The following is a 41099-nucleotide window of genomic DNA, read 5'->3' as shown; positions in this document are numbered from 1 at the left end:
GGGCCGGGTCAAGTTTGACGCAGACTGTGGATGGGGCCGCGCAGGAGCCGGGGCAGCAGATCGGCGAGGGCGGCGGGCGAGGCCACCGGGTCGAGGGACAGGGGCCGGGCGGCATTCCGGTCCGGATCCCCGTTCGGGTTAAAGGGGGCGCAGTGCCAGCCGTCTGCCATCCGCCAGAACACCACCAGCCCGTGCGTCCACGGACCTTCGTCCAGGCCGGGCGCGCCCACTGTCCAGTAGAGGGCGGTCCCGCGCGCCTCATCCCATCGTTCGTTCGGCGTGTATCCGGCGCCGTGGAGGGCGTCGAGGTCCAGTTCAGCGCCCTGCTGCCCGTCCTGGCCGAGTCCGACCCTGGTCATCCGTTGGGCTGTCACCGGAGACGGATACCGGATCGCGTCGTGTTCGAGCACGTCATCCAGGCACTGGTGCACGGTTCGGGATACGAGCGGGTCTCCTCGCCGAACTGCTCGGACCCCACGATCCGACGTCGTGTCAGATTCTGGGCGGGAATGGGTGTCGCGCAAGAGTTGCACCGGATCGCTTTGGAGGCGTACGACCGCATGATCGGCCTCGACCTCGGGGAGATCTCGGAATCGACATCGGCGGAACCAAGCTGCTCATGGTCGCTCAAAGCACTGGCGATGACGGACCTTTAACCCGCCGCCTTGCCACTGGGGGCGCCACAACCCCCGACGAGATCGAGGCTGCCATCCAGGGCTTCATCGCCGACCACCAGTTGACTCCTTCCTACATGGGCGTCGCGGTCCCCGGGCTCGTGGAGGACGGACGCGTAACCGTCTGCGATGTCCTGCCCAAGCTGAATGGATGGCAGGGCCCCGCCGCCAACGGCCTCCCCTACATCTTGGTCAACGACATCCGCAGTGCCCTGGCGGAGGAGGCGGCAGGGCTCGCGGAGTCTCCGACCGTCGCCGTTCTGCTCTGCGGAACCGCCGTGGGGTCGGCTTACCTGCACCAGGGACGAGTGGTGCGCGGTTGCCGCGGATGGGCCGGCGAAATCGGCTACATGCCTGTGCCGACACCTCAGGGTGTCCTCCGGCTCGACGAACTAGCCGGTGGCGCGGCCATCGTTCGCGCTACGGGCCTTAGCCCCGCCCAGGTCCATGCCGCGCTCGCCGCCGGCGACACCACCGTCCGCGAGATCGTGGACGCGGCCGGTGAGGCGCTCGGGCTGGCAATCGCCACGCTGGTGAACATCCTCAACCCGGACACCCTCCGGGCCGCAGGCGGCACCCTCGGCTACGCAGGCTATTGGGACGCCGCTCTGGCCACCGCCCGTACTCACTCGCTCCCCGAAGTATGGGACTCCTGCGCCGTCGACCGCATCAAGGACCCGGAACTGGTCGTCGCCCGCGGTGCCCTCCGGCTAGCCGCCGCGGCGGCAGACGGCGCGACATGGGTCAGACAGTACGTCTGACAGCACCGTGCGAAGGCGATCGAGCAACGATGGAACAGCAGGCGCGGGGCCCGAGTGATCACAGAACGTACAGAATCCACGATCACGCAGGTCCATGCCTGTCCTACGACCAGGCCGCCTCTTGGGAACACGGCTCCGTCAAATGCCGGTCGCTCTAAGGCTACCGCGCGCCGTGATCGCCGTCGGCCCCCGAGGAATCGCCCTCGGCCTGGTCAAGGCGTATGAGGGCGCCTCCGGGGCATGACGCGTACCTTTGCCGCTTCCGCGTCCCGGCCGGACAGGACGGCGTTCTCCAACGACAGCAGGTTGAGCGCGGTCGCGTAGATCTGGAGGCGCTCCTCCAGGGACCGGCAATGGGCCTGCAGGTCGGCGTGTTTCCTCCGGAGTTCCTCGACGGCATCGGCGGCGCGGGTGTGTGTAGCCCGCTTGGCCTCGTCCTTCGCCACGTGGTTCTGGAAGAGATCCTTGAGGTCGGCGTGCTGGTGGGTCAGGTGCCAGCGCTTAACGTTGGCTTCGACGGCGAGTTGGGAGACGTTGAGCCGGCCGTTGGAGCGCTGCGGGGTGCCGGTGAAGAGGCGGTTCATCGCGGCGATGATCGCTCGCCGGACCGGGTCGGTCTCGTTGTCGATCGGGAAGCGCGTCATGGGGCGGTGGGTCCTTGCCGGTGGGTGTCGATGATCCGCTCCAGCCGGGCGAGTTCGTGGCGCTCGCGGGCGTGGCGAAGGGGAGGGGCGAGGGGGTCGGCGACGATCTCTGCCAGTTCCTCGGCCCGTTGGCTGACGTGCTCGATGTCGCGGTCGGTACGGGCGAGGTTGGGGCACTTGGGGCGGCAGTCGTCCAGGTCCGGCGTGACCATCGGGTCGTCTGCGGACCCGCGGACCTGGCATGCGGCGGTGGCGGGGTTGAAAACACACGTCATGCCTTCGCCGTGGTGGATCTGTAGGAGTGGGTTACCGGCGAGGTCGCGGGCCTGGCGGTCGCTGGTGAGCACCCGTCCGGCGAACTCCCGGTTCGCGGCGGCCACTCGGTAGCGGTAGGCCTCGGCAGCGGGACCGCTGACGTTCTCGCCGGCGTTCAGAGCCTCCTCGTCCTCGGCCAACCCCTCCAGGCGGAAGAGCCAGTCCTCGAAGGCGTACTCGTCTGGGAAGCCGGATTCGTAGGCCCCGGCGTAGCCCTGAAGCATGCGTGTATGCGCGTGCCCGTACTGGATCGAGGCGGCGATGAGTCCTCGCGGTCTGCGGCGGATGAACCAGGCGAGGGTACGGCGGAAGCGGCTGGGGGCCAGCTTTCCGCGGCCGTCGTCGGGGATGGAGTCGGTGCGACCGACGTGAGCGCAGTGGGCGTTGACCCAATCGACGAACGCTGCCAGGTCGTTGGAGATCGTGTGATGGCTGCGGGCCGCTCCCTGGCGCTTCTGGTTCTCCCAGCGCTGCCGGTAGTGCGGCTCGATCGAACGGGGGAACAGCAGCGGATGCGGGTGGAGCCGCTCCAGCATGTCAACCGCGTGGGCGACGACCTCGATGACGACCCAGGGGTCAGGTCGTGGACGGCCTTCGGGGATCTTGTTGCCTTTGTCGTCCTCGGCGCCCTTGAAGTAGAGGCCGGACATCAGCCACAGGCCGGAGGCTTCGTCGTGCGTGATGCAACCGCGCCGCAGGTTGAGCACTTCGCCGACCCTCGCGCCGGAGAGGTAGGAGACGATGACGAAGCAGGCGGTGCTGAGGAGGCGGGCGAGCCTCGGAGCCTCCTCGTATCGGATGCGGTCGTGGCGCCAGGGCTGGGCGTCCAGGCCGCCCGTGATCGGGGAGCGGAGGTACGTGTGTTCACCGATCGGCAGCCCGGACTCGATCACCATGCGTCCGGTCGGCGATGTCCTGAGGGCTCCGGAACAGTCCAGGATGGCGGCCAGATGCCGCCATCTGATCTTCAGCTCGCCGTTCTCGTCACGTGCACCGGGGAGGGCCTCACCGTGTTCTCGCAGATCGTCAAGGTAGGCGGCGATCCTCTGCTTGAGTTCCCCTGGTCGGTGCCGGGGGTCATCGGGCACTGCCTGGGTGCCTGTTGCCCGGCGCTGCTCGGGCATCCTCGCGTGCAGCTCAAGCTGCTCATCGTGGGCGGTCAGGATGTCATCGGCGAAGTCCTCAACGAACCGGATGGCCCAGCGCAGCAGCATCTGCATGGTGGCCTCGCCGATGCGCCGGGTGCGGTTCTCGCGATCACCGCGTGTACGGCCGAGCAGGTCGTGGGTGTCCTCGCCCGCCCAGGGTGGGGCGCCTGGGAGTCTCATGCCGGCGGGCAGGGTGTTCCGGTACGCCCATAGCCTCCGCACCTCAGTGAGGCGCCGGTAGCAGCGGTCGAGGGGGACCGCGTCGTCGATGAGCGCGTCGAGATAGTTATCCAACAGCTCCTGCGTGACTTGGCTGAGAGCTGTGACTCCCTGCTCGGCGAACCACTGGAGCACGAAGCGCAGGTAGTTGACGAAGAGGTGCGAGACGGTGAGCACAGCGATCCGTGCGCCGCCCGCGCTTCGTACGGTCCGGGGCTCAGTATGGTTCAGCAGCTGCCATACGTAGTACTTCGCCGTTGTTCGCAGCCCGGCAGGGATCTGGACGAAGTTCAAGGTCACGGCCCTGGCATGGTCCTCGAAGACCGCCGGGGAGAGGTCCCACTGATCCTCGCGGAACCGGGAGAGCCGAGACGTGTCGGTGCCAGGGCGCAGATCTCGGTTGAGCAGCACCAGTGTGTCCGGATCGGGCCACTGGGTGCCGGCTGGGATCTCTCCCCAGTCAGGCCGTGGGGCGGGAACGGTCATCGGAGATCAAGCTCCCGTCGCAAGAATCGCTCTATCAGGGTGTGGTCGGCGGCGGTGGCAGCACGGCGGGCATCGTGTACGGCTGCCTCATCGTGCTGGTCGAGCAGATCGGCGAGCTGGGCGTGTGGGCCCGCGAACCGCTGAGCCCATGGCAAGGCGTCCATCTGGTCGCGCCGCTCAGCCAGCCGGTCATGGACCAGGACCTGAAGAGGCAGGTGCCGGGGCAGCGCCCTGGCGCACTCACAGTCGAGGCATTGCATGAACGAGGCCCGGCACGGTTCGCCGGGCGGTGCATGTGGGCCGCCCGTATGGTCACTGCAGGCCGCGAGTACGGTGTCCAGCTCCCCGGCGATCATCCGTTGCAGGGTCGCCGGCTCCACGCCTTGTTCCGCTGCGACCACGACAGGCTCGGTGCGGGCCCGCTCCACGTCCTGGGCGGACATCGTGGCCATTGCCCCACGGGCGCGGGCCTTGTTGACCTCCGAGGTCAGCGTGGACGCCACGACCTTCTGATATTCGGCGACGTTGCCCCGGTTGCGGGCCAGGTAGGTCGTCGCTGCGGTCTTCTCCGTGTGCGCGACCGGCTTCTGGTGCAGCTCGATGTACGTCAGTCGCAGCAGGTCGAGCCGCACATGGAGCGGCGCGAGCTCGCCGCGCTGGTCTGTTGTGTCCGCCGTCAGGCCCCACGACTGACCGAGCCGGGAGACAGGCAGGCCGTTGTCCGACAACGGCCGCAGCCCCCGGCCGATGCTGCCGCCGCCAGTTGCGGAGTAGCCGATCAGGAGCCGGTTGCCACCGATCATGGCCCGGGACCGTGCGGTCAGGTCATGCAGCAAGACGTAGAGGCCGAAGGGCGTGTGCAGCTCGTCCCGGGCTGCGACCTCGTCCGGCGTCTCTGGGACGCTGATCCAATCCGGGACCTCGGACAGCGCGAGGTCCATATGGGCACGTCGGCCTCGACGTGGCTTCTGCAAGGCGACGATCGCTGTACCGGCTGCTCCGGTGTAGCCGTCCGCACGGTGGTGGGCGGCAGGCACCTTGTAGATCACGTCCGGGTTCTCCCCGGTCATGACAGCGAGCAGCACCGCGCCGGCCGCCACCTCGGCGGTGGTCAGGTGAAGCCAGGAAACGATCTTCTGGGCGGTGCCGAACTTCTTCACCCAGCGCGGGGTCTCGACCATTCCCGCGGTCTTGCCACCCGTCCTGGTCATGCGGGGTACGTCAGCGAACCGATCCACCCAGTCCAGCAGCTCCAGCCGCTCTGCGAGCAGGCGGTCGTCGCCCGGGTCGAGCTCGCCCTCCCGGGACCGGCGAAGTAGCTCGCGGTTGTCGCGGATCCGCCGGGCCGCAGCTCGAAGGTCGGTACGCGCGGCATCCGCGATGCGCTTCAGTTCCGACCGGCTGTAGCTCTGCTTCGCCTCGCCCTGGGGGCGCCTGGGCAGTGGCCCGGCCAGTCGTCCGGCCAAAGCGTCGCTGATGCCCTCGACTCGCACCAGCGTGCATTTGAGCTCCGACAGCTCGGTGGACGCGGAGCCGATGTGGCTGCGGCTGTCGTAGAACCCTTCGAAGTGCTCGGGTGTCAGGTGTGATGCCTCCCGGGGCGGCCAGCTCAGCGAGGCCAGGTAGCGGTCGAACAGGACCAGGGCCCGGTGCGACTTCTCCATCGACCCCAGCGAGGTCAGCCCCGCCCCCGGCGCGGTCCGCTTCACGAACGCGGCGAGCAAGGCGTCCTTCAGACCCGGCGCCATGGACAGCGGCGAGAAATGGAAATCCCGGTGTTCCTCGCCGTCCTGGCTGTAGCACCGCACGAGCAGACGGCCGTCGTCGCTGTCCAACAGCCCGCGCTTCGTCTTCGGCCCGCCTTGAGGCATTGCTGCCCGCCGGCCTCGCCCGCTCACCGGCCGGCCGCGAGCGGATCGGTACGGACCCGGGGGTGCCCGGTGAAGACCTCCGCCATGAACGCCTCGACAGGGAACCCGTCCGCGTGCGCCAGCAGCATCTCGACATCCAGAGCCCGGAAGGGCTCCAGATAGACGTTCTTCGTCGTCTCCACGCTCCGATGTCCGAGCATCGTCTGCACCAGGTGCCAGGTGTCACCGAACTGCTCGCGGAAGTCCCGCCGCTCGTCCTCCGCGAGGTGTCCGAGCCGCGTGGCATACACCAGCTTGCCGATCGCGTACCACCTCAAAGCATGCGAATGACGGAGCATGTGCGCGGTGCAGGTGAAGTTCTCCAGGCCGAGCGCCGAGATCCGCTCGTTCGCGGTCTCGAAGGTGTGCTCCCAGCCCCGCCCGTCACGCGGCAGACCGTCCTCGTTCAGCCAGAGCGCCAGCGGCTCCAGCCCCAGTTCGGTGCGACGGAACAGCCGTAGCCGGGTGCGCGGACCGATGCCGTTCCAAGATCTCTTCTCGGTGCCGCCGTGGGGACCCTCCAGCGTCACCGACCCCGTGCCTTGCGTGGCCAGCAACACCCGTAGCCCGGCTATCCGCTCATACCGGCCGGTGGCCTGGGCCCGCCGCACCGCCGCCGCCCGGCCGCCCTCGACGTACGACAGCACGCTCTTCATCGCCGAGCGTGGTGCCCAGTACGGATGTCCGTACCCGCCCTTGGCGCAGGCGTCCGCGAGCTCACACGTGTAGTAGCCGCGGCGATGCGCGTACGGTGGCAGCTCGGGAAGCACCACGCTCGCCCACTCCGAGACGCGCAGACCGGTGCCGTAGAGGCCATCGCAGAACGCCACATCCCGCTGATCATTGCGCCCACGCCACCACTGGTCAGGCCTGCCGGACAGGCCCATCCCGCGGATACCCAGGTCACGCCAGCGTGCGTAGCCGCCGGGGTCGAGCCACTTGACGTCCTGGCGGCGGGCAGCCCGGGGAGCGTCGAAGCCGTCGAAGGGGTTCGCAACGCCGTAGCGGGTGCGCATCCACCGGTAGAACTTCTTCAGGGCGGCCAGGTCGCGGGAGAACGAGTTCGTCTGCACCCGGCCCGCGTTCTCAGGATCGGTGACGCGCCAGAACAGGAACTCCTCCGCGTCGTCCTCGCCGGCCTCCCACCAGTCGACATCGCGGGTGAGCAGGAAGTTCAGCCAGACCGTGAGTGAGTACGTGTAGTCCCGGCTCGACCGCTCCGCGAGGTTGCGCCACTTCGCCGAGCCGAGACACACGTTGATGCGGAGGTCCGGTCGGCCGTCTGGCCCCAGAAGGAAGCGTTGGCCTTCCCTGCCGCCCCGGGCCTTTGTCCACGCGGCCAGATCCGGGGCGAAGCCGGAAACGAACTCGGCGAGCTCGCCGACGGACCTGGCCAGGTCGTACCGGTGCACCTGCCACCGCAGGGCGTCACTCGTGGCGTTTGTCACATCAGGTTCAACGACCCCGAGCAACAACAGTCACTGGTTAAAGAACGTAATCGTTTCCGCAGACCTCACAACGTGCCATGCGCCACAGGGTGGGACCGGACGGCGGGCCGGGAAAGCGGGCGCCGGGCGAGTCGCCCGACGCTCACCCGTCTGCCGCAGCCACGTCCCGCAACAGGTGGGTGAAGGCCGCCTCGTCGACGACCGGCGTCCCGAACGACTTCGCCTTCACCGTCTTGGAGGTCGCCGAGTCGGGGTCGTTCGTCACCAGCAGGCTGGTGAGCCGCGACACACTCGTCGCGATGTGCAGGCCCGCCTCGACCGCGCGGTCCTCCAGCAGCTCCCGGTCCACGGAGGTGTCGCCGGAGAAGGCGATCCGCATGCCCTGCTTCAGCGGCTTGCCGTCCTCGAACCGCCCCGGATTCGGGTGCGGGCACGGTGGCCGCTTGCGCGAGGGCCGCCAGCTGCCGCCTTGGTACGAGGCCTGGTACCCGACGCGCGGGGTGACGGGGGAGTCCGACCACTCCGTCAGCGGGCGGCACTCCAGCAGGGGCAGCCGTACGCCGTCCCGCGCGGCCGCGTGCAGCGACGGACGGAAGGCCTCCGCCAGCACCCGGGCGTCGTCGAGCGCGTGGTGGGCGCGCTGCTGGACCACCCCGAAGTGCGCGGCGAGCGACTCCAGCTTGTGGTTGGGCAGCGGGAGGTTCAGTTCCTTCGACAGGGCGATGGTGCACAGCCGCTGACGGACCGGCGCGGTCACAGCGGCCCGCGCGTACTCCCGGGCGATCATCTGCCAGTCGAAGATGGCGTTGTGCGCGACCAGCACCCGGTCCGCGAGCCGTCCGGCGAACTCCTCGGCGATGTCCGCGAAGAGCGGCGCGTCCTGGAGCATGTCGCTGGTCAGCCCGTGGATCCACACCGGGCCCGGGTCCCGCTGCGGGTTGACCAGGCTGTACCAGTGGTCCTCCACATTGCCCCGCGCGTCGAGCCGGTAGACGGCCGCGGAGATTATCCGGTCGTCGCGAGCGAGCCCGGTGGTCTCCACGTCGACGACCGCGTACCCCTGTGGGTACGCGGTCGGCCAGATCGTCTCTGCGGTCGTACGGTCGTCGAGCATGGTCACAGAGGATATCGGCCCTGACTGACAGCCGTCGCCCGGACGCCTCCTCGGCCCGGACGCCTTCTCGTACCGGCGCCTCCTTGTACCGGACGCCTCCCCGGTCCGGCTCCGCCACCAGCTCCCCGGCAAGGCACTCATCCGTCCGCCGCCAACAGCGCCCGCACCAGGGCCCGTACGGACAGCAGGAACAGCCGTTCCGGATCGGCCGGCCGGGCCAGGGCGCGGGAGAGCGCCGGATCGTCGGGGGCGGCGGCCGGGTCCCAGAGTTCGCCCTCGGCGGGGGACTGGGCGGGGGAGCGCTCGCGATTGCGCTCGACGAGCAGGAAGCCGACGATCTGGAACTGGATCGCCCGCACCGCGTCGGCGGCCCGCGCCCCGCGCAGCCCGGCCGCGTGCACCTCGTGGACCAGGGCCTGCTGGGCGGGCAGGAACATCCGCTCGGTGAGCCCGCGCTCGTGGACCATCGCGATCAGGTGCGGGCGCTCGCGCAGTTCGCGGCGCAGGATCCGGGCCACGGAGAGGATCCGCTCGGCCGGGGTCCGGCCGGCCGGCCGGATCGCGCCCATGTCCTGCACGGTTTGCTCCACGAGCGCGTCGAGCAGCGATTCCCGGTTGCCGACGTGCCAGTAGATGGAGGTGACGGCCGTGCCCAGCTCGGCGGCGAGCTTGCGCATGGTGAGAGCCGCCGGACCGTGCTGCTTGACCAGGGAAGCGGCCGCCCCCAGCACCTCCTCGCGGGTCAGCGCACTTCTGGTCATCCCGTCCACCCATCATCTGTCGGTTCGTCAGTTCTCGTGCGTGCAGGGGTCTTTACCCTTCATCGGTGGCGGTGTAACTGTGTTACAGAGCCCCCGGGACGACCCCAACGAAGGGTGGTACACCCATGGCACGCGTACGGTACGGAGCGCGCACCGAGGCGGAGATCGCGGCGTCGCGCGAGAAGAGTTCCAAACTCCCCGACATCTGGTCCACCGGTGTGGTCGCGGTCTGGGAGAGCGACCCGGACGTGGTCGCGGCGGTCCTGCCGCCACCGCTCAAGCCGGCCGAGCGGCCCCTGGTGAGGGCCAACATCAGCAAGGTCGACCTGCCCGGGTACCCGCTCGGCGCCGGCTCGGTGGCCGTCGCCGCCCAGCACGGCGGGGTCGAGGGCTGGTACCCGCTCGTCATGCCGATGACCCACGAGCGCGCCCTGGTCGGCGGCCGCGAGGTCTTCGGCGAACCGAAGAAACTGGGCGAGGTCACCGTGGAGCGCGACGGGCTCGTCGTACGGGCCGCCCTCGCCCGGCACGGGATCGCCTTCGTGGAGGTGCGCGGGGCGGTGGACCGCGCGCTGCAGCTGCCCGAGCCCACCCAGAAGACCGATTTCTACTTCAAGTTCCTTCCCGCGGTGGACGGTTCGGGCTTCGACGCCGACCCGGTGCTCGTGCACTGCACGCGCAACGAGAAGGTCCGCAAGCTGGAGCACATCACGGGCGACGTGGTGCTCCGCGAGTCGATGTTCGATCCGGTCGCCGACCTGCCCGTACGCCGGATCGTGGAGATCACCATCGGCGAGAAGACCACCGACCAGAGGGGCAAGGTCGTCGAGCGGGTCAGCGCCCAGGCCCTGCTCCCGTACATCCACCAGCGCTACGACGACCCGATGCAGATCCTGGACGGCCCGCCGGAAGGGAGCGTGTGACATGCGGCTCGAACCGGGACAGGTGGCCGTCGTCACCGGCGCCGCCAGTGGCATCGGCCTCGCGATGGCCCGCCGCTTCGCCGCCGAGGGACTGAAGGTCGTCCTCGCCGACGTGGAGGAGGGCGCCCTGCGCAAGGCCGCCGACGAACTCGCCGCGGACGGCGCGCGGGTGCTCGCGAGGACCGTGGACGTCAGCGACCGCGACTCCGTGATCTCCCTCGCGGACGCCGCGTACGAGACCTTCGGCGCCGTGCACGTGCTCTGCAACAACGCGGGCGTCGGCTCCGGCGCCGAGGGCCGGATGTGGGAGCACGAGCCCAACGACTGGAAATGGGCCTTCTCCGTCAACGTCTGGGGCGTCTTCCACGGCATCCAGGCCTTCGTCCCCCGCATGATCGAGGGCGGCGGCCCCGGCCACGTCGTCAACACCTCCTCCGGTGACGGCGGCATCGCCCCACTGCCCACCGCCTCCGTATACGCCGTCACCAAGGCGGCCGTGGTCACCATGACGGAGTCGCTGTACGCCCACCTCAAAGCGGAGGGCGCGGCCGTCGGCGCCTCCGTCCTCTTCCCCGGACCGCACATGCTGCGCACCGGGCTGTGGGAGTCGCACCGCAACCGGCCCGAGCGCTACGCGAAGGAACGGCCGCGCAAGACCCCCTACCGCAGCCTCGACCAGTACGAGGCAGCCATGCGCAAGGCCGGCCACGAGGTGGAGTTCACCCCGGTCGAGGAAGTCGCCGGGCACGTCGTCGACGGCATCCGCGCCGACCGCTTCTGGATGCTCCCGGCCAGCGAGCACAGCGACCGGCAGATCCGCGCCCGGTCGCAGTCGATGCTCGACCGCGCCAACCCCGCCTACCTGGAAAGCTTCATCCTCGACTGAGGGGACCGGCATGAGTAGTGCTGAGAGTGCGTACGAAGACCCGTACCTGATCATCTCCTCCGACTGCCACGCGGGCCTGCCGACCGAGCGGTACCGCCCGTACCTGGATTCCCGGTTCCACCCCCAGTTCGACGAGTTCCTGGGCCAGCGCGACGCCCGCCGCGAGGAGGCGACCCGGCTCGGCGTCCGCAACGAGGCCTTCGCCGAGAAGTGGTTCCACGACCACGAGGAAGGCCTCAAGGGCGGCTGGGACACCACCCAGCGCCTGAAGGAACTCGACGGCGACGGTGTGGCCGCCGAAGTCGTCTTCCCGGACGCGGACGCCGTCGACAGCCAGACCGCGGCCCCCTTCGGGGTGGGCCTCGGGCTCTCCGGCGACCAGGACCCCGAGCTCGGCATGGCGGGCGCGCAGGCGCACAACCGCTGGCTCGCGGAGTTCGTGTCGCAGAATCCGGAACGCCACTGCGGGGTCGCGCTGCTGCCCATCACGGGCGAGCCGAGAGAGGTCGTCGCGGAGATCCACCGGGCCAAGGAGTCCGGGCTGGGCGCCCTGATGATCCCCTCGATGTGGGTGGACAAGGCGCCCTACCACGACCGCCGCTACGACCCGGTCTGGGCGGCGGCGGCCGAGACGGCCATGCCGATCGTCACCCACTCGGGTGCGGCCCCGCGCCACGAGTACGGCGACCACCTCGGCATCTACGTCTCCGAGGTCACCTGGTGGCCGTCGCGCCCGCTGTGGTTCCTGCTCTGGTCCGGGGTGTTCGAGCGGCACCCGGGCCTGAAGTTCGGCGTCGCCGAGTCGGGATGCTGGTGGCTGCCGAACCAGCTGTGGTTCATGGACCGGCTCTACCTCGGCGCGCACGGCGGCAAGAAGCTCTCGCCGTTCGCGGAGCTGAAGCGCCCGCCGAGCGAGTACCTGGACCGCCAGGTGTTCATCTGCGCGACCAACACCAAGCGGCGCGAACTGGCCCAGCGCTACGAGATCGGCGTGGACAACATCCTGTGGGGCTCGGACTTCCCGCATCCCGAGGGGACCTGGCCCCACACCCGGAACTGGCTGAAGAACACCTTCCACGACATCCCGGTGGGGGAGACCCGCCGGATGCTGGGCCTGGCCGCGGCGGAGGTCTTCGGCTTCGACACCGCGAAGCTGGCGCCGGTCGCCGCCCGGATCGGCCCCACCCCGGCGGAGCTGGGCCAGAGCCCCGACCAGGCGGCGGTGGAGGCCTCCTGGGCCCGCTCCCGTGAGGTGGGCCGCCACTGGCTGACGGACAATGACTTCCCGGTCCTGGGGGTCTCGTCATGACGGAGGAGCGCTACACGGTCATCTCGGCGGACTGCCACGCGGGCGCCGACCTGCTGGACTACAAGCCGTACCTGGAGAAGCGGTACCACGACGACTTCGACGCCTGGGCCGCAACCTACGTGAACCCGTACGAGGACCTGCTCGCGGACACGGCGGACCGCAACTGGAATTCGGCGCGCCGGCTGGCGGAACTGGAAGCGGACGGCATCGTCGCCGAAGTCGTCTTCCCCAACACCATCCCGCCGTTCTTCCCCAAGGCCTCCCTGATGGCCCAGCCCCCGACGGCCGCGGAATACGCGATGCGCTGGGCCGGGCTCCAGGCCCACAACCGCTGGCTGGCGGACTTCTGCGCGGACGCGCCGGGCCGCCGGGCGGGCGTGGTCCAGATCCTGCTGAACGACGTGGACGCGGCGGTGAAGGAGATCCGCCGCACGAAGGAGGCGGGCCTCACGGGCGGCATCCTGCTGCCCGGCGTCCCGCCCGGCTCCACGGTCCCGGAGCTCTACTCGGCCGCGTACGACCCGATCTGGGCGGTGTGCGACGAGCTGGAGGTGACGGTCAACCACCACGGCGGCTCGGCGTCCCCGCCCCTCGGCGACGAACCGGCCGCCCGGGCGGTCTTCATGGTGGAGACGACCTGGTTCTCGCACCGCGCCCTGTGGCACCTCATCTTCGGCGGGGCCTTCCGCCGGCACCCCGGCCTCAAGCTGGTCCTGACCGAACAGGGCTCCGGCTGGATCCCGGGGGTCGTGGAGATGCTGGACTACTACCACGGCCGCCTGGTCGCGGCCTCGGCGACCGCCGAGGCCAAATTCGGGGCGGGCCTGGCGGAGTCCATGGGCAAGGGCCCGAGCGAGGTCTGGCGGGACAACTGCTTCGTGGGCGCGAGCTTCATGCGCCCCCACGAGGTCCCGCTGCGGGAGCGCATCGGCCTCGACAAGATCATGTGGGGCAGCGACTACCCCCACGACGAGGGCACGACCCCCTTCTCCCGCGAAGGCCTCCGCATCGCCTACGCGGGCCTCCCGCGCGAGGAGGTCGCGGCCATGGCCGGCGGCAACGCGGCCCGCGTGTACGGCTTCGACCTCGCCCTCCTGGACGCGGTTGCCGCCAAGCACGGCCCCCTGGTCTCGGAGATCGCCGAGCCCCTGACACGGATCCCGCCGGAGGCCACCAGCCCGGCCTTCGCCCCCGGCGGCTCGGTCCGCGTCTGGTGACACGGGCCCACCGGAGCGGGCCGCGTACCGCGCGTTGCGCGGGCCGCCCCGGGGCCGCTGCGCCGGGCTTCGGCGAACCGCCGGTAACCCTGATGGGTACCGATCGGTAACAACCCCTAGCGGCACCCCGGAAACCGCCTCTATGGTGCGGGCATGCCGAACCTGCCCGATGTCGTGCTGTGGTCCATACCCGCCTTCGTACTGCTCACCGTCGTGGAGCTGGTGAGCTACCGGATCCATCCCGACGAGGACGCCGCCGGGTACGAGACCAAGGACGCCGTCACCAGCGTCGGCATGGGACTCGGCAGCCTCGTCTTCGACCTGCTCTGGAAGATCCCGGTCGTCGCGATCTACACCGCCGTCTACGAGCTCACCCCGCTGCGCGTGCCCGTCCTGTGGTGGACCCTCCTGCTCATGCTGCTCGCGCAGGACTTCCTCTACTACTGGCAGCACCGTGGACACCACGTCATACGGATCCTCTGGGCCTGCCACGTGGTGCACCACAGCAGCCGCAAGTTCAACCTCACCACCGCCCTGCGCCAGCCGTGGACCAGCGCCACCTCCTGGCCGTTCTACCTGCCGATGATCGCCCTCGGCGTGCACCCCGCCGCCGTCGCCTTCTGCTACTCGGTCAACCTCGTCTACCAGTTCTGGATCCACACCGAGCGGATCGGCAAGCTGCCGCGGCCCGTCGAGTACGTCTTCAACACCCCCTCCCACCACCGCGTGCACCACGCCTCCCAAGGCGGCTACCTGGACCGCAACTTCGCCGGGATCCTGATCATCTGGGACCGGATGTTCGGGTCCTGGGTGGGGGAGACCGACAAGCCCGTCTTCGGCCTGACCAAGAACATCAACACCTACAACCCGCTGCGCGTCGCCACCCACGAGTACGCCGCCATCGCCCGCGACGTACGGGCCGCCACGAGCTGGCGCGAGCGCGCCGGACGCGTCTTCGGCGGCCCCGGCTGGCAGCCCGCCCCGGCCCCGGCCCAGGCGGCTCAGCCCGCCGCCGCCGCGGAACACGCCGCGTGAGCGCCACCGAGCCCCGTACGCCGTCCTCGGCGGCCCGCACCGCGCCCTCCGGCGGCGGCCTCGCGAGCCGCGTGCTGCTCGGCGCCTTCGCCGCGGCCACCGCCGTCGACCTCGGCTCGCTGCTCGCCGGCTGGCACCTCGGCCACGTCCTCGCCAAGCCGCTGCTGATGCCGCTGCTGGTGGCGTACGTGATCACCCGCGGCGCTCCCCGCCTGCTGATCGCCGCCCTGCTGTTCGGCTGGGGCGGCGACCTGGCCCTGCTCTTCGACGCCGATCCCGCCTTCCTCGTGGGCATGGGCTCCTTCGCGGCCGGGCACGTCTGCTACCTCGTACTCTTCGGCCGGCGCGGGACCAGCCTGCTGCTCGGGGGCGCGTACGCCGTCGCGCTCATCGGGACCGTCTCGCTCCTCTGGGGGGACCTCCCGGCAGACCTGCGCATCCCCGTCGCCGGCTACAGCCTGCTGCTCACCGCCATGGCCTTCCGCTCCAGCGCCCTCGGGTGGCGGGCCGGCCTCGGCGGGGCGCTGTTCCTGCTCTCCGACACGCTCATCGCCACCGGCGTCGCCCACTGGCCGCAGCTGCCCTGCCCGGATTTCTGGATCATGGCCACCTATCTGGCCGCCCAGTACCTCCTGGCCACCGGGGCCCTGGCCGCGTTGGCACCCCTCCGGGGAAGCAGGCGTACCGTAGGGGCGGTCATACAAGACTGAACCATCCCCGAGCCGGAGGACTGCACCACCATGCGCGCCACCGTCATCCACGCCCCGCACGACATCCGCGTGGAGGAGGTGCCCGACGCTGCGATCCAGCGCCCCGAGGACGCCGTCGTCCGCGTCCTGCGTGCCTGTATCTGCGGCAGCGACCTGTGGGCCTACCGCGGCGAGGCCGCGCGCCAGCCCGGCCAGCGCATCGGCCACGAGTTCCTCGGCGTCGTCGAGGAGACCGGCTCCGCGGTGTCCGGCCTGCGCGCCGGGGACCTGGTCGTCGCCCCCTTCATGTGGTCCGACGGCACCTGCGACTACTGCTCCGAGGGCCTGTACACCTCCTGCGTGCACGGCGGCTTCTGGGGCTCGGTCGGGCACGACGGCGGCCAGGGCGAGGCCGTCCGCGTCCCGCACGCCGACGGCACCCTGGTGAAGCTGCCCGCCGAGGCCGTTTCCGACGAGCACCTGCTGACCGGTCTGCTCGCGCTGTCCGACGTGATGGGCACCGGCCACCACGCGGCCCTGGGCGCCGGGGTCCGCAAGGGCTCCACGGTCGCCGTGGTCGGTGACGGCGCGGTGGGCCTGTGCGGCGTCCTCGCGGCCAAGCGCCTCGGCGCCGAGCGGATCATCGCACTCGGCCGCCACGCCGTCCGTACGGACATCGCCAAGCTCTTCGGGGCCACCGACGTCGTCGCCGAGCGCGGCGAGGCGGCCGAGGCCGCCGTCCGCGAGCTCACCGGCGGCCAGGGCGCCCACGCCGTCATCGAGGCGGTCGGAACCGAGCAGTCCATGCGCACCGCCGTGAACATCACCCGCGACGGCGGGGCCATCGGCTACGTCGGCGTGCCGCACGGCAGCGGCACCGGCCTCGACCTGGGCGTCATGTTCGACCGCAACATCAGCCTGCGGGGCGGCGTGGCCCCCGTGCGCGCGTACATCCCGGAGCTGCTGGAGGACGTGCTGAGCGGCGCGATCGACCCGGCGCCGGTGTTCGACCGGGCCGTGTCCCTGGGCGAGGTCCCGGACGGCTACCGCGCGATGGACGACCGCAGCGCGCTCAAGGTGCTCATCAAGCTCTGACAGGTCGCGCGACGGCGACCGGAACGACCAGCACGACGAGAACAGCCAGAACAGCCAGAACAGCCAGAACGGCCAGAACGGCCGGAGGGGCCGGCCGGGGGATGATCCCCCGGCCGGCCCCTCCGCGCGTACGCGTGAATGATCGTTACTTCACGGCCTTCAGCGCGTCCACCACGCCGTAGCCGTAGTAGCCGGTCTGGCCCCACTTGCTCTCGCAGGTGGTGGCGTCGATCAGCGTGCCCGTGCTGTCGTAGACCTGCGTCGGGCAGGCCGTCTTCGTGGCCTGGCCCTTCAGCATCGCCTGGAGCTGCGACGGCGTGGCCGTCGGGTGCGCGCTCTTGAGCAGGGCCGCGACGCCGGCGACGTGCGGGCCGGCCATCGAGGTGCCCTGCTTGTAGCCGTAGCCGCCGCCCGGCAGGGTGGACAGCACGCGGCCGTTGGCGTCCGGGGTGGCCGGGACCTGCCACTTGTCGCCGCCGGGGGCGGCGACGTCGACGACGCCCAGGCCGTAGCTGGAGTAGTAGGACTTGAAGCCCTTGTCACCCGTGGCGGAGACCGAGACCACGCCCGGCAGCTGCGTGGGCAGGTCCAGGCAGACGTGCGGGTCGATGGTGCGCGGGACCGGGGTCGCGTCGTCCGGGCTCGTGTCGTCGACGATCGAGTTCGAGGACAGGTCCCAGTTCTCGTTGCCGGCGGACGCCACGTTGAGCACGCCCTTGCGCTCGGCGTACTTGCTCGCCCGGCCGAGGGCCTCCACCAGCGCCTTCTGGTCGTCGTCCGTCTTGCAGTTGAAGTACCAGGGGTCGACGTAGTAGCTGTTGTTGGTCACCTCGATCCCCTTCTCGGCGGCGAACATGAAGCCGCAGACGACCGCCTCGGTGTAGAAGAGGCTGGTCCCGGGCTCGCTCACCTTGATCGCGGCGACCTTGGCGCCCGGCGCGACACCGCTGATGCCGATGCCGTTGCGGGCCGCGGCGATGGTGCCGGCCACGTGGGTGCCGTGGTCGCTGCCGTCGGCGTACGGGCGCCACGCGCCCTCGGTGGTGTCCGCGACGCCGCCGACACAGTTGGCCGACTGCTCCTTGGAGAAGTTCGGGGCGAGATCCGGGTGGGTGTCGTCAACACCCGTGTCGATGACACCCACGGTGACGTCCGGGCTGCCATCGTTGATCTTGTGCGCCTCGTCGGCCTTGATCGCCCGCAGGTCCCACTGGTTGGGCTCCAGCGGCTCCTGTCCCGCGTCCGCCGTCGCCGCGGACTTGGCGGCGTCCGCCGCGCTCATCCGCTGCGTGCTGCCCTCCTCGGTGGTCTGCACCGACTGCAGGGGGGCCGTCCGGGTGGCGCCGACCGACACGAACAGGCCGCGCTGGGCGCGCAGCTGCTTGGCGAAGTCGGGGTTCTGGGAGTGGGCGACGACGACCCCGATCTGCTCGTAGGACGTCACCACCGTTCCGCCGGCCCGCTCGATGGCCTTCTTCGCCGCCGTGACCGTGGCGTACGTGCTCAGGTTCGCCACGTACGACAGCTTGGGGCCGGACGTGTCGGGCTTCGCCGCGGCTGCCGCGTCCGCCGTGTTGCCCAGCGGAGCGGCGGAGGCCGCGACCGAGGGCAGGAAGGCGAGCGAGGCGGTGAGCGCCAGGCCGACCGGTACGGCGAGAGCGCGCCGGCGGCCGGATCCCAGATGAGCCATGGGTTCTCCACATCATCCGTCGTGAAAAAAGCCGCCCGGACGCGTTTTTCGCGTCGGACGGGTTCATGACACGTGAACCTAGTGCCGACGTTCGGCTTTGCGCCATCAGTTCGAGGAATCAGTTTCCAAAGAAACGTCGGGCGTTGAACCATCCCGACACGCCGGCCGTGCCGTTGACAGGGGGGATCGGCACCACCATCCCCCCGCACGGAGGTTGTTATGTCCGTCGTCCCCACCGCACCCGCGTCACAAGGAGAGCCCCCCGTGACCACCGAAGAAGCAGCGCCGCCCGGCAGCGCGGGAACGCCACCGGCGAGCCCGACGGCCGAAGAGTTCGGACGCGTCCAGCAGAGTGACGAGTTCGCCGAACTGCGCCGCTCCCACCGCTCCTTCGCCTTTCCGCTCACCGTGGCCTTCATCGCCTGGTACCTGCTCTACGTCCTGCTGTCCAACTACGCGGGCGGCTTCATGGGGACCAAGCTCTTCGGCAACATCAACGTCGCCCTCGTCCTCGGCCTCGCCCAGTTCGGGACGACCTTCCTGATCGCCTGGCTGTACTCGCGACACGCCGCCGCCGAGCTCGACCCCAAGGCGACGGCGATCAAGCAGCGGATGGAGGCCGGAGCGTGAGCGGCCCGCTGCACCTGACCGTCGCGGCCGGCGCCACCGAGCACCGGCCGCTGATCATGACCCTCTTCGGCCTCTTCGTCGTGGCGACCCTCATCATCACGATCTGGGCCGGCCGCCAGACCAAGGACGCCGCCGACTTCTACGCGGGCGGCCGCCAGTTCACCGGCTTCCAGAACGGCCTCGCCATCTCCGGCGACTACATGTCCGCCGCGTCCTTCCTCGGCATCGCCGGAGCCATCGCCCTCTTCGGCTACGACGGCTTCCTCTACTCCATCGGCTTCCTCGTGGCCTGGCTGGTCGCCCTGCTGCTCGTCGCCGAGCCGCTGCGCAACTCCGGCCGCTACACCATGGGCGACGTGCTCGCGTACCGCATGCGCCAGCGCCCCGTCCGGACCGCGGCGGGCACCTCCACCATCGTGGTGTCGATCTTCTACCTGCTCGCCCAGATGGCCGGCGCCGGCGTGCTCGTCTCGCTGCTCCTGGGCATCACCAGTGACGGCGGCAAGGTGGCCATCGTCGCGCTGGTCGGCGTACTGATGATCGTCTACGTGACCATCGGCGGTATGAAGGGCACCACCTGGGTCCAGATGGTCAAGGCCGTCCTGCTCATCGCGGGCGCCCTGCTGATCACCTTCCTGGTGCTGCTGAAGTTCAACTTCAACATCTCCGACCTGCTGGGCAAGGCCGCCGAAAACAGCGGCCAGGGCGCCAAGTTCCTGGAGCCCGGTATGAAGTACGGCAAGGACGCGACCACGAAGCTGGACTTCATCTCGCTCGGCCTCGCCCTGGTCCTCGGCACCGCCGGCCTGCCGCACATCCTGATCCGCTTCTACACGGTGCCCACCGCGAAGGCCGCCCGTAAGTCCGTGAACTGGGCCATCGGCATCATCGGCGGCTTCTACCTGATGACGATCGCCCTCGGCTTCGGCGCCGCGGCCCTGCTGAAGCGGGCCGACATCATCGCCTCCAACAAGGCGGGCAACACCGCCGCCCCGCTGCTCGCCCAGGAGATCGGCGGCGGCGCCGGCTCCACCGGCGGCGCGATGCTGCTCGCGGTGATCTCCGCGGTGGCCTTCGCGACCATCCTCGCGGTCGTCGCGGGCCTCACCCTCGCCTCCTCCTCGTCCTTCGCGCACGACATCTACGTGAACGTGATCCGCAAGGGCAACGCCACGGAGAAGGAGGAGGTCCGGGCCGCCCGCTGGTCCACCGTGGTCATCGGCGCCGTCGCCATCGGCCTCGGCGCCCTCGCACGCGACCTCAACGTCGCCGGCCTGGTCGCCCTCGCCTTCGCGGTCGCCGCCTCCGCCAACCTGCCGACGATCCTCTACAGCCTCTTCTGGAAGCGCTTCACCACCCAGGGCGCGCTGTGGTCCATCTACGGCGGCCTGGTCTCCTCGGTGGTCCTGGTGCTGTTCTCCCCGGTCGTGTCCGGGAAGCCCACCTCGATGTTCAAGGACGCCGACTTCTACTGGTTCCCGCTGGAGAACCCCGGCATCATCTCCATCCCGCTCGGCTTCCTCCTCGGCTGGCTGGGAACCCTGCTGTCCAAGGAGAAGGCCGACCCGCAGAAGTTCGCCGAGCTCGAAGTCCGCTCGCTCACCGGAACCGGCGCCCACTGACACCTGCGCCTGACCGGCATCCTCCGAACACCCAGCGTGGCCGCGTCGTACTTCTCTACGACGCGGCCACGTCCCGTCTCGTTCATTCGGGCACGCCTACGCGTCACAGCCGTCGCGTAGGCTCGCATACAGCGCACGCACTCTCATCCACCGCGGCGCGAACCTCTACGAACCGGACAGGGGAGGAGGCCCACAGTGCTTCTCGACACCTACGGCCGCGTGGCCACTGACCTGCGTGTCTCACTCACCGACCGGTGCAATCTGCGCTGTACGTACTGCATGCCCGAAGAGGGACTGCAGTGGCTCGGCAAGTCGGACCTGCTGAGCGACGAGGAGATCGTCCGCCTGATCCGCATCGCGGTCACCCGGCTCGGCATCACCGACGTCCGCTTCACCGGCGGCGAGCCGCTGCTCCGCCCCGGCCTGGTCGGGATCGTCGAGCAGTGCGCGGCCCTGGAGCCCCGCCCCAAGATGTCGCTGACCACCAACGGCATAGGTCTCAAGCGCACCGCGCAGGCCCTCAAGGCCGCCGGCCTGGACCGTGTGAACGTTTCCCTGGACACCCTGCGGCCCGAGGTCTTCAAGACCCTCACCCGCCGCGACCGGCACAAGGACGTCATCGACGGCATGGCCGCCGCCCGCGAGGCCGGCCTGACCCCGGTCAAGGTCAACGCCGTCCTGATGCCCGGGCTCAATGACGACGAGGCCCCCGAGCTGCTCGCCTGGGCCGTGGAGAACGAGTACGAGCTCCGGTTCATCGAGCAGATGCCGCTCGACGCCCAGCACGGCTGGAAGCGCGACGGCATGATCACCGCCGGTGACATCCTGGAGTCCCTGCGCACCCGCTTCACGCTCACCGAGGAGGGCGCCGTCGAGCGCGGCTCCGCCCCGGCCGAGCGCTGGGTCGTCGACGGCGGCCCGGCCACCGTCGGGGTCATCGCCTCGGTCACCCGCCCGTTCTGCAGCGCCTGCGACCGTACGAGGCTCACGGCCGACGGCCAGGTCCGTACGTGCCTGTTCGCCACCGAGGAGTCGGACCTGCGCGGCGCCCTGCGCTCGGGCGCCCCGGACGAGGAGATCGCCCGCCTGTGGAAGGTGGCGATGTGGGGCAAGAAGGCCGGCTCCGGCCTCGACGACCCCTCGTCCTTCCACCAGCCCGACCGCCCGATGTCGGCGATCGGCGGCTGACAGCCGGGGCTCTGCCGGGCCTCAGCCGGGGCTCAAGGCCGTTCCGAGCCCTCCGGCTGCACCCACTCGTCGATCTTCACGACGTCCTTGAGGAAACCGCGGACCCCCAGGAACTGGGAGAGGTGTTCGCGGTGCTCCTCGCATGCCAGCCAGGTCTTGCGCCGCTCCGGCGTGTGCAGCTTCGGGTTGTTCCACGCCAGAACCCAGGCCGCCGCGTCACGGCAGCCCTTGGCGGAGCAGGTGGGCGCGCTGTCGCCGGTGTTCGTATCCGTCTCAGGGGAGTTCACAGCCTCAACCCTACAAACGGAAGGGCGACGCCGAGCAGCCACGGGGGGAGCTGCCCGGCGTCGGTCCGTCGCTCCGACGGGGGATGCGGAGCGCGTAGGCAGTATGTCACGCAGGACCCGGTGCGGTGCACCGGAACTTCATGATTGATCTGAGGTTTTCTTGAGGTTTCCCGATCCCAGTGCCGGGCGCACAGGGGCGGGGATGAAGTGCGAGGGCAGTGAGGGGGTCGACTCGCGCCCCGCGTTGGCGATGACCACGGCCACGTAGGGCAGCAGCGCGCCCGCGACCAGCGTCACGATCGCCACGTGGCGTTCCACGTTCCACAGGACCACGGTCGCGATGACCGACAGGGTTCTGACGGCCATGGAAATCACGTACCGGCGCTGGCGGCCCCGCACGTCCTCCGCGAGGCCCATCCGGGCCCCGGTGATCCGGAAGACCTCGGCCCCGTTCCGTTTCGTCCGCTGCACGCTCCACCACCCGATCCGCCTCGCCGGACACTCCCGGCCCGGACGCTTCCACCGTACGCCGCCCGCCCGGTGGCGAGGAGTAGGGGGTGCCCTCCTGGCCGGGCCCGAATGGTGCTGTCCGAAATGCGCGGTAGGCCGGACGGTTTGAGACTGGGCCCACATGCGCACAACGCGCCAGGAGGAGGCTCGTCATGCAGTGGTTGTGGGCGATCATCGTCGGTTTCGTGCTCGGCCTGATAGCCCGGGCCATCCTGCCGGGCAGGCAGCACCAGCCGCTGTGGCTGACCACCGTCTTCGGCATCGTCGGCGCGATCCTCGGCAACGCCGTCTCGCGGTGGATCGGCGTGGAGGACACCAGGGGCATCGACTGGATCCGGCACTTGCTCCAGCTGGCCGGGGCCGTCGCGATCGTGGGGCTGGGCGACATGATCTACATGGCGGTCCGAGGCAACAGGCGGCGGATGGCCTGACGTGAGGCCATGCCGGCGGCGCGCCCGCCGGGCATGACGAAGGGGCCGGCCGGACAGTGTCCGTACCGGCCCCTCCGCCGTGCGTCCTACGCCGTGCTGTCTTACGCTGTGCATCCTGACCTGGCGTCAGCCGGTGACCTCGACCGCGGCGAGGTTCTTCTTGCCGCGGCGCAGCACCAGCCAGCGCCCGTGCAGCAGGTCCTCCTTGGCGGGGACCGCGTCCTCGGCGGTGATCTTCACGTTGTTCACGTAGGCACCGCCCTCCTTCACGGTCCGGCGTCCGGCCGACTTGCTGGCGACCAGGCCCGTCTCCGCGAGCAGGTCCACGACCTGGCCCAGCTCCGCGACCTGGGCGTGCGGCAGCTCGGACAGGGCCGCGGCCAGCGTGGCCTCGTCCAGCTCCGCCAGGTCGCCCTGGCCGAACAGCGCCTTCGACGCGGCGATCACGGCGGCGCACTGGCCGGCGCCGTGCACGAGCGTGGTCAGCTCCTCCGCCAGCGCGCGCTGGGCGGCACGCGCCTGCGGCCGCTCGGCGGTCTGCGCCTCCAGCGCCTCCAGCTCCTCACGGCTCTGGAAGGACAGGATCCGCATGTAGGTGGAGATATCGCGGTCGTCCACGTTCAGCCAGAACTGGTAGAACGCGTACGGCGTGGTCATCTCCGGGTCGAGCCAGACGGCCCCGCTCTCGGACTTGCCGAACTTGGTGCCGTCCGCCTTGACCATCAGCGGGGTCGCCATGGCGTGCACGTTCGCGTGCGGCTCCAGGCGGTGGATCAGGTCGAGGCCGGCCGTCAGGTTGCCCCACTGGTCGGACCCGCCCTGCTGGAGGGTGCAGCCGTAGCGCCGGTACAGCTCCAGGAAGTCCATGCCCTGGAGCAGCTGGTAGCTGAACTCCGTGTAGCTGATGCCCTGGTCGGACTCCAGCCGGCGGGCGACCGAATCCTTCGTCAGCATCTTGTTGACGCGGAAGTGCTTGCCGATGTCCCTCAGGAACTCGATGGCGGACAGACCCGCCGTCCAGTCCAGGTTGTTCACCATGACCGCCGCGTTCTCGCCCTCGAAGGACAGGTACGGCTCGATCTGCGCCCGCAGCCGGTTCACCCAGTTCGCGACCGTCTCCGGGTCGTTCAGGGTGCGCTCGGCGGTGGGCCGCGGGTCACCGATCTGACCCGTGGCCCCGCCTACGAGGGCCAGCGGCCGGTGCCCGGCCTGCTGGAGCCGGCGCACGGTGAGCACCTGAACCAGGTGCCCCACGTGCAGGGAGGCGGCGGTCGGGTCGAAGCCGCAATAGAACGTGACAGGACCGTCCGCGAACGCCTTGCGCAGCGAGTCTTCGTCGGTGGACAGGGCGAAGAGCCCGCGCCACTTCAGTTCGTCGACGATGTCCGTCACGGTTCTGGGTCTCCTTGAGCGAGATGAAACAGAAAGCTGAGGTTTCCCCGCCAGTCTAGGCGGGGAAGGCAGGCACCTCAGACCCCTTGACTGACCGAGCTCATGTTGAAGTCCGGGATCCGCATCGCGGGCATCGCGGCCCGGGTGAACCAGTCGCTCCACTCGCGCGGCAGGGTCTTCTCCGTTCGGCCCGCCTCTGTGGCCCGCGACAGCAGGTCCACCGGGGACTCGTTGAACCGGAAGTTGTTGACCTCGCCGACGACCTGCCCGTTCTCCACCAGGTAGACCCCGTCCCGGGTCAGCCCCGTGAGCAGCAGCATCGTCGGGTCGACCTCGCGGATGTACCAGAGGCAGGTCAGCAGCAGACCCCTCTCGGTGCCCGCCACCATCTCCTCCAGCGACTTCTCGCCGCCCGCCTCCAGGAGCAGGTTCCCGAAGCCGGGGCTGACCGGCAGCCCGGTCAGGCCCGCGCTGTGCCGGGTCGTGGTCAGCCGGCTCAGCTCACCGTCCCGGATCCACTCGGTCGCCGGGACCGGCAGGCCGTTGTCGAACACCGAGGCGTCGTCGCCCGAGCTGTGGGCGATCACGAACGGCGAGGACTCCAGGCCCGGCGCGTTCGGGTCGCTGCGCAGGGTCAGCGGCAGCTCGGACAGCTTCTCGCCGAGGCGGGTGCCGCCGCCGGGCTTGGAGAAGACCGTCCGGCCCTCCACCGCGTCCCGGGCCGCCGCCGACCACATCTGGTAGATCATGAGGTCGGCCACCGCCGTCGGCGGCAGCAGGGTCTCGTACCGCCCGGCGGGCAGTTCGATCTTCCGCTCCGCCCAGCCGAGGCGTACGGCGAGCTCCGCGTCCAGCACGGTCGGGTCCACGTCCTTGAAGTCCCGGGTCGAGCGGCCGGCCCAGGCCGAACGCAACCGGCCATCGGCAGCAGCAGGGGACTTCGCGTTGAGCTCCAGCGTGCCGTTGGGCTGGTCGTGGCGCAGCCGCAGCCCCGTCGAGGTGCCCACGTACGTGGAGACCAGCTCATGGTTGGCGAAACCGTACAGCTCCCGGCCGCCGGCCCGGGCCCGGGCGAAGGCCTCGCCGAGGGCCGGGGCGAAGTCCGCGAAGACCGCCGAGGAGGTCTCGGCCGGGGCGTCGAGGAAGTCCGGCGAGGCCGGGGTCCCGGTGACCAGCGGCTGGGCGTCCTCCGCCGGGCCGGCTCCCCGGGCGGCCGCCTCGGCGGCCTGTACCAGCGGCTCCAGGTCCGCGGCGGTCACGGCTGAGCGCGAGACGACCCCCGAGGCCGTCCCCTCCTTGCCGTCGACCGTGGCGATGACTGTCAGGTGCCGCCCCCGGGTGACGCCGTTCGTCGTCAGGGCATTGCCGGCCCAGCGCAGGTTGGCGGTGGACTGCTCGTCCGCGATGACGACACACCCGTCGGCGGTGGACAGCTCCAGGGCCCGCTCGACGATCTCGTGGGGCTTCGTGCGAATCGTCATCAGCGTCCGGCCTCCTGCGTGGTGTTCAGAATGGTCACGTCGCGGAACAGCGCGGACGGGCAGCCGTGCGAGACGGCCGCCACCTGCCCGGGCTGGGCCTTGCCGCAATTGAAGGCGCCGCCCAGGACGTAGGTCTGCGGGCCGCCGACCTTCTCCATCGAGCCCCAGAACTCGGTGGTCGTCGCCTGGTACGCCACATCGCGCAACTGCCCGGCCAGCCGGCCGTTCTCGATCCGGAAGAACCGCTGCCCGGTGAACTGGAAGTTGTATCGCTGCATGTCGATCGACCAGGAGCGGTCGCCGACCACGTAGATCCCGCGCTCCACTCCGCCGATCAGGTCCTCCGTGGACAGCCCGCCCGGATCCGGCCGGAGCGAGACGTTCGCCATCCGCTGCACCGGGACGTGCCCGGGGGAGTCGGCGTAGGCACAGCCGTTGGAGCGCCCGAGGCCGGTCAGCTTCGCGATCCGCCGGTCGAGCTGGTAGCCGGTCAGGGTGCCGTCCTTGACCAGGTCCCAGCTCTGCGCCTCGACGCCCTCGTCGTCGTACCCGACGGTGGCCAGCCCGTGCTCGGCGGTGCGGTCACCGGTCACGTTCATGATCGGGGAGCCGTACTTGAGCTTGCCGAGCTGGTCGAATGTGGCGAAGGAGGTCCCCGCGTACGCGGCCTCGTAGCCCAGCGCCCGGTCGAGCTCGGTGGCGTGGCCGATGGACTCGTGGATGGTGAGCCACAGGTTGGACGGGTCCACGACCAGGTCGTACCGCCCGGCCTCGACGCTCGGCGCCCGCATCTTCTCGGCGAGCAGGACCGGGATCTGCTCCAGTTCGGCGTTCCAGTCCCAGCCGGTCCCCGTCATGTACTCCCAGCCGCGCCCGGTCGGCGGGGCGATGGTGCGCATCGAGTCGAACTCGCCGGTGGTGGCGTTCACGGCGATCGCTGTGAGCTGGGGGTGGATCCGGACCCGCTGCTGCGTGGTGACGGTGCCCGCCGTATCGGCGTAGAACTTGTTCTCGTGGACGGCGAGCAGCGAGGCGTCCACATGGGCCACCCCGTCGGCCGCCAGCAGCCTGGAGCTCCAGTCGGCGAGCAGCGCCGCCTTCTCCGCGTCGGGAACCTCGAAGGGGTTCACGTCGTAGGCGGAGATCCATGTCTTCTCGGCGTGCACCGGCTCCTCGGCGAGCTCCACGCGCTCGTCCGAACCGGCCGCCTTGATCACCTGGGCCGACAGCTTGGCCATGGCCACCGCCTGCGAGGCCACCTTCGCGGCGCCGTCCATGGTGAGGTCGACACCGGAGGCGAACCCCCAGCTGCCCCCGTGCACCACCCGGACCGCGTAGCCGAGGTCGGTGGTGTCGGACCCGCCTGAGGGCTTGGCGTCCCGCAGCCGCCAGGAGGCGCTGCGGATCCGCTCCAGCCGGAAGTCGGCATGCTCGGCGCCCAGCGCGCGTGCCCGGGCGAGCGCCGCGTCGGCGAGCGCCCGCAAGGGCAGCGCGGTGAAGGCCGCGTCGATGGTATGGGGCACGGAAGTCCTCCCGTGGTCGGGGCCGGTCGCCTTGATGATGTCGCGCTTGATGCTCTTGTGCCCACATCTTTCTGTAGGGACTCGACAGAGCCCGTCGCAAGGCCCTGTCGGAGCTCGATTCTTTGTATGGCGGATGCGGCCTATAGGTTTTTGGTACTCATACCGCCAAGCGAAAGGGTGATCCGTTGAGCCGCTCGGTTCTCGTCACCGGAGGAAACCGGGGCATCGGCCTCGCCATCGCCCGAGCCTTCGCGGAGGCTGGAGACAAGGTCGCGATCACGTACCGGTCGGGCGAGCCGCCGGAGGCGCTCACCTCGCTCGGGGTCCTGGCGGTCCGGTGCGACATCACCGACTCCGAGCAGGTGGAGCAGGCCTACAAGGAGATCGAGGACAAGCACGGCGCGGTCGAGGTGCTGGTGGCCAACGCCGGCATCACCAAGGACACGCTGCTGATGCGCATGTCCGAGGATGACTTCGCGTCGGTCGTCGACACCAACCTCACGGGCACCTTCCGGGTGGTCAAGCGCGCGAACCGCGGCATGCTCCGTGCCAAGAAGGGCCGCGTCGTCCTGATCTCCTCGGTCGTGGGCCTGCTGGGCTCGGCGGGACAGGCCAACTACGCCGCCTCCAAGGCCGCGCTGGTCGGCTTCGCCCGCTCGCTCGCCCGTGAGCTGGGCTCCCGCAACATCACCTTCAACGTGGTCGCCCCCGGCTTCGTGGACACCGACATGACGAAGGTGCTCACCGACGAGCAGCGCGCGGGCATCGTGGCTCAGGTGCCGCTCGCCCGCTACGCGCAGCCCGAGGAGATCGCGGCAGCCGTGAGCTTCCTGGCGTCCGACGACGCCGCGTACATCACAGGAGCCGTCATTCCCGTTGACGGCGGATTGGGCATGGGTCACTGATCACCATGAGCGGAATTCTCGAGGGCAAGCGCGTCCTCATCACGGGTGTGCTGATGGAGTCGTCCATCGCCTTCCACACCGCCAAGCTGGCCCAGGAGCAGGGCGCCGAGGTCATCCTCACCGCGTTCCCGCGCCCGACGCTGACCGAGCGCATCGCCAAGAAGCTGCCCAAGCCGGTCAAGGTGATCGAGCTCGACGTCACCAACGACGAGCACCTGGCCCGCCTGGAGCAGATCGTCCGCGACGAGCTCGGCGGCCTCGACGGGGTCGTGCACTCCATCGGCTTCGCGCCGCAGGACGCCCTCGGCGGCAACTTCCTCAACACCCCGTTCGAGTCGGTGGCCACGGCCATGCACGTCTCGGCGTTCTCCCTGAAGTCGCTGGCCATGGCCTGCAAGCCGCTGTTCCCGGCGGAGGGCGCGGCCATCGTCGGCCTCACCTTCGACGCGCAGTTCGCCTGGCCGCAGTACGACTGGATGGGCCCGGCCAAGGCCGCGCTGGAGGCCACCAGCCGCTACCTCGCCCGCGACCTGGGCAAGGAGAACATCCGCTGCAACCTGGTCTCGGCCGGCCCGATCGGCTCGATGGCCGCGAAGTCCATCCCGGGCTTCTCCGAGCTGGCGGACGTCTGGAACTCCCGCTCCATGCTGGAGTGGGACATGAGCGACCCGGAGCCGGCCGGCAAGGGCGTCGTCGCCCTGCTGTCGGACTGGTTCCCGAAGACCACCGGCGAGATCGTCCACGTGGACGGCGGCCTGCACGCGATGGGTGCCTGATCCTCGACCGATCCGGCCCACCACGTCCGTACGGCGGCGGCCGCGCTTTCCCCCGGGGAGGCGCGGCCGCCGCTGTTTTCGTGCGGGCCGGGTGGGAGCGGGGTGCTCTCTCGATCGAATGTTCGCTGTCCGACGGGATCTTCCCGAGTCGAAAACGGCGACATTTCCCTGCAAACTGACCTCGTCGGGATCTTCCCGGCTCCTGCGGGGAGGAGGTACGGGAGTGCGCGCGAGGCGGAGCCGAGCGGTATCGCTGCTGGTCACCTCGGTGGTCCTGACCGGACTTCTGATCCCGGGAGCCATCGCGCAATCCCCCGACGCAGAGCCGGCCGCCGGCCCCGCGATGGCGGCCCCGGCCTTCGTGGACCTCGCCGAAATCCCGGTCGAGCCACCCGTACAGCCTGCCCCGCCCGCCGCGCGGGAGTTGTTCGGGGCCGACTGCGACACCGAGATCGAGGGGTCGCGGGTGACGGCGTACTGCCACAACGGCTATCCCGAGACCGACCTGATCCGGCTGCACGTGGAGTGCGACCGCTGGTGGGACGTGGACGGGGACGGCGCTGCCGTTGCCGTGGGGCCGGCCGGGCGGGTGGAGCTGACGAGCCGGTGCTGGAAGGAAGTCCGGTCGGCCTGGGTGAGTCACGAGCGGCCCTGACGGGGTTGGCCCGGGCCCGGCCCTGGCGCCCTGGTGCCGGCCCGAGGTTCTGGCTTCGGCCGCTAGCCCCTAGCCCCGGCCCTGGCTCTTGCCGAGGCAGACGAACGGGTAGCCCGCCGCCTCCGACGTCGCAGCGTCGCCGTCCCCGCGCCGGATCGTCTCGATCAAGCGGGTGTGGTCCAGATGGGACGCGGGATCCAGCTCCGTTCCGACATCCGTCCGCAGCCAGTCCGCCACCAGATCCCCGAGGTCCGCGTACAGCTCGATGAGCACCTCGTTGTGCGAGGCGGTCACCACCGCCATGTGCAGGGCCACGTCCGCCGCAACGAACAGTTCCGCGTCCCCGCTCTCCCACGCCTCCTCGCGCCGGGTCAGCAGCGCGTCCAGCTGTACGAGGTCCCGGTCGGTCCGCCGCTCCGCCGCCAGCCGGGCCGCCGAGGACTCCAGGGTCGAGCGCAGCTCCGCGATGTGCCGCGGGTCGGCTCCGGCGAAGCGCCGGTGCATCACCCCGGCCAGTTCACTGGTGGCGATGACGTAGGTGCCCGAACCCTGCCGGATGTCGAGCAGGCCGTTGTGCGCGAGGGCCCGGACGGCCTCCCGCACCGTGTTGCGGGCGACGCCCAGCAGCTCCACGAGCTCCGGCTCGGTCGGGATGCGGGCACCCACCGGCCACTCGCCGGACGTGATCTGGTTCCTGAGCTGGGCGATCACCTGGTCGACGAGCGCGGATCGCCGGGGCGAGGTCAGCGGCATGCGGGCGGGGTCCTCTCCGAGGGTGGACAACCAATCATCCCATGATTCTATGATGGTTCAATGTCCGACGAAGAAATCAAGACCCTGAACCGGCCCCAGGCCGCGCGCACGGCACCCCTGGGGTCCCCCGGCACGCCCGCCACCACCCAGCCGGCCTGGCTCGGCCCTGTGCTCATCGTCGGCATCGTCCTGGCCGCCCTCAACCTGCGGCCCGCCATCACCAGCCTCGGCGCCCTCTTCGAGGAGACCCGCGAGGGCCTCGGCATGAGCGGCACCGTCGCCGGACTGATCACCTCCGTCCCCGCCCTCTGCTTCGCCGTCTTCGGCGTCACCGCGCCCCGGCTCTCCCGCCGCTTCGGCCCCGCCGCCGTCGTCTGCGCCGGCATGGCCGCCGTCGCCGCGGGCCTGCTGATCCGTCCCTTTGCCACCAACGCCGCCGGGTTCCTCGCCGCCAGCGCCCTGTCCCTGGCGGGCATAGCCCTCACCAACGTGCTGCTCCCGGTGATCGTCAAGCGCTGGTTCCCGGACAGGGTCGGCACTATGACCGGTCTCTACTCCATGGCCCTGGCCGCGGGCACCTCGCTCGCCGCCGCGGCGACCGTCCCGCTGACCTCCGCCCTCGGCGGCAGCTGGCGTACCGGCCTGCTCATCTGGGCCGTGCTCGCGGTGGCCGCCGTACTGCCCTGGCTGCCCATCGCCGCCGCGGGCCGCCGGGAGAAGGCCGCCGCGCCCTCGGGCGTGCGTCCCGACGCGGGCCCGCGGATCGTCCGCAGCCGCACCGCCTGGGCCCTGGCCTGCTACTTCGGCCTCCAGGCCACCGGCGCGTACGTCACCATGGGCTGGCTCCCGCAGATCTTCCGCGATGCCGGGGTCTCCGCCTCGACCGCCGGCGTCCTGCTCGCCGTCACCATGGTCATGGGCGTCCCGCTCGCCTTCGTCATCCCCGGCCTCGCCGGGCGGATGAGGAACCAGGGCGCCATCGCCGCCACCCTCGGCCTCTTCGGCTTCCTGGGATACGCCGGCCTCTACTTCGCCCCCGCCGCCGGCGCCTGGGCCTGGGCGCTCCTGCTCGGCGTCTCCAACTGCGCCTTCCCGCTCGTCATCACCCTCATCGGGCTGCGCGCGAAGTCCCCGGCCGGTGTCGTCAAGCTGTCCGCCTTCGCCCAGAGCGTCGGCTACCTCATCTCCATCCCCGGACCGCTGGTCATCGGCACCCTCTACCAGCACACCGGCGGCTGGGACCTGCCGCTGGCGCTGATGGCCGGACTGCTGATCCCGCAGATCGCACTGGGCGTCCTGGCCGGCCGGGACCGCACGATCGAGGACGAATGCGGCATGCGAGACTGATGGGCATGTCGCCCGTACTCGAACCGAACCCCCAGGACGGCCACAAGAAGCTCGGCATCGTGCTCGGTGCGATGCTCCTCGTGACCGTCGTCATCGCCGTCATCGCGACGCTCGCCTCCCCGTGACACGACGCTGGTGAGCGGGCTCGCGCGCCGCCTTGGTAGGGCTACCCCCACCAACCCCTAGGGGGCCAGGCTCAGGGTGAACTGGGGTGCGCCCCGGATGGGAGCCGCTCCTCCGGATCCATAGATTCGAAGCCAGCGAGCCAGTCCCACCCGCACACCCACGGAGGCGGCCATGTCGGCCCCCACGCACACCACCCCGTACCTCCGCCCCACGGCCCCCTCCCGCCGCCGGGGCGCCGCCGGTGCGAACGCCCGGCTGCACTGGTGGACGCTGGCCCTGCCCGCGCTCGCCTTCGGGCTCCTGCTGCTGCTCCTCGCCGGATCGGGCGAGGCCCACGCGGCGTCCGGCGAGGTCTCCGGGCTGGTCCGGCTCACCGAGCAGCTGCTGCGCGTCGTCGGCTGACCGGCGCGCTCCACCCCCCCCGGGTGACCGGCGCTCCACCCTCGGGTGACCGGCGCTCCACCCTCGGGTGACCGGCGTTCCACCCTCGGGTACGAGACCCTCAACACCCAGCGCCCGATGGCTCATTTCATGCGAAGCTGGGAGCCATGAGCGCCGACACACCCCGCAGGATCGTCATCCTCCGGCACGCCAAGGCCGACTGGCCCGAGGTGTCCGACCACGACCGCCCGCTGGCGGAGCGAGGCCGCAAGGACGCACCGGCCGTCGGTCTGAAGCTGGCCGAGACCGGCATCACCTTCGACCTGGCCCTCTGCTCCACCGCCGCCCGCACCCGCGAGACCTGGAAGCTCGCCGTCCAGGAACTGCCGCACCGGCCGAAGACCGTGTACGAGGACCGGCTGTACGACGCCTCGCTGGGCGAGCTCATCGCCCTGCTGAACGAGACCCCCGATGATGTCGCCGACCTCCTCGTGATCGGCCACAACCCCGGCATGCACGCCCTCGCCGACGCCCTCTCCGGGCGCGCGGAGGGCGACACCGCGGTGCGGATGACCCGCTCGGGGTTCCCGACGGCGGCGCTCGCGGTCATCTCCTTCACCGGCTCGTGGAAGTCGCTGGAGCACGGGGTGGGCACGCTGCTGGACTACTGGACGCCCAAGGACCACTGACCCGCTGAGGCGGACGGGGACGGGCCCCGGCGATCGATGCGCCGGGGCCCGTCCCTCCGTAGAGGTGTGCGGATCGGGTCGGGTCAGGTCAGGCCGGCCGCCTCGACCTCTTCCCGGGTGATCCCCAGCAGGTACAGCACCGCGTCCAGGAACGGCACGTTCACCGCGGTGTGCGCGGCCTCGCGGACCACCGGCTTGGCGTTGAAGGCCACACCCAGCCCGGCCGCGTTCAGCATGTCCAGGTCGTTGGCGCCGTCGCCGATCGCCACCGTCTGGTCCAGCGGTACGCCGGCCTCCGCGGCGAAGCGGCGCAGCAGCCGGGCCTTGCCCGCCCGGTCCACGATCTCGCCCGTGACCCGGCCGGTGAGCTTGCCGTCCACGATCTCCAGCGTGTTGGCCGAGGCGAAGTCGAGCCCCAGCCGCTCCTGGAGATCGTCCGTCACCTGGGTGAACCCGCCGGAGACCACGCCGACCTGGTAGCCGAGCCGCTTGAGGGTACGGATCAGGGTCCGGGCGCCGGGGGTGAGGCGGACCTCGGAGCGGACCTTGTCCACCACGGAGGCGTCGAGCCCGGCCAGCAGTGCCACGCGGGCGTGCAGCGACTGCTCGAAGTCCAGCTCGCCGCGCATGGCCCGCTCGGTCACTTCGGCGACCTCGGCCTCGCAGCCGGCGTGCGCCGCGAAGAGCTCGATGACCTCGTCCTGGATCAGGGTCGAGTCCACGTCCATGACGACCAGGCGCTGGGCCCGGCGGTGCAGCCCGGCCGAGACCACGGCCACGTCGACGCCGATGTGCGCGGCGGCCAGGGCCAGGGCGGTGCGCAGCGGCTCGGTCTCGGTGCCGGAGACGGCGAACTCCACCGCCGTCACCGGGTACTTCGCGAGGCGGAAGATACGGTCGATGTTGCCGCCGGTGGAGGTGATCCGGGCCGCTATGGCCGCCGTGGACTCGGCCGTCAGCGGGTGGCCGAGCACGGTGACATGTGAGCGTCCACTGCCGCGCGGCCGGTTGTCACCGGTACCGGAGAGGATCTCGGCCTGCAGCTTGAGCGACTCGGCCCAGCTGTGGACGGTGGCCCGCAGCTCGCCCTCGGCGGCGCCGGCGGGCTGGGTGACGAGGGCGCACAGCACGATGCGGCCACGGGTGACGACCTGCTCGATGTCGACGACGTCGACGGAGTAGGCGGCGAGGGTGTCGAACAGCCCGGCGGTGATCCCGGGACGGTCCTTGCCGAAGATCTTGACGAGGAGGGTGGGGACGTCGGAGGTCTGCGAAGCGCTCATGGTGCCCTCACCGTATCTTCCCCATCCCCACAGGTGGACCCCCGTCCCACCCTGCGGGCGGGATCCTTCCACCGCACCCCGGGTCGGCCAGGTCAGCCTGGGGGTTTTGGCGGGGGCGGCGGTGGAGGGGGCGGTGTGAAAGGCGGGCGCTGGGCCGGCCGCCGCGGCTTGGGCGGCGGGCCGGTGATCGTCACGTCCCAGGAGACGTCGGGGTCGATGGACGGGTCGGTGTGCGGGTCGTTGCGCCGGTGGGTCCACCCGGGCGGCGGCCGGCGCCGCGGGGCCGGACCGTACGAGGCGGTAGGCGCGCCGGGGCCTTGTCCTGCCTGGGCCGGACCTGCCTTGCCTTGTCCTGCCTGGGCCGGTCCTGCCTTGCCTTGTCCTGCCTGGGCCGGTCCTGCCTTGCCTTGTCCTGCCTGGGCCGGACCTGCCTGGCCCGGTCCCGCCCGGCCGGGACCTGCCCGACCCCGTTCCGCCTGGCCGGGGCCCGCCTGGCCCGCCCGACCCGGGCCCACCCCGCCCGGCCCCGCCTGATCCGCACCCCACTGCGGCAGCGGGGCCGGGCGGTGGTGGCGGGCGAGGGCCGCGCCCGCTGCGCCGGCCGCCGCGCCCCACGCCGCGCCGATCAGCAGGGCCGGCACGGGAGCGGCCCGGAGGTCCACACCGGCGTCGACCGCGTCCACCCCCAGCACCGCGAGCGACGCGTCCGCCGACACCCCCGTCAGCCACACCAGCGCCGCCAGCGTCACCCCGGTCACGGCCGACAGCCGCACCGCGCACCCCGCGATCCCGCGCCCTGGAGTCCGTACGGCCGCCAGCACACCCGCGTACAACAGCAGCAGGCCCGCCCCCGCGACGAGCAGCCAGGCGCGCCCGTCGTACTCCGCGAGCCGGGCCACCGTCACCGGCTCCCGCTCCGACACCCCCAGCAGCTCGTCCAGCGGAGCGGGCAGCAGCCGCCCGGGCTCACCCCAGGCCCGGCCGCGCAGCGGCACGAACAGCCCCAGCAGCACCCCCACCCAGCTCCCGTTCGGCGCCCCCAGCAGCGCGGCCCCCAGCACCCGCCGTGGATGGTCGTCCCGCACCGCCGCCCACACCGCCGAGGCCAGCCCGGCCGCCACCGCCACCAGCAGCACCGCCACCACCGCCGACACCGCCGGCCGCAGCCGCGCGCACGCCGTCGGCCCGCGCCGAGAGGCCAGCAGCGTCAGCCCCAGCACCGCCAGGACCCACACCCCCGCGCCCACCAGCGTCGGCCCGAGGTCCACCGAGAACCCCACCCGGGTCCGTGTCTCGATCAGGTCCCCGATGCGGTCCGGGAGCAGCCCCCCGATGTCCCCGATCCCGGGGATCTCAACCTTCGCGGGCATCCTGGGCAACCGCGCCCCGTCGAGGGTGACCACATCGTGCCCGGCCCACGCCAGCCCGCCCGCCGTGGCGACGAACAAGGCCGCCACCACGCCCGCCCGGGCGGCGAGTTCCCCGGCGGCCGCCCCGGTCCGGAGCGAGCGCAGGAACACGTGCGCCAGGACCAGCGCCCCGGCCAGCCCGACCCCCAAGGGCGTGACGTCCAGGGAGGTTTCGGCGCCGGCCCCGGCCACCCCGAAGGCCGACACGTCACCCGACGGCGTCACCGTCCCGCCCACCGCCAGCACCACAACGGCCGCCGTCATCGCCCCCAGCGAGCCGCCCGCCGCGTCGGCGCCCAGCAGGCGCAGCCCCAACGCGGCCGTCCCGGCCATCACGATGAGGGACCAGCCCACGGCGGCGACGCCGGACAAGACCACATCTCCCCAACGAATGCGGCGCATGCGTGCCCCCCGGTATGTGGGTGGGACGGTCGGCGAGAAGTCCCGTATCTCACTCTCCGGGTGACTTTCGACCCCGTCAACGGGCAGGCGTAGACACCTCTGACAGGCCCCGATTCCACATGTGGCCGCAGGCCTGAAATAGTTCCCCCGGATGTTCGCCATCCCTAGACTCCCTGACTGCAGGGGGATTCTCGGGGGACTTAAGTGGGGCTGGAGTGCCGGAACTCGTACTGGAATTGAATGGAAGGACCTGGACGCTCGATCCGTCCAGGTCGTACTCCCTGGGGCGTGATCCCCAGGGAGACATCGCGATCGATGATGCCCGGGTGTCGTGGCGACACGCCACCATCAGCTGGAACGGCCGGGGTTGGGGCATCGAGGACCACGGGAGCACCAACGGCACTTATGTGCACGGCGCGCGGGTCCAGCAGACCGAGCTCGTGCCCGGTACGCCGGTGCACCTCGGCAACGCCACCGACGGCCCGCGGCTGAATGTGAGCGCTGCCGCGCAGCAGCCCGTGGCCCACCAGGCCCCCGCGTACCAGGCCCCGGCCCAGGCGCAGGCGCCGGTCTACGATGCCCCGCAGCAGCAGGCCCAGCCGCAGCAGCAGGTATGGCAGCAGCAACCGCAGCAGCCGGTCGCCGCCCAGCAGCTGCACGCGCAGCAGCAGCCGCACGCCCAGCAGCCGCACGTCCCGCACCAGCAGGGCGGCGGCCCCGCCGCATCCCGCCCCGTGCAGGGTGCGGGTCCCGGCTACAGCGACCGCAGCCCGACGACGTTCCACCAGCTCTCGCTGGGCCACGTCATGCGGATCGGCCGTGCGCTGGAGAACGAGCTGGTGGTCTCCGACCTCCAGGTCTCCCGCCACCACGCCGAGTTCCGCTCGATGCCCGGCGGCCGCTTCGAGATCCGCGACCTCGGCAGCCACAACGGCACCTACGTCAACGGCCAGCCGGTGCCCAAGTCCGGCACCGCACTGCTCGGCCCGAACGACATCGTCGGCGTCGGCCACTCGACGTTCCGGATCGTCGGCGACCGCCTCGAGGAGTTCGTCGACACCGGCGAGGTTTCCTTCTCGGCCCGCCACCTCACGGTCACCGTCGACGGCGGCAAGCAGATCCTCAAGGACGTTACCTTCGGCGTCCCGGAGAAGTCGCTGATCGGTGTCATCGGCCCCTCCGGATCCGGAAAGTCGACCCTGCTCAAGGCGCTGACCGGCTACCGGCCCGCCAACGAGGGTGACGTCCTCTACGACAACCGCAACCTGTACAAGCAGTTCGCGGAGCTCCGCCAGCGCATCGGCCTGGTCCCGCAGGACGACATCCTGCACAAGGAGCTGAAGGTCAGCACCGCCCTCAAGTACGCGGCCAAGCTCCGCTTCCCGGGCGACACCGCCGAGTCCGAGCGCGCCGCCCGCATCGACGAGGTGCTGCGCGAGCTCAAGCTCGACATCCACAAGGACAAGAAGATCACCTCGCTCTCCGGTGGTCAGCGCAAGCGCGTGTCCGTGGCCCTGGAGCTGCTCACCAAGCCGTCGCTGATCTTCCTGGACGAGCCGACCTCCGGCCTCGACCCGGGCATGGACCGCGATGTCATGCAGCTGCTGCGCGGGCTCGCCGACGACGGCCGCACGGTCCTCGTCGTCACCCACTCGGTCGCCGAGCTGGCCATCTGCGACAAGCTGCTGGTCATGGCCCCGGGCGGTTCGGTCGCCTACTTCGGCCCGCCGGACGAGGCGCTGAACTTCTTCGGCTACACCACCTGGGCCGACGTGTTCTCCTCCTTCGAGAACTACCGCGACTACGACTGGGCCGGCCGCTGGAAGGGCTCGCAGCACTACCAGCTGTACGCCGCCGACCTCGACGCCGTGGCCCCGCAGTCGGTCTCGATGCCGCCCGCTCAGCAGATGCGCACGCCCAAGGCGCAGGGCTGGGGCTCGCAGCTCTGGACGCTGATCCGCCGCTACCTCTCGGTGATCGCCTCCGACAAGGGCTTCATCGGCCTGATGCTGATCCTGCCCGCGGTCCTGGGTGTGGTCTCCACGGTCATCCCCGCGAAGTTCGGCCTGGCGCCGCCCGTGGCGCCGTCCCGCTTCAACGGCGACGCCGGCACGATCATGCTGATCCTCGCGGTCGGCATGTGCTTCTCGGGCGCCGCGAACTCGGTCCGTGAGCTGATCAAGGAACGCGTCATCTACGAGCGTGAGCGCGCGACCGGCCTGTCCCGGTCGGCGTACCTCATGTCCAAGGTGATCGTCCTCGGCATCATCACGGCCATCCAGGGCGTGATCATCTGTGGGATCGGCTTCTACCCGCGCGACCTGCCCACCGAGGGCCTGATCATGCCGCCGGCCCTCGAGATCTGCCTGTCGGTCATCGCGCTCGGCTTCACCTCGATGATGTTCGGCCTGGTGATCTCCTCGCTGGTGAAGACCGCCGAGAAGACCATGCCGCTGCTCGTGATGTTCGCGATCGTCCAGGTCGTCTTCACCGGCATCCTCTTCCAGGTGTACGACTCCCCGGGCCTGGAGCAGTTCGCCTGGCTGATGCCGTCCCGCTGGGCCATCGCCGCGGCCGGCACCACGCTGAACCTCGGCAAGCTCATGCCGCCGTGGGACGCCGACAACCCGACCAACACGGACCCGCTGTGGGAGTCCACGGTCGGCCAGTGGAGCCTGAACATCACCATCCTGCTGATGCTCGGCATCGCCTGCGGCTTCCTGGTGCAGCGCCTGCTGCGCCGCCACGAGCCCGAGGTCATGCGCGCGGGCAAGTAGCACCGGTCAGGCGGCCGGCACACGCGGGCCGCACGCACCAACGCCGCAGGGCGGCACCCGGACTCCGGGTGCCGCCCTGCGGCGCATGGGGGTTCAGTACACGGCTCAGTACGCGCTGTTCACGTTGTCCATGGACCCGTACCGGTCGGCCGCGTAGTTGCAGGCGGCGACGATGTTGGCGACCGGGTCGTACAGGTCGAACTTGGTGCCCTTGACGTGGTACGCGGCGAAGGTCGGCTGGATGACCTGGAGCAGGCCCTTCGACGGGATGCCGTTCTGGGCGTTGATGTCCCAGTTGTTGATCGCGCGGGGGTTGCCGCTCGACTCACGCATGATGTTGCGGTGGATACCGGCGTAGGTGCCGGGAATGCCCTCGCGCTTCATGATGGAGAGGGCTTCCTTGATCCAGCCGTCCAGGTTGTTCGCGAAGACGGGGGTGCGGGCCGCGGACCGGCTGGCGGCCTCCTTGGCCTCGCGGGCCTTCTTCGCGGCGGCCTCGGCCTTGGCCTTGGCAGCCGCGGCCTTGGCCTTGGCGGCCGCGGCGGCGGCCTTGGCGGCGGCGTCCTTCGCGTTCTTGTCGGCGATGGCGTGCTGCGTGCCGAGGTGCGCCAGGACGTTCGTCTGGGCACCGTCCACAACCTGCGTCCAGGCCACGGGGGCGACGGCGACGGCCGTCCCCGTCTGCTCGCCGGCGTTGGCCGGGACGAGAGAGAAGGCGAGTGCGGCGGCGCCAAGGGTGGCGATACCGGCGAAGGACAGCTTGTTCGCCTTGGTCAGGCGACGATTGTGGCCGGGGGTGCTGGTCTCGGACATGCGTGAGCAACCTCTTCGAATAGCGGGGGCCGCAGGAAAGCGCCGCGCTGATCCGGGATCTGCGGCGCTGTGCGACGTCGGCCATTCTTAGCGGTGGCAAAAACGCATGGCAAAGGTGTGACGTACGAAGCTGCTTAGTGGATCAGGAGCCGCTGTCGAGCCCGGAATTCCGGGCTCGACTCTAGGCAGAGCAGCGCTGACGGTGTCTTTACATGTCCACTAAGGACCTTCGTAAGTGATGTGCGTCCTATGCGCGGGCTCACATCGAACACGTAACAGCCTCACCCTGGGTTGCGGCAGCAATTCAATCAGTGAGGCCCCTCATCCTTGAGTAGCAGATGCACGTCCCCGAACTCATGCCAGAGGCAGAGCCGGGCCATCGCCTCCGCATACCCACGCTGTACGGCGGTACGCCCCGCGACCGCCTCCAGCATCTGCAGATGCGAGGCCCGGGGCTCGTGGAACCCGGTCAGCAGGCCGTCCACCACCCGCACCCCGCGGTCCGGCGTGACCACCAGGTCCGTCCAGCCCCCGGCCTCCCGGACCACCCCGCTGCCGTCCGCCGCCGACTCCAGGGCCCGCACCGCCGTCGTTCCCACCGCGATCACTCGCCCGCCCGTCGCCCTGGCCGCGTTCACCAGCCGCGCCGTCGTCGCGGGCACCGCGTACCGCTCCGGGTACGGCGGCTCGTGCGCCTCCTGCGAGGCCACCCCCGTGTGCAGGGTCAGCGGCGCGAACTGCACCCCCCGGCTCACCAGCCGCGCCACCAGCCCCGCCGTGAAGGGCCGGGCCGCGCTCGGCATCTCCGCCGATCCCGCCCCGTCGGCGGCCGGCACCGCGAAGACCGTCTGGTAGGCCGACAGCGGCTGGTCCCGCTCGGTGTACGCGTACCGGATCGGCCGCCCGTACGCGTGCAGCAGCCCCGGTACGTCGTCCACGGCCACCCGCGCCCACCACAGCCGGTCCGCTCCCGGGGCGAGCGGCTCCTCCAGTACGAGGGCGTGCCCGCCCGGCAGCTCTACGACCACCCCCGCGGGCCCCCCGGTGCGGGGCCGGGTCGTCCCCCGCGCGGCCCGGTCCCGCAGCTCCACCGCCCAGCGGCGGTCCTCACCCCGCGTCGAGAAGTGCACCACCACGTCCTCGCCGCCCAGCCGGGCATCCACCGCCGCCGGCAGCGTGGCCGAGGTGTTCACCACCAGCACGTCCCCGGCGCGCAACAGCCCTGGCAGCTCCCGGAAGGCGTGCAGTGACACGTCCGTCCCCCGCGAGACCAGCAGGCGCACCGCGTCCCGCCCCCGCCCCGGACCCCGCTGCTCGGCCGGCACCCGCGCCAGCAGCCCCGGCTGAATGTCCGGTATATACAGTCCCTCCCCTTGTACCGCCCGCCCCCCACTC

The 41099-nt window shown here is 70.7% G+C and carries 38 protein-coding genes and 1 pseudogene; 21 read left to right on the top strand and 18 right to left on the bottom strand.

Annotated features, from left to right (window positions below):
- Positions 1-8 precede the first annotated feature (8 nt).
- Entirely contained in the window at positions 9-359 is a 351-nt protein-coding gene (locus J7I97_RS33680; protein ID WP_214942973.1) for a hypothetical protein, read from the bottom strand.
- Between J7I97_RS33680 and J7I97_RS33675 the strand changes: the two are divergent.
- Positions 294-590 (top strand): annotated as a pseudogene (locus tag J7I97_RS33675) (IS5/IS1182 family transposase); the annotation flags it as partial. The gene J7I97_RS33680 and the pseudogene J7I97_RS33675 overlap by 66 nt on opposite strands.
- Positions 591-619: 29 nt before the next feature.
- Positions 620-1435, top strand: a complete 816-nt coding sequence (locus tag J7I97_RS33670; RefSeq protein ID WP_214942967.1) for an ROK family protein — start codon at positions 620-622, stop codon at positions 1433-1435.
- Between the two features lie 212 nt (positions 1436-1647).
- Here the strand turns inward: J7I97_RS33670 and J7I97_RS33665 are convergent, their stop codons facing one another.
- From J7I97_RS33665 to J7I97_RS33640, 6 genes are all read right to left on the bottom strand, one after another.
- A complete protein-coding gene (locus tag J7I97_RS33665; protein WP_214942964.1) occupies positions 1648-2079 on the bottom strand; it encodes a hypothetical protein in 432 nt (143 codons plus the stop codon).
- A complete protein-coding gene (locus J7I97_RS39275) occupies positions 2076-4247 on the bottom strand; it encodes a hypothetical protein (RefSeq protein WP_251059419.1) in 2172 nt (723 codons plus the stop codon). The genes J7I97_RS33665 and J7I97_RS39275 overlap by 4 nt, the downstream gene beginning before the upstream one ends.
- Positions 4244-6082, bottom strand: coding sequence for a hypothetical protein (locus J7I97_RS33655; protein ID WP_214942961.1), 1839 nt, complete (start codon positions 6080-6082; stop codon positions 4244-4246). Before J7I97_RS33655 ends, J7I97_RS39275 begins: the two co-directional genes overlap by 4 nt.
- Before the next feature lie 59 nt (positions 6083-6141).
- Positions 6142-7605: a site-specific integrase gene (locus J7I97_RS33650; protein WP_214942958.1), complete on the bottom strand. Its 1464-nt coding sequence runs from the start codon at positions 7603-7605 to the stop codon at positions 6142-6144.
- Between the two features lie 142 nt (positions 7606-7747).
- Complete coding sequence (locus tag J7I97_RS33645) at positions 7748-8725, bottom strand: DEDDh family exonuclease (RefSeq protein ID WP_214942955.1); 978 nt, start codon at positions 8723-8725, stop codon at positions 7748-7750.
- Between the two features lie 131 nt (positions 8726-8856).
- Positions 8857-9480 carry a TetR/AcrR family transcriptional regulator gene (locus tag J7I97_RS33640; RefSeq protein WP_214942951.1) on the bottom strand — a complete coding sequence of 208 codons (624 nt, stop codon included), beginning with the start codon at positions 9478-9480 and terminating at the stop codon, positions 8857-8859.
- A gap of 125 nt (positions 9481-9605) precedes the next feature.
- On the opposite strand from J7I97_RS33640, the gene J7I97_RS33635 reads away from it, so the two are divergent.
- From J7I97_RS33635 to J7I97_RS33605, 7 genes are all read left to right on the top strand, one after another.
- Positions 9606-10403, top strand: a complete 798-nt coding sequence (locus J7I97_RS33635; protein WP_214942948.1) for an acetoacetate decarboxylase family protein — start codon at positions 9606-9608, stop codon at positions 10401-10403.
- A gap of 1 nt (position 10404) precedes the next feature.
- On the top strand, positions 10405-11289 hold the full coding sequence (locus J7I97_RS33630) for an SDR family NAD(P)-dependent oxidoreductase (protein WP_214942945.1): 885 nt from the start codon (positions 10405-10407) through the stop codon (positions 11287-11289).
- Positions 11290-11299: 10 nt separating this feature from the next.
- Entirely contained in the window at positions 11300-12598 is a 1299-nt protein-coding gene (locus J7I97_RS33625; RefSeq protein ID WP_214942943.1) for an amidohydrolase family protein, read from the top strand.
- Positions 12595-13815 carry an amidohydrolase family protein gene (locus tag J7I97_RS33620; RefSeq protein ID WP_214942940.1) on the top strand — a complete coding sequence of 407 codons (1221 nt, stop codon included), beginning with the start codon at positions 12595-12597 and terminating at the stop codon, positions 13813-13815. The genes J7I97_RS33625 and J7I97_RS33620 overlap by 4 nt, the downstream gene beginning before the upstream one ends.
- A 153-nt stretch (positions 13816-13968) precedes the next feature.
- Positions 13969-14850 carry a sterol desaturase family protein gene (locus J7I97_RS33615; RefSeq protein WP_214942937.1) on the top strand — a complete coding sequence of 294 codons (882 nt, stop codon included), beginning with the start codon at positions 13969-13971 and terminating at the stop codon, positions 14848-14850.
- Entirely contained in the window at positions 14847-15560 is a 714-nt protein-coding gene (locus tag J7I97_RS33610; RefSeq protein WP_214942934.1) for a lysoplasmalogenase, read from the top strand. Before J7I97_RS33615 ends, J7I97_RS33610 begins: the two co-directional genes overlap by 4 nt.
- 30 nt (positions 15561-15590) lie before the next feature.
- Complete coding sequence (locus J7I97_RS33605) at positions 15591-16634, top strand: zinc-dependent alcohol dehydrogenase family protein (RefSeq protein WP_214942931.1); 1044 nt, start codon at positions 15591-15593, stop codon at positions 16632-16634.
- 145 nt (positions 16635-16779) lie between these two features.
- Here J7I97_RS33605 and J7I97_RS33600 read toward each other — a convergent pair whose 3' ends face one another.
- Positions 16780-18324: a S8 family serine peptidase gene (locus tag J7I97_RS33600; protein ID WP_214942929.1), complete on the bottom strand. Its 1545-nt coding sequence runs from the start codon at positions 18322-18324 to the stop codon at positions 16780-16782.
- A 264-nt stretch (positions 18325-18588) separates the two neighbouring features.
- Between J7I97_RS33600 and J7I97_RS33595 the strand changes: the two genes are divergently transcribed.
- From J7I97_RS33595 to moaA, 3 genes are all read left to right on the top strand, one after another.
- Positions 18589-18954, top strand: a complete 366-nt coding sequence (locus J7I97_RS33595) for a DUF485 domain-containing protein (protein WP_214942926.1) — start codon at positions 18589-18591, stop codon at positions 18952-18954.
- 56 nt (positions 18955-19010) lie between these two features.
- A complete protein-coding gene (locus tag J7I97_RS33590; RefSeq protein WP_251059425.1) occupies positions 19011-20576 on the top strand; it encodes a cation acetate symporter in 1566 nt (521 codons plus the stop codon).
- Between the two features lie 195 nt (positions 20577-20771).
- Positions 20772-21764 (top strand): GTP 3',8-cyclase MoaA, encoded by a 993-nt coding sequence (moaA, locus tag J7I97_RS33585; protein ID WP_214942920.1) that lies wholly within the window; start codon positions 20772-20774, stop codon positions 21762-21764.
- Positions 21765-21796: 32 nt separating this feature from the next.
- Here moaA and J7I97_RS33580 read toward each other — a convergent pair whose 3' ends face one another.
- A complete protein-coding gene (locus tag J7I97_RS33580) occupies positions 21797-22051 on the bottom strand; it encodes a hypothetical protein (RefSeq protein WP_214942917.1) in 255 nt (84 codons plus the stop codon).
- Between the two features lie 138 nt (positions 22052-22189).
- Positions 22190-22522, bottom strand: a complete 333-nt coding sequence (locus J7I97_RS39735; protein WP_214942914.1) for a DUF3099 domain-containing protein — start codon at positions 22520-22522, stop codon at positions 22190-22192.
- Between the two features lie 191 nt (positions 22523-22713).
- Here J7I97_RS39735 and J7I97_RS33570 point away from each other — a divergent pair, with 191 nt between their 5' ends.
- Positions 22714-22992: a GlsB/YeaQ/YmgE family stress response membrane protein gene (locus J7I97_RS33570; protein WP_214942911.1), complete on the top strand. Its 279-nt coding sequence runs from the start codon at positions 22714-22716 to the stop codon at positions 22990-22992.
- 126 nt (positions 22993-23118) lie between these two features.
- On the opposite strand, the gene tyrS is transcribed toward J7I97_RS33570, so the two are convergent.
- The 3 genes from tyrS to J7I97_RS33555 all read right to left on the bottom strand — a co-directional run bounded on the left by tyrS (position 23119) and on the right by J7I97_RS33555 (position 27388).
- Complete coding sequence (gene tyrS, locus J7I97_RS33565) at positions 23119-24384, bottom strand: tyrosine--tRNA ligase (RefSeq protein WP_214942906.1); 1266 nt, start codon at positions 24382-24384, stop codon at positions 23119-23121.
- 77 nt (positions 24385-24461) lie between these two features.
- The gene (locus J7I97_RS33560) at positions 24462-25865 is read right to left on the bottom strand and encodes a metallopeptidase TldD-related protein (protein ID WP_214942903.1); all 1404 of its coding nucleotides are present in this window, start codon (positions 25863-25865) and stop codon (positions 24462-24464) included.
- Positions 25865-27388, bottom strand: a complete 1524-nt coding sequence (locus tag J7I97_RS33555) for a TldD/PmbA family protein (protein WP_214942900.1) — start codon at positions 27386-27388, stop codon at positions 25865-25867. The genes J7I97_RS33560 and J7I97_RS33555 overlap by 1 nt, the downstream gene beginning before the upstream one ends.
- Before the next feature lie 185 nt (positions 27389-27573).
- Between J7I97_RS33555 and fabG the strand changes: the two genes are divergently transcribed.
- From fabG to J7I97_RS33540, 3 genes are all read left to right on the top strand, one after another.
- The gene (fabG, locus tag J7I97_RS33550) at positions 27574-28293 is read left to right on the top strand and encodes a 3-oxoacyl-[acyl-carrier-protein] reductase (RefSeq protein WP_214942897.1); all 720 of its coding nucleotides are present in this window, start codon (positions 27574-27576) and stop codon (positions 28291-28293) included.
- Positions 28294-28298: 5 nt separating this feature from the next.
- Positions 28299-29069: an enoyl-ACP reductase FabI gene (fabI, locus tag J7I97_RS33545; protein WP_214942894.1), complete on the top strand. Its 771-nt coding sequence runs from the start codon at positions 28299-28301 to the stop codon at positions 29067-29069.
- A gap of 223 nt (positions 29070-29292) precedes the next feature.
- A complete protein-coding gene (locus J7I97_RS33540; RefSeq protein ID WP_214942891.1) occupies positions 29293-29724 on the top strand; it encodes a hypothetical protein in 432 nt (143 codons plus the stop codon).
- Positions 29725-29793: 69 nt separating this feature from the next.
- On the opposite strand, the gene J7I97_RS33535 is transcribed toward J7I97_RS33540, so the two are convergent.
- Positions 29794-30477: a FadR/GntR family transcriptional regulator gene (locus J7I97_RS33535; RefSeq protein WP_214942980.1), complete on the bottom strand. Its 684-nt coding sequence runs from the start codon at positions 30475-30477 to the stop codon at positions 29794-29796.
- Positions 30478-30537: 60 nt separating this feature from the next.
- Here J7I97_RS33535 and J7I97_RS33530 point away from each other — a divergent pair, with 60 nt between their 5' ends.
- The 4 genes from J7I97_RS33530 (at position 30538) to J7I97_RS33520 (ending at position 33020) form a co-directional block, all read left to right on the top strand.
- Positions 30538-31824 carry an MFS transporter gene (locus J7I97_RS33530; protein WP_214942888.1) on the top strand — a complete coding sequence of 429 codons (1287 nt, stop codon included), beginning with the start codon at positions 30538-30540 and terminating at the stop codon, positions 31822-31824.
- Positions 31825-31829: 5 nt separating this feature from the next.
- Positions 31830-31949 (top strand): SGM_5486 family transporter-associated protein, encoded by a 120-nt coding sequence (locus J7I97_RS39270; RefSeq protein ID WP_279399446.1) that lies wholly within the window; start codon positions 31830-31832, stop codon positions 31947-31949.
- Positions 31950-32121: 172 nt separating this feature from the next.
- On the top strand, positions 32122-32352 hold the full coding sequence (locus J7I97_RS33525) for a hypothetical protein (protein WP_214942885.1): 231 nt from the start codon (positions 32122-32124) through the stop codon (positions 32350-32352).
- A 146-nt stretch (positions 32353-32498) separates the two neighbouring features.
- Positions 32499-33020 carry a histidine phosphatase family protein gene (locus J7I97_RS33520; RefSeq protein WP_214942882.1) on the top strand — a complete coding sequence of 174 codons (522 nt, stop codon included), beginning with the start codon at positions 32499-32501 and terminating at the stop codon, positions 33018-33020.
- Between the two features lie 83 nt (positions 33021-33103).
- Here the strand turns inward: J7I97_RS33520 and serB are convergent, their stop codons facing one another.
- Both serB and J7I97_RS33510 read right to left on the bottom strand, forming a co-directional pair.
- Positions 33104-34303: a phosphoserine phosphatase SerB gene (serB, locus tag J7I97_RS33515; RefSeq protein ID WP_214942879.1), complete on the bottom strand. Its 1200-nt coding sequence runs from the start codon at positions 34301-34303 to the stop codon at positions 33104-33106.
- Positions 34304-34395: 92 nt separating this feature from the next.
- Positions 34396-36114, bottom strand: a complete 1719-nt coding sequence (locus tag J7I97_RS33510; protein WP_214942876.1) for a streptophobe family protein — start codon at positions 36112-36114, stop codon at positions 34396-34398.
- 215 nt (positions 36115-36329) lie between these two features.
- Between J7I97_RS33510 and J7I97_RS33505 the strand changes: the two genes are divergently transcribed.
- Positions 36330-38891 carry an FHA domain-containing protein gene (locus J7I97_RS33505; RefSeq protein WP_214942872.1) on the top strand — a complete coding sequence of 854 codons (2562 nt, stop codon included), beginning with the start codon at positions 36330-36332 and terminating at the stop codon, positions 38889-38891.
- 105 nt (positions 38892-38996) lie between these two features.
- Here J7I97_RS33505 and J7I97_RS33500 read toward each other — a convergent pair whose 3' ends face one another.
- Both J7I97_RS33500 and J7I97_RS33495 read right to left on the bottom strand, forming a co-directional pair.
- The gene (locus J7I97_RS33500) at positions 38997-39704 is read right to left on the bottom strand and encodes a transglycosylase SLT domain-containing protein (RefSeq protein WP_214942869.1); all 708 of its coding nucleotides are present in this window, start codon (positions 39702-39704) and stop codon (positions 38997-38999) included.
- Positions 39705-40012: 308 nt separating this feature from the next.
- Entirely contained in the window at positions 40013-41068 is a 1056-nt protein-coding gene (locus J7I97_RS33495; RefSeq protein ID WP_251059420.1) for an S-adenosylmethionine:tRNA ribosyltransferase-isomerase, read from the bottom strand.
- Positions 41069-41099: the final 31 nt, after the last annotated feature.

The sequence above is a fragment of the Streptomyces sp. ISL-87 genome, from assembly GCF_018614095.1.
GTDB lineage: Bacteria > Actinomycetota > Actinomycetes > Streptomycetales > Streptomycetaceae > Streptomyces.
Note: the sequence above shows the minus strand (reverse complement) of the source record. Positions and strands in the feature narration are given on the sequence as shown.

Coding starts and splice junctions, on each gene's coding strand:
- J7I97_RS33590 (WP_251059425.1), top strand. CDS start 19,011: ATGACCCTCTTCGGCCTCTTCGTCGTGGCGACCCTCATCATCACGATC.
- J7I97_RS33500 (WP_214942869.1), bottom strand. CDS start 39,704: ATGTCCGAGACCAGCACCCCCGGCCACAATCGTCGCCTGACCAAGGCG.
- J7I97_RS33640 (WP_214942951.1), bottom strand. CDS start 9,480: ATGACCAGAAGTGCGCTGACCCGCGAGGAGGTGCTGGGGGCGGCCGCT.
- J7I97_RS33620 (WP_214942940.1), top strand. CDS start 12,595: ATGACGGAGGAGCGCTACACGGTCATCTCGGCGGACTGCCACGCGGGC.
- J7I97_RS33525 (WP_214942885.1), top strand. CDS start 32,122: ATGTCGGCCCCCACGCACACCACCCCGTACCTCCGCCCCACGGCCCCC.
- J7I97_RS33570 (WP_214942911.1), top strand. CDS start 22,714: ATGCAGTGGTTGTGGGCGATCATCGTCGGTTTCGTGCTCGGCCTGATA.
- J7I97_RS33510 (WP_214942876.1), bottom strand. CDS start 36,114: ATGCGCCGCATTCGTTGGGGAGATGTGGTCTTGTCCGGCGTCGCCGCC.
- J7I97_RS33520 (WP_214942882.1), top strand. CDS start 32,499: ATGAGCGCCGACACACCCCGCAGGATCGTCATCCTCCGGCACGCCAAG.
- J7I97_RS39275 (WP_251059419.1), bottom strand. CDS start 4,247: ATGACCGTTCCCGCCCCACGGCCTGACTGGGGAGAGATCCCAGCCGGC.
- J7I97_RS33665 (WP_214942964.1), bottom strand. CDS start 2,079: ATGACGCGCTTCCCGATCGACAACGAGACCGACCCGGTCCGGCGAGCG.
- J7I97_RS33680 (WP_214942973.1), bottom strand. CDS start 359: ATGACCAGGGTCGGACTCGGCCAGGACGGGCAGCAGGGCGCTGAACTG.
- fabI (WP_214942894.1), top strand. CDS start 28,299: ATGAGCGGAATTCTCGAGGGCAAGCGCGTCCTCATCACGGGTGTGCTG.
- J7I97_RS33625 (WP_214942943.1), top strand. CDS start 11,300: ATGAGTAGTGCTGAGAGTGCGTACGAAGACCCGTACCTGATCATCTCC.
- serB (WP_214942879.1), bottom strand. CDS start 34,303: ATGAGCGCTTCGCAGACCTCCGACGTCCCCACCCTCCTCGTCAAGATC.
- J7I97_RS33635 (WP_214942948.1), top strand. CDS start 9,606: ATGGCACGCGTACGGTACGGAGCGCGCACCGAGGCGGAGATCGCGGCG.
- J7I97_RS39270 (WP_279399446.1), top strand. CDS start 31,830: ATGTCGCCCGTACTCGAACCGAACCCCCAGGACGGCCACAAGAAGCTC.
- J7I97_RS33630 (WP_214942945.1), top strand. CDS start 10,405: ATGCGGCTCGAACCGGGACAGGTGGCCGTCGTCACCGGCGCCGCCAGT.
- J7I97_RS33605 (WP_214942931.1), top strand. CDS start 15,591: ATGCGCGCCACCGTCATCCACGCCCCGCACGACATCCGCGTGGAGGAG.
- J7I97_RS33615 (WP_214942937.1), top strand. CDS start 13,969: ATGCCGAACCTGCCCGATGTCGTGCTGTGGTCCATACCCGCCTTCGTA.
- J7I97_RS33530 (WP_214942888.1), top strand. CDS start 30,538: ATGTCCGACGAAGAAATCAAGACCCTGAACCGGCCCCAGGCCGCGCGC.
- J7I97_RS33600 (WP_214942929.1), bottom strand. CDS start 18,324: ATGGCTCATCTGGGATCCGGCCGCCGGCGCGCTCTCGCCGTACCGGTC.
- J7I97_RS33670 (WP_214942967.1), top strand. CDS start 620: ATGGTCGCTCAAAGCACTGGCGATGACGGACCTTTAACCCGCCGCCTT.
- J7I97_RS33560 (WP_214942903.1), bottom strand. CDS start 25,865: ATGACGATTCGCACGAAGCCCCACGAGATCGTCGAGCGGGCCCTGGAG.
- J7I97_RS33535 (WP_214942980.1), bottom strand. CDS start 30,477: ATGCCGCTGACCTCGCCCCGGCGATCCGCGCTCGTCGACCAGGTGATC.